This is a genomic window from Raineya orbicola, from assembly GCF_002843425.1.
GTDB lineage: Bacteria > Bacteroidota > Bacteroidia > Cytophagales > Thermonemataceae > Raineya > Raineya orbicola.
In genome coordinates this window covers 1-57,671 of the sequence record NZ_NKXO01000019.1, presented here as the reverse complement: position 1 = coordinate 57,671, position 57,671 = coordinate 1, and the positions used below count along the sequence as shown (strand labels likewise).

Genomic DNA, 57,671 nt, shown 5'->3' with positions numbered 1-57,671 from the left:
GCCCAAACCTTGATACAGCCAAGTGGGCATAAGTACTTGTCCCCACAACAAAATCAAAGAAAAAAAATGCAATGTTTGTTTTTCTGCAAGCGTAGGTTCTAAAACAATGATCAATATCGCTACTATATAGCAAATCAACCCCAATACCACTTTGCTCAAAAGAATATTGCTTGTAATTCTTCCAACTTCTATAAAATTATTGGCGGATAAAGCCAAATCTCGAGGGGCTGTCAGGGAAAAACCATATTCAGCAAAGGGGAAAAACAAACTCACAAAGCCTATGGAAAAAGAGATAAGCCCAAACTGACCTTCTCCCAAAGTCCTAATAAGGTAAGGGGTAATCAGCAAATAAGGCACAACAAAGCTAATACCTCTGATAAAAATACCTATGAGTGTATTAGCAATAAACTCGTTTTGTAATATTTTTTTTACTTTCTGCAAGTTCAATAAAATTAGCCCACAAAATTATCAAAAATTTTGTGAGCTTCTGCATTACAAGAAAATATTCTGGAAAATCTTACTTTTTAAACAATAGTGCGTGCCGCATATTCTGATGCTTTTGCAGTTCAGCTTCTACTTGTCCTACGAGCATATCCGCTTGTATGCGTATAGGTATGCGATTTTTGTCGGCTGAAATAAACACCTTAATAGGTCTTTTGCCCCTGAAAAGTTGATTTTCAGGCATAATGGGCGAAAGTACATAACAATCCATTTTACCGAGCAAGCATTTAGCTTCTTGTTTGCCTAAAAACTCTACTTTCAAGTCATAAACATCTGTTTCTAATGTGCCAGGGATACTTAAAATATCGCCTACTTTATATTTTTCGAAAGGCAATGTACGTAAATAATAAAAACCACTCACCAAATCTTGCACATATTCAGGAACTCCAAACTTTCTTTGTCCTTTTTCGTCTTTTATTTCAGCAGTTTTTTGCAAAGTATTAAACCATACGGTTTCCTCTTTATGATAGTCTCCTTCGTTGATATTTCTGTAAAATTTGTGTGGGTGAATAGAAGCTGTATCAATGTAAGAACGCCAAAAATCACGGATTTTGGTTACTCCTTCCAAAGTACCGATACTTTTACCATACACATCAACTTTGTAGCAAGGGCGATTATTCACTAAATAGAGCTTGTTATCCATATCAATTGTGCCTATACCCGCATTGAAAGGACCTAAATGCACCAAATACTCCAAATGTTCCCCTCTTTGGAAATATTCCTGACGAATGATACGATAATTTTCAGGCTCATTCATTGCAAAAAGCAAAGGAGCCGAAACAAGCAAAGAAGTAAGTACAAATTTTTTCATAGCAAAACATTTTGCTGATAGTGTTTCAAAATCTGTACCAAAGTTTATAGGACAAAAATAATAATTTTTTCGAAAAAATCAAACCCAAATCTCTCCCTCTTTAGCCTCGCCGAAACTCTCTGCAAGATTTTGCTGATAACGCCACGCCGTACATAGTGCCAAAACGGCATCTACCTGATGCCAATTCGGTAAATTAGGCAAAGTAAAGAGCAATTCTTTCTGTATATGCTCTAAAACTGGCTTTACTGCCTGCAAATCTTTCTTGTAGTTTAGTTCATAGAGTTTCCACCTTTGGGCTAATGCCGCAGGATATACTTCTAAAATGGTGGTAGTGGGATACTTCTGTAAAATCTGAAATTTAAGTTGCATAGCTCGGGCAGTCAGGCCGCCGAGAAAAAGCGGGGACATCGCTCCTAATAGTTTATCAGCTTTGCGATAAAAAAAATCAGTTTCGGTGCTGGTGTTGGAATAAATTGCAGGCAAAGAAAGAGGGGCATCTATGCCAATTATGGTGGGCTGAAGTTTGGCAATCCATTGTAACAAAAACATATCAGCGTCTTGCCTTTTTTGTGTCTGCAAAACGCTGACTTGATGATTTTCTAAGAAAGCAATAGCCGTAGTTCCTGCGAGTTTGGCTCCAAAATCAATACCTACTATCATCTATTACGATGAGTACGGCGATATACATTGATAGATGACAAGTTATAACCTATCATTCCTTGCAGAGCAAAGATATTAGCACTCACTCCCGAAGCGATAGGGGTAACGTTGTATTCAGCTCTCAAAGCCCAATTGATACCCGAAGCAAATTCATAACCTATTCCTACCACAGCTCCTAGAGCTATTCTGCTTGGCTTTTTACCGATGATATTTTCTATTTTACCATATTCATTTTCCAGCCTTCTTCTGCTTTGCAACAAATACCCTACTTGCGGTCCGACAAACATATGCAAACCATATTCAGGATTGCCAAGTTGTAAAAGAGGCGTAAAGTCTAAGTAGTTGAAGTCGTAACGATATACTTTGGCATCAATATACTGATAGATAGCCTTTTGGTTGGCAAAACCTTTGGCAGAATAGCCAATTTCAGGGCGGAAAAATAAATGCTCACTCAAAGGCATACGAGCATAAAAGCCAACGTTGAAGCCAATTTTAGGCTGTGTAGCAATTTCGTTATTGTCCTTATCAAAGGTGTGAAACAACTTTTTATCACCTCCTAATACCATTGAAGCGTTGGGTCCTACTCTGATGCCGTAATCTTGTGCTTTGCCCACAAAAGAAAAAAGTAAAAACAATAATAAAAACGCTGACTTTTTCATAAAGATTTATTTTTTGAGTTTCATTGCATAATGCCAAATCTCACATTCTTGGAACATTTCTCCAAACTTTTCAAAACCAAATTTTTCGTAAAAACCTACTACTTGCACTTGGGCGTGCAAATATATCATTTTTTCGGCAGAATTACTATCATTTTTTACATCTTGTAAAACTCTTTCTACAATGGCTTTGCCAACTTTCTGCTTACGATAAGGAGCAAGCACAGCAAAACGCTCCAGCTTGATACCTTTTTCTGTAAAACGCCACCGAGCAGTTCCACAAGGCTCATTATTACAAAAGGCTAAAAAATGCTTGCTTTCGCTTTCGTGATTGTCGTACTCCTCTTGAGCAGGCACATTTTGCTCTTTGACAAATACCTCCTTTCGTATGGCAAAGGCTTTTTGCAAATCTTCTTCATTTTGTATCTTTCTAACCTCTATCATAGTTTATCGTATTTTGGCTTGCAAACGAGCTAAACGAGCTTCACGACGACGAGCTTGAATTTTACGGATTTCTTCTGTATCGCTTTCAGGAATAGACTGAATAAGACGTTTAGTGTAAGGTTGTTGGGGGCTATTGTAAATATCTTCTGAATAGCCAATCTCCTCAATTTTACCCTTGTTCATTACCAAAATTCTATCAGCCATAAAACGCACTACCGAAAGGTCGTGGGAGATGAAAATGTAAGTGAGATGATATTTTTCTTTGAGTTCATTAAGCAAATTCAACACTTGTGCCTGCACTGATACATCAAGAGCAGAAACCGACTCATCGCAGACAATAAATTTAGGTTCTACCGCCAATGCCCTTGCGATAGCAATTCTTTGTCTTTGCCCTCCTGAAAATTCGTGAGGATAATGATTGAAATGCGAGGCTTTCAGGCTCACGGTTTCCAGCAGTTCTATTACTTTTTCTTTGCGTTCTTTATCATCTTTGCCAATTCCAAAAAGTCGCATAGGCTCCATAATCGCCATACCCACAGGCATACGCGGATTGAGCGAAGAGTAGGGGTCTTGAAAGATAATTTGCATATCTTTTCGCAATTGCCTTACCTCTTCGGGTTTAAGAGCAAATATATTTTTTCCTTCAAAAATTACTTCGCCCTCCGTAGGGGGAGTAAGATGCAAAATCATTCGTCCCAATGTAGTTTTTCCACACCCCGACTCTCCCACTAAACCCAAAGTTTCTCCCTGATATACATTAAAACTGACATCATCAACGGCTTTTTTGTATTCTACTACCTCCTTTTTGAAAATGCCTTTGGTTTTGATAGGGAAATACTTTTTCAGATTTCTAACCTCCAAAATAGGCTTACTTTGCAGAGAAATCTCTTTTTTGCGTTCAATAATATCTTCCTCAATTTCCACATTCATCACGAGAGCCTCTCCTATCGAACCCAGCCTGTTTTTTTCAATAATTTCTCCTGTGGGCAAAACTTCCATAAAATCGGCTACCACAGGCAAAACTCTCATTTTCATATTAGAGCGAGGTCGGCAGGCAAGCAATCCTTTCGTATAGGGGTGTTTGGGGTTATAGAAAAGTTCCCAAGTATCATTTTTTTCTAAAATATTTCCTCTGTACATCACAAGCACTCTATCGGCAATTTCTGCAATTACGCCTAAGTCGTGAGTAATGAATATTACAGACATTTCTGATTCATTGCTCAATTCTTGAATAAGTTTCAAAACTTCTGCCTGTACGGTTACATCAAGAGCAGTCGTAGGCTCATCGGCAATTAGCAGGGCAGGTTCGCAAGAAAGAGCCATAGCAATCATTACACGCTGTTTTTGCCCACCTGAAATTTCGTGAGGGTATGCCTTAAATATTCGTTCAGGTTCAGGGAGTTTTACTTTTTCAAAAAGTGTCAAGGCTCGTTTTTTAGCTTCTTCTTGGGAAACTTCTTGATGCAATAAAATAGTTTCTACTACCTGCTCGCCACAGGTAAAAACAGGGTTTAGCGAGGTCATTGGCTCTTGGAAAATCATAGCAATTTCATTGCCACGAATATCTTTTCGCATCTGAGCTTCTGTAAGTTCCAAGAGATTTATTTTACCATATTTAGGCGAGTGAAAAAGTATTTCTCCGCTTGCAATTTTGCCAATTCCTTCCTGAATAAGCCTCAACACCGCCAATGAAGAAACCGATTTACCCGAACCCGACTCCCCTACGATGCCCAAAGTTTCACCTTTATACACGGTAAAATTGATGTCTTTCACGGCTTGTATTACCCCTTTGGAAGTTGTAAAAATAATGCTAAGATTTTTTACTTCCAAAAGTGGTTCAGGTTGGTAATGTGTATTTTCTTTTGCTCCCATAAAATCAAACCAGTTTGTGCCGTTTCAAAAAACTTCTATCAACCTCAAAGATTATTTCAAATTCAGTAATATTCAAACCTTTCTGCAAGGCGTTTCCAATTTAGTGGATTAGGTTATTTTTTCGTAAAAATTCCTCATTGATATTGAGTTTTTCTTGAATAGTTTGCAAGGGGATACCCATTTCTATCATCAGGCGAATTGTTTGCACTTTTTCTTGTTCCAATTTCTCAGCTTTTTGGCGTTCTTGTTCGGCAAGGATTTTTTGAGCTTCTTTTTCTATTTGTAATTTTTGCTTTTCCTCCTCAATACTTACCAATTTTTTCTCTAACTCATTGATTTCTTCTTCATATTCATTCATTTCGGTCAGATAATCGTCTTCGGCTATCATTTTATTTCGTAAGGTTTTTTCTTGTGCCGCCGCTTGCAGTCTTCGTATAATAGGACGATATTTTTCAGGAAAATCCTCTTCTTTTACATTCAAGATATGAAAATCCTCGCTTCGGTTGTTTTGGTCAAAAATACTCAAAATTTTTTCCAAATCACTCTGATAGCGTTCTTTTAAGTATGGAATATTTACAACAATTCCTTTATGAAACAAAGCGGGAATAAAATGCCCCTTTTCGCCAATAATTTCGCCATTTCGTTTATCTTTTACGCAATTATCAATTTCTATGACAGGCACACCTGCATATTCTTCCAATCCATAGCCCAAAAAGAAAATCGCATAAATAGGCAAACCCGCCTTGTAGCGTCTGCCTGTATTGCGGGAAGTTACCCAATAAAAATACTCTTTTTTGGCATATTGACTGCCCAAATACGTTCTAAATCGTATCATATCACTGGTGAGCTTGCTTTTTTGTACCTCAATAATGATGATTTTTTCCTCTCCTGTTTCAGTGCGAATTTTGGCAGAAAAATCTATGCGATATACGGTAAGCCCTGATGAAAATTGTATGGTTGGATTTTCTTCTTGACGTTTCTTGGCGGTATCAAAGTCAAAATCGGCAAGAAACTCTTGTGGCAAAAAGATAAGTTCCAAAATTTCTTGCCCGATAAGAGCCGAAAGCAAAAGTTTGGCGACTTTGTTGTCCTCCATTAAATACTTGAACACAACATCATACAACGGATTGAGAATTTGCATAGCCAAACTTATATTTTATCCAAAAGTAAATAAAAATTTGAGAAAGTTCTTTTCAATCTTACCAAAAATTTTTGAGCAAATCAGGGCGTTTTTGGCGGGTACGCTCCAAAGATTGTTCCCAACGCCACTCTTCTATGGCTTTGTGATTTCCAGAAAGCAAAATTTCTGGTACTTTCCAACCTTTGTATTCTTCGGGACGTGTATAAACAGGCGGAGCAAGCAGGTTATCCTGAAAAGAATCTGTAAGGGCAGAAGTTTCATCAGAAAGTACGCCCGGAATAAGACGAATAACGGCATCTGCAACCACCGCCGCCGCAAGCTCTCCACCTGAAAGCACGTAGTCGCCGATGCTCATCTCTCGTGTTATGAGGTGTTCTCTTACTCGTTCATCAACTCCTTTGTAATGCCCACAAAGCAAAATTAGGTTATTTTTCAAGGAAAGCTCATTAGCTATTTTTTGTGTAAAGCGTTCTCCATCAGGGGTAAGATAAATAATTTCATCATAATTTCTTTCTGCTTTCAGAGCCGAAAGGCATCTGTCAATGGGTTCTATCATCATCACCATTCCTGCACCACCCCCAAAAGGATAATCATCAACCTGTTTATATCCCCCAAAGCCATAGTCGTGCAAATTATGTAAAACTACCTCTACCAAACCTTTTTGAATTGCTCTTTTGAGTATGCTATGCGAAAAAGGACTTTCCAAAAGCGAAGGCACTACACTGATAATATCTATACGCATAAAGGCAAATTTTTTGTAAAATTCAAATTTAGTAAGGCAATCTGTAATTTACAAAAATTGATTTTTATAAAAATAAGTTAAAAATTTAATCTATTTTTTGCAAAAAATATATTTTTTTATGATTTTTGCCCAAAAATTAAACCTTAAATTCAAAAATAATATGTCAATTTTAAGATTTGAGGCTATAAAACAAGCCCAAGACCGCCCATTTGTAAAAGTTACACCTCCTTCTGAAAAAATTTCAGATTATTTCGGTTGCAATGTATTCAATGATGAAGCAATGAAGCAGTATTTGAGTGCCGATACCTATAAAAAACTCAAAACTGCTATTGCCAAAGGCGAACCTATCAGTTTAGAACTTGCCGATGATGTGGCAACAGGTATGAAAAACTGGGCTATTAGCAAAGGCGTTACACATTATACACACTGGTTTCAGCCACTTACAGGCAGTACCGCCGAAAAACACGATGCCTTTTTTGACGTGGAAAAAGATGGAAAAGTAATTGAAAAATTCAAAGGTTCGGCACTTGCCCAACAAGAACCCGATGCTTCTTCCTTTCCCAGTGGTGGCATTCGCTCTACCTTTGAAGCCCGCGGCTATACAGCTTGGGACGCCACCTCGCCTGCTTTTATTATGGAAGACAATGGCACTAAAACCCTGTGTATTCCTACGGTGTTTGTTTCATATACAGGCGAAGCTCTGGATTACAAAATGCCTCTGCTGAAAGCTCTACACGCCGTAGATAAAGCGGCTACGGCTGTGGCTCAATACTTTGAAAGTGATGTTACCAGTGTTATCGCTACGCTGGGACCCGAGCAAGAGTATTTTTTGGTAGATAAGGCAATGTATTACACTCGCCCTGATTTAGTTTCCACAGGTAGAACCCTTTTCGGACATACCCCTCCCAAAGGGCAACAACTTGAAGACCACTACTTCGGCTCTATTCCCTCACGAGTACGTGCTTTTATGGTTGATTTTGAAATTGAGTGTCTCAAGCTCGGCATTCCTATTCGCACTCGCCATAATGAAGTAGCCCCTGCCCAGTTTGAATGTGCCTGCACCTTTGAGGAAGCCAATTTAGCCATAGACCACAACCTTTTGCTAATGGACGTAATGGAAAAAGTTGCCGACCGCCACGATTTGAAGGTACTTTTCCACGAAAAACCTTTTGCAGGCATCAATGGCAGTGGTAAGCATAATAATTGGTCTTTACAAACCAATACAGGTATCAATTTACTTGCTCCCAGCACCAAAGCCAAAGAAAATTTGCGTTTCCTGACGTTCTTTGTGAATGTTATCAAAGCTGTACACGATAATGCCGACTTATTAAGAGCCAGCATTATGTCGGCAGGAAACGAACACCGCTTGGGTGCTAACGAAGCCCCTCCTGCCATTATCTCTGTATTTATTGGCAAACAAATGAATGAAATTTTAGAGGAATTAGAAAAAACTGCCACCGTGAAAGTCGCCAAAGGTGAAAATATTTATATGAAAACAGGTATCAACAAAATTCCGCCTGTACTTTTGGATAACACCGACCGCAATCGTACCTCGCCTTTTGCTTTCACGGGCAATAAATTTGAATTCAGAGCCGTAGGAGCTTCGGCCAATTGTGCTTCTAATATGATTGTACTTAATACTATCGTTGCCCATCAGCTACAAATTTTCAAAGAAGAAGTAGATAAACGCATTGCCAAAGGCGAAAAGAAAGAAGCCGCTATCATCAACGTACTGAAAAATTATATCAAAGAAAGCAAAAAAGTAATTTTTGAAGGTGATGGCTATTCAGAGGAGTGGAAAAAAGAAGCCAAAAAACGTGGGCTAACTAATATTACCTCTTGTGTAGAAGCATTGGAGGCTTTCGTCAGCAAAAAAACTATTGAAATTTTTGAAAAACATCAAGTTCTTTCGCATAGAGAATTAGAGGCTCGTTATGAGATTCTATTAGAAAATTACATCAAGAAAATACAGATAGAATCGCGTATGATGGGCGAATTGGTTATCAATCATATCATTCCTACGGCTATTTCATACCAAAACCGACTTGTAGAATATGTGCGTAGCTTAAAGGCTTTGGGTATTGAGGACACTTTGGTAGAAAATACAATGGTTGTGATTAAAAAAATTGCAGGCTACGTGAATGATTTGCAAAAGAACGTAAAAGCTATGATTGATACTCGCAAAGTCGCCAATAACACCGCTGATGTTCATAAGCGTGCCGAAATTTACAGCAAGGAAGTAAAAGGATTTTTTGAGCCTATTCGCTATGCAGTAGATAAATTAGAGCTTACCATAAGCGATGAAATGTGGCCTCTTGCCAAGTATCGTGAAATTTTAATGATACGCTAAAAAAACAACTGCCCACACTCTAAATGTGGGCAGTTTATTTTATCCGATAGCTTGTTTGAGGTCATCAATCAAATCTTCTGCATCTTCTACTCCTACGCTCAAACGGATAAGTGTATCTTTCAATCCTGCTTTTTCGCGTTGTTCTTTGGGAATGCTGGCGTGAGTCATTGTAGCAGGGTGCGTACAAAGCGATTCCACCCCCCCAAGCGACTCGGCTAAGGTAAAAACCTTGAAACTGCTCATTACGCGTTTAGCCTCCTCCAGATCGTCTCCTTTCAAGATAAACGAAACCATACCGCCAAAATCTCGCATCTGCCGTTTGGCTACTTCGTGGTTGGGGTGGTCGGGGAAGCCACACCAAAACACTTTTTCTACTCGGGGGTGTGAGCGTAACCAATGAGCAATTTTAGCTCCATTTTCGCAATGGCGTTGCATACGCAAGTGCAATGTTTTGATGCCCCGAAGCATCAGGAAACAATCCATCGGAGCAGGTACCGCCCCTACGGCATTTTGCAAAAAACCAAACTCTTGGGCTAAATCTTCTCGGTTGGTGATAAGCACCCCCATTACCACGTCAGAGTGTCCGCCCAAATATTTAGTAGCAGAGTGCATCACCACATCTGCTCCCAAATCCAAAGGGTTTTGCAAATAAGGCGAGGCAAACGTATTATCTACGGCAAGTGTGATATTATGTTTTTTAGCAATTTTGGCTATTGCTTCAATATCAATGATATTCATCAGCGGATTGGTAGGGGTTTCAATCCAAATCAGTTTAGTTTGGGGCGTGATATGGCTTTCTATACTTTGAGCATCTTGCATCGGAATAAACTTAAATTTCAAGCCAAAATGCTGAATTACTCTCACAAAAAGCCGATATGTACCGCCATAGAGGTCATCGGTTACAAGCACTTCATCGCCCGGACGAAATAGCCGCAATAGTGTATCGGTGGCTGCCAATCCACTGCCAAACACAAAAGCAAATTTACCATTTTCAAGAGCGGCAAGATTTTTTTGCAAAGCAGTACGCGTAGGGTTGTGTGTGCGAGAATATTCGTAGCCTTTATGCTTGCCCGGTGCTTCTTGGGCGTAAGTAGAAGTCTGAAAAATGGGTGTCATTACTGCCCCTGTGTGCGGTTCGGGTTCTACACCCGCGTGAATGGCTTTGGTAGCAAATTTCATACGTTTCTTGTTTTGTGCAAAAGTATGAAAAAAATACCGAAACTATACAATATCCAACTATTTACTTTCTGAAAGCCAATGCGTTTGTTGCAACTTATGAGTGCAAATACATCTCCTCTACCCTTTTATCCAATTCTTTTTGTAGCACCTCTAATTCCTTTTCTGCTTCACGCTCGCTTAGGCTACCCGCAAATTTACCCCGCTGAATTTCATACGCTCGGTTAAATAGTTGCTCAAATGATTGAAGTTGGGTGGTAGTGGGTATGATGATAGGAACTAATCTTGCATCGTTGATTTGAAATGTTTGTGTATTTTTTATGTAATAAAAAACATATTCGCTAATAAAAGTTGAATTTAATAAGCATACCAAATAAAACTCTGGGCATTTTTCAATACTCAATGAAAACAAACTCATACTTTTAACATCATGAACGCCATTTGTTTTTATACGAGACTTAATATTTACTGTGTGTATATCGCTCCAACAAAACCCTTCACGGAAGTAGAATTGATAACCTTGCCATCGTGCTTTTGGGTCAGTTTGTAAAAACTTTACATTTTCTTTGCACCAATCAATGTAATAAGGAGTTGGAGCATACCAGCGGTTGCCGTCTTTATCGCCTTTGTCATAAGGCACAAAGGTTTTAGTACCTTGTATGCCGTTGAGTTTTTCCTCATCGGAGAGTTTATTTACATCAGCAATTTCATTGGGGCTAACAATTCTGTACAACCAGCCTTGCCCAAAGACATCACGTCCGTATTGTTCTTTGAGGTCATCAAAAAGTTTTCGGATTTGTTGTTCGGGTAGTTTCTCTAAGAATGCTTGGGCATCTTGCTTATTGCGAATGCCTTGTTGTTTGCAAAATTGAGTTGCTAATAGGAGTTTTTCGGGGCGTTGTTTGCGGGCAAGTTCAGCCCATTTTGTGCCTTCTAATATGCCGACATATTTGCCGTTGTTGGCGGTTGCAAGTCCCTGTCCGCCTTCGGTGATAAGTCCCAAAAGGGTTATATCCCCGGGTTGGAGTTGTTTTCGGTATGTTTCAAGCTCTTTTTTGTGTTTTTCTATGTTTTTGCTGGTAGAGATTTTATCCCACCATTGGTTGAGTAAATGATTGACTATTTTGCCTAATCGTTCATAAATTTTCATATTGTAAGGCGAGGGCAAAAAGAAAACTTGATTGGGTGCAGTGGCATAAACCTGCTGCGAAACGGTGTAAGTATCAGGATTAGCCAAATCTTTTTTACCATCAAGGAAGATAATGGTATGCGTATCATCAGGGCTTTGTTTTTGAAGTATTGCCACGCAGGTATCTACCATAGCCGATTCGAAGGGATTTGCGGTATCAAAAAGTTGCAGTATGGTATTTTGCAAGAATAATTCTCGTAAATTCTTTTTGGTTTGGATAGTCCAAAAGGTTTTAGAGGAGATGTAAGCTAATATGCCTTTTGGTTTGAGTAATGCAATTCCTTTGAAATAGAAATGATTGTAAGTATCATCAGCGAAGCCGTATTGCTTTTCTAACTCTTTTTTAGCCTCCGTACTGACGCCTTTTGTAGAGATATACGGAGGGTTGCCAATTACCATATCAAAGCCGTCTTTGATGCCAAACATCCACTCGGCATCGAACCAATTATGGCTTTTTTGGGTGTCGTAGATATCGGCTTCGGTAATGGCATCGGCAAATTCGGAGGGGAAACCGCCGTTTTTCAATAAGTTTTGTATTTGTAGCCGTATTAGTTGGTCTTGTTTTTTGAGTTGCTCTTTTTGTGTTTGGTCGTTGGTTTCGAAGTAATTCTTTCGGAGTTCAAACAATTGTTTTTCTAATGCTTCAAGGGGGAGAGTTTGTAAATGCTGATGTCGGGGCAAACTGATAAGTGTATTGGCGGCGATGAGTTTGGTTTCAAGGTTGGGCAAGGGTTCAATGCCCTGATTGGGCAAAGCGTCATCAATTTTTTCATCTACGAGGAGCGAAAGAAAAAAACGTAATTTAGCAATATGCACGGCAATGGGTTGAATATCCACGCCATAGAGGCAATTTTGAATGAGAAAGAGTTTTCGTCCGTATCCGAGTTCATTGTGCTGAAAGATGTTTTCTATGTGTTCTATGGTTTTTTGTTTGAGCGAAGGGTCAGATACAGAGCGTTGTACCGCTTGAATTTGGGCATTTTTCCATTTTTCATTTTTAGGGTCAAGTTTGCTAAGCAGATGCACCATTTGGTTAAGGGCTTCCATCGGAAACGCCCCTGAGCCCACGGCAGGGTCCAGGATTTTGACTTCGTGCAGGGCGTTAATAAGTAGTTGGGTTTCTTCGGAGCTGAAAGGATTAGAGGTATCGGCATAGGAAAAAAGTTGCTCTAAACGAGTTTCTATACTCGTAATCTTTTCAGCAAGTTGTGTTTTGAAGTATTCTTTCAGCGAAGCCTTGACCATAAAATAGACAATCTCGCGAGGGGTGTAAAAACTGCCTGTGGCTTTGCGTGCGGTTTCGCGGGTTTCGGGGTTGTAGGTGGCAAGTAGGTTTTCAAAAACTTTGCCGAGCATTTCGGGGTCAAGGGAGACTTGTTGGTCGAAGGGGGTATTTTCTTCTATGGTGAAGTGGTATTTCCGAAAAATAGATAAAATGCCTTTTTGGGGTTCAAAGAACAAAATATTGGGAACAAAAGCTTGTTTAGCGGGTATATCGGAGTAGCCGTCTATGCGAATTTCTTTGCCTGTGAGATTGAGGGGGTCATCTTTTCGGAAATCAAGGCATTCAAACAAACCTCCGTTCAGAAAGGGAATGCTCTGAAAAATAAGCAGACTTTGGTCGGGTTTTTTAAATAGATGAAGGTATCGGTAGTAGCTATGGTTCATATAGTCGTTGTTTTTTCCCTGAAAGCTATGCTCTCGGCGAAACTTTCGTTGTGCTTGTGGCGTGTTGAGCGTAGCAAAAAAGAGATTTTGCAAAATGGCTTTGTAGTAATTGCCGTTTTTTGCATCTTGGGGGTAAAACTCTATAAGTATGTTTTTGAGCCAGTTCTCATCAAACAAGTCGGGGGGAATAAGTTTTTTTTCTTTCATAAACCAGATGAAAAACAGGCGTGTGAGCAGTCGTATGAGGGCGATATTTCGTCCGTTTTCTTGTTGTTCGGCGTCTTCGGGGAACTGCACGAGTGGCAAAGCCCATTCGTACCATTGGGCAATATCGGAGTAGAATTCTTTGGTAACTTTTTCAACAGAAAAGGCTTCTTTGATGTCGTTGAGGGTGATTTTGCTTCCTTTTTGGGCAAGTAGTTCGAAGCGTTCGGTAGCGGTTCTTACATTTTCGTTTTCGCCCAAAAGGTAGGTATAGCGTTTGGGTTCGGTTTGTATAGTTTGGAAATTGCCTTCGGCATCGAAGCCTGTCAGTTCGGAAACGTACATAAACCGCCACTTGGGCTTTTGAGATTGATAAAACACAATGAATGCCCCGTCAATATTTTTCCAGTATTTGCGAAGTAGGTTTCGCAGTCCTACGCGGTTGCGTTCTATTTGTATGTGTGTAGTGAGTTTTACTTCATAAACTGCCAAAGTACGTTTAATGCCGTTTTCTTGGAGGGCGATATTACCCAACAGAAAGGCTTGTTGGGCAAAATGAGTATCTATGCTTATTGGAATAGGTTCAGAGAATGAATCAAATTTTGGGAAAGTATCGGCAAGGAATTGTTTCCATTGCTTGCGGTCATAGGCTTGCTGAAAAAGCGAGCTAGTTTGCGTCTGAAACAACATAGGTTCAAAAAGTTTTGATTTGCCACAAATGCACGAATTGTTTGCCACGAATGCACGAATATAAATAAAATTCGTGTCTCATTCGTGTTATTCGTGGCTGAAATTATTTGCCACAAATGCAAGAATTTTTGCCACGAATGCACAAATAAATCATTCGTGTCTCATTCGTGTTATTCGTGGCTGAAATTATTTGCCACAAATGCAAGAATTTTTGCCACGAATGCACAAATAAATCATTCGTGTCTCATTCGTGTTATTCGTGGCTGAAATTATTTGCCACAAATGCAAGAATTTTTGCCACGAATGCACAAATAAATCATTCGTGTCTCATTCGTGTTATTCGTGGCTGAAATTATTTGCCACAAATGCAAGAATTTTTGCCACGAATGCACAAATAAATCATTCGTGTCTCATTTGTGTTATTCGTGGCTGAAATTATTTGCCACAAATGCACGAATAATATTCAGGTGATGGCTTAAACTAATAAAAAACCTTGCAAGATTTATACCTGCAAGGTTTATGGGTTTTGTCAAAATCAGTTTATTATCTACCTCTTATCATACGAGGAGTTGTGGCTTCAAAATTATCTCCTCCATTCATACGTCTTTGTTTTTTTCTTTCGTACATAGCTCTTTGCTGAGGGGTAAGAATAGCTACAATACGAGTTTCACGCTCTTCGTTAAGGTTTTTTCTTTGCTGACGAGCTTGCTCTTTTGTAATGCTACCTGCTTGCACTTGATTTTGTACCTGTATCATTCTTTGAGCCACATCTAAATTGATTGCATACACTTGACTTTTTTGTTCGGGGGTGAAGTTGGCATATTTATGCATACGCTCTGTAATAGCAGTAGCTCTCTGCTCGGCAGTAGCTTGCGATTGAGCCTTCGCTACACCCAAAAAAAGCACCAAAGTAATGAGTAAAAATATTTTCTTCATAATCTATGGGGTTAAGGTTGTACCATCATAAGAGTTTCAAGGCACTATATTACGAAATTTTTGGTAAAAAAAAGAATTTTTGCTAAAATATTTTTCAGAGCAATGCTTTTTCCAATAAATATTCGGCAATTTGTACGGCATTCGTGGCGGCACCTTTGCGTAGATTATCCGCTACAATCCACAAATTGAGCGTATTTTCTTGCGACTCATCTCGGCGTATTCTACCTACAAAAACTTCATCGCGTCCTTTGGTCAGAATAGGCATTGGGTAGCGATTATTTTTTACATCATCTTCTACAATTACTCCTTGGGCTTTGCTCAAAATTTCTCTAACTTCATCAAGCGTGAAATCTTTCTGAAAGCTCACATTCACGGCTTCTGAATGTCCGCCTATTACAGGCACACGCACGGTGGTTGCAGTTACTCCGATTTTATCAGTACCTAAAATTTTCTTGGTTTCATTGACCATTTTCATTTCCTCTTTGGTGTAACCATTTTCTAAAAACACATCAATATGAGGCAAAACATTCAAATCTATGGGGTGCGGATATACTTTTTTGCCCTCTATGCCTGCTCTCTCGTTAAAAAGTTGATCAACTGCCGCTTTACCCGTGCCTGTAACCGACTGGTAAGTAGAAACCACGATACGTTTAATTTCGTACCGCAAGTGCAAAGGATACAAAGCCACTACCATCTGAATAGTAGAGCAGTTGGGGTTGGCAATGATTTTATCTTCTCGGGTAAGCAGATGTGCATTTACTTCGGGGACAATGAGTTTTTTGTCCTTATCCATTCGCCAAGCCGAAGAGTTATCTATTACGGTTGTACCTACTTCGGCAAATTGAGGGGCATATTGCAAAGATGTAGCACTACCCGCCGAAAAAATTGCCAAATCAGGTTTTCGGCTGATAGCTTCTTGTATGCTCATTACTACATACTTTTTGCCCTGAAACTCAATTTCCTTGCCAACGGATTTCTCCGAAGCCACCAAATACAATTCACTAAACGGAAAACACCGTTCCGATAAAACTTTCAAAATTTCGCTACCGACCAAGCCCGTAGCACCTACAATAGCTAGTTTCATAAACTATTTACTTTTTTGAATTAAGAAAAAAAGAAGCTAGGCAGTTTTAGAAATCGTCTTAGAGTGAATTTTGAAAGGAGTTCCGAAATATTTTTCGCTATAAAGGTTTCTCAAATCGTCAATACTTTGTAAAATACCATTTCTCTTTACATACCAAAAAGACCAACCATTGTAATTTTCTTTACCTAAAATAAAAGCACTTACCTTATGAATAGAAGCCACTAAATCACCATATTGTAAAGAGCCATCAGCCAAAACAACAGCCTGATGCAATCCATTTTTAGAGTAAAGCACCTCTCCAATTTCTACAAAGCCTTTTTCAATAAGGCTCCCGAAAGGGACTTTAGGTTTTCGTCTTTCAATCTTATACTCTAAAACAGGTTCTGCCAAAGGAATAATTTTGTTTAACCTTTCATTAGCAACCTGAACGTAGAAAAGTTCTCTTTCAAAACCTAAAAATTTTCTTTTCAAACGCTTGGCTACTGCGGCAGTTGTGCCACTTCCTGAAAAAGGGTCAAGAATAAGGTCATTGATGTTGGAAGTTGAAAGAATAATCCGAAAAAGTAATTCTTCGGGTTTTTGCGTTGAATGAGCCTTTTTTCCATTTACTTTTATTCTCTCCTCCCCCTGACAAATCGGAATATACCAATCACTTCGCATTTGCAAATCATCGTTAAAAGTTTTCATAGATTTATAATGGAAAGTATAAGATGATTTTTCCGATTTGCTTGCCCAAATAAGCGTTTCGTGAGCATTGTTGAAACGAGTCCCTTTGAAGTTGGGCATAGGATTAGTTTTTATCCAAATAATATCATTCAAAATCCAGAAACCCAAATCTTGCATAATTTTACCTATTCGGAAAATATTATGGTAAGACCCAATTACCCAAATACTTCCTGTACTTTTCAGAACCCTTCTACACTCTGAAAGCCATTGCAAACAGAATTTATCATAGCTTTCAAAAGAATCAAATTTATCCCACCCATCATTTACGGCATCAACCTTCGTTTGGTTAGGACGAAATAACTCTCCATTGAGCTGTAAATTGTAAGGCGGGTCAGCAAAGATTAAATCTACCGAATTATTGGGTAATTTTTTTAGCAACTCAACACAATCTCCTTGAACAATAGAGTTAATTTGAAAATCTCCAATTTTTTCCATTACACTAAATTTTATCAAAAATACAAAATTCTAACTCCTCCACAAAAAACCAAAAAGTAAATAAGAAACGCTAATCACAATAGCATTGATACACAAAAGCACTAAAATTTCTTCGGTACTATTGCTTCGGGCAAGTCCGTCCATAGCATTTTTAGAAACTTTTATCAAAAGCAAAAGCATAGGCAGAATTACAGGAAAACCCAAAATTGCCATCAGTACGGCATTGTTGTTGGCTTTAGAAGCAATGGCAGAAATCATTGTAAGTGTAGAGGCAAACCCCAAAGCTCCTAAAACAAGATTTAGCAAAAAAAAAGGCAAATCTTGCACAGGATTACCCATAAACAATATGTACCCCCCTAAACCTACCAAGCTAATGAGTAGCATAAGAAGCACATTGTAAGCAATTTTAGCCAAAATCAGCAAATATGGATTTACTACCACATAATAGTAAAACATTCTACCAACTTTTTCTTGCATAAACCCCTTGGCAATAGCATTGAAAGATGAAAATAACAAAATTAACCAAAAAAGCGTATTCCAAGTAATGGGTTCTATTTTTTGCGTTTCCAAGTTGAAACTCAAATAGACAATCAGAATGGCACTGCTCACGTACAAAAGCAAGCTATTCAGGGCGTATTTTTGTCGCCACTCCAAAAGAAATTCCTTGCGAATAAGTTGTAAAAATTGAGCTAACAAAACAGGTAGTTTTTAGGCTTGCAAATTTGTAAAAAAACCTTCAAAAAAACTATTCATTTTGAAGTTTTGGCTTAACTTTGCAAGAAAACGAAACTATGGCTTTGCGTTGCGTTGTAAAAGTAGGTAGTGTTACAAATCTTTCCGATGCCCGTTATGCAGCAGGAATGGGTGTAGAGATGTTAGGTTTCCGTGTACAAGAAAATGACGAAAATTATATGCCTGCTGAAACTTATCAGGAAATCACGTCTTGGATTTCAGGGACAGATTTTATTTTGGAAATTTCGCAAACTTCTTGGCAAGATTTACAAAACATTTTAGAAAAATACCCCTGTAATGCTCTGGAAATCGCAGATGAAAATTTATTAGAAATGCTCATTAAAAACGCCGAAACCAGTGAAAATTTGCCTATAAAGTTGCTTTGGAAAGTAAAAAACAAACAAATTTTTACACAAAAAGCCGAAAATTGGCGAAAATGGATAAGTTTTTTTGTTTTTTCAAAAACAGATATAAATTTTTGTCAAGAATTGGCAGAAAAATATCCTATTTTGTTGGAAGGTGATTTTTCTGCTGTTGAAGTAGAAAAAATTTTAGCAGAAACTTCTATCAAAGGTTTTTCGCTCAAAGGTTCGGCAGAAATAGCCCCCGGGCTAAAAGACTTTGACCATTTGGCAGAAGTTTTAGAAATTTTAGAAACTGAGTAATTGTTTTGAAAACCTTAAATTTTGTAAAAATGAAAAAATTTTTGTTTATTTCGTTTATCAGCCTTATTCTAAATGCGTGTAGCACTTTGCAAGGTGTAGTAAGTAGCTTACCTACGAACCAGCCTCTTACCGAAGGTGAAATTGCTAATGGCTTAAAAGAAGCTCTTACCCAAGGCATCAGCAATGGTGTAAATGAGCTAATCAAAACCGATGGTTATTTTGGCAATCAGGCGATTAAGATACTTTTGCCCCCCGAAGCCCAAAAAGTGCAAGATTTAATTGTAAAGCACATTCCACAGGGGCAAAAACTCATTGATGAAGCTATCTTGAAAATGAACCGAGCCGCCGAAGACGCCGCCAACGAAGCCAAACCTATCTTTGTAGATGCCATTACCTCTATGACTATCGTTGATGCTAAAAATATACTTTTCGGTAACGAAACCGCCGCTACAAACTATCTGCGAGAAAAAACTTTTCAAAAACTTCTGCAAGCGTACAGCCCTAAAATCAACAATGCTTTGAGCAAGGTAGGGGCTACACAGGCTTGGGCGGCACTTATCAATCCGTACAATAAACTTGCTGGTAGCAATGCAGGTGCTCTTTTGGGAGTACGTGAGCCCATCAATGCCGATTTAGGAGCTTATACCACTCAAAAAGCTCTTGACGGACTTTTTTGGCGTATAGCCCAAGAAGAAAGTAAAATCCGCCAAAATCCTATTGCTCGCACTACTGCCCTTTTGCAAAGAGTTTTCGGGGAATTGGATAAAAATAAAGGTCGCTAATAACAAGCCCTTTAAGCCTAAAAACTCAAACAAACCCTTCAAACCTTTGAAATTTAGAATGACTATGCAAGCATTTTTTGAAAATCTTGGTGTTTCCGAAAATCTTTTTCAGTGGCTTATTTTGCCACTGATTGTGTTTTTGGCTCGCATTACCGATGTTTCTATTGGCACAATTCGGATACTGCTAATGATGAATGGCAGAAAGTACATAGCTACTTTTTTAGGTTTCTGCGAGTCGCTGATTTGGCTTACCGTGATTGCCAGCATTTTTAAGTATGTAAAAACGCCTTTTGCTTATATCGCTTACGCAGGCGGGTATGCCACAGGTACATTTATCGGAATGACTTTGGAAAATAAATTAGCTGTTGGCAAAGTAATCGTTCGGTTTATAACCCGTCAAGATGCCACAGCTTTATTGGATTATTTACGCACTACTCGTTTTGGATTTACAAGTCTGCAAGCCGAAGGACACAAAGGGAATGTCAATTTAATTTTTTCTGTTATTGAACGCAAAGACCTTAAAGAACTTGTAGAAATAGTTCGTAGCTATCACCCCAAAGCCTTTTATAGCGTAGAAGCCACCAAATACGCCTCCGAACCACCTAACGAAGAAACTGATGTCCCCGCTAAAAAATGGTTTTTGTGGGGTTTTGGGAAAGATTTTTTTAAGAAAGTGTAAAAAGTTCTTTCTTGAACGAAAACCAATATCAACAGGTATAAGAGTATCCATATCTTATTAGGAGACTAAAAACATTTCATCGGCTATACCCTACATTTTAAACCTTTCTTTTGAGGTTTCGCTCATCTATTTTTGCCTTAGTAAAGAATTAAAATTTACTTTACTACAAGATTTTACACGAAAAATTAGCTTTTGTTCCCTTCTAAAAATTTAAAAATATGAAAAAGCAGAAAAAAAACCAATGGAAATGGCTTTGGCTACTACTGCCTGTTGGCTTGGTAGTGGTGGTTTCGCTCAAAACAAAAAACAAAAAGGAAAATTTCTTTATTGTAGAGCAAAAAGAAATGACCGAAGCAGTGTATGCCTCAGGAACTATTCTGCCCAAAGAAGAATACAAGGTTTTTGCAATGGCTGATGGCATTTTGAGCCAAAAAATGGTTCGTGAGGGCGATAGCGTACAAAGCGGGCAGGTTTTATTTCATATCAACAACCAACAACAGCAAATTAGGCTCAATAATGCCCAAGAAGCCTATCAGATTGCCCAAAAGAATTACGATTATGCCCATTCACCTGTATTGAAGGAGTTGGAAACAGCCATTCGGGTTGCACAAACGCAAATGCAGAACGATTCGGTCAATTACATTCGCTTCAAAAACCTTTGGCAAGAAAATGCAACCTCCAAAATTGAATACGACAAATACACGCTCATTTACGAAAACTCAAAAAATAATTTTCTCTTGCAAAAAGCCCGTTACGAAAAAGCCAAAAACGACTTGTTGCTCAATTTACAAAATACCCAAAGCCAAGTACAACTCAATTCCGAAATCAATCGCGATTATGTAGTCCGAAGCCTTTTTGCAGGTAAGGTGTACGAAATTTACAAAGAAGAAGGCGAGGCAGTCCGCAGAGGTGAAGTAATAGCCCTTTTAGGTTCGCATCAGCAGTTTTATTTGCAAATGAGCATAGACGAAACCGATATTGATAAAATAAAAATCGGGCAGGAAGTGCTTGTCAAAGTAGATATTCACAAAGGTAAAATTTTTAAGGCGAAAGTAAGCAAAATTTATCCTCGCCTCAATAGGCAAAATCAGTCTTTCAGGGTAGATGCCGAGTTGGATAAAGACCAAGTTTTAGAAGGTTTTTCGGGGCTTACAGCAGAAGCCAACATCATTATCCAAAACAAAGCAAAGGCTTTGGTAATTCCGAAAGCATTTTTACTTGAAAAAGATAGCCTCTGGATTGAAAAAGACGGCGAAAAGAAAAAAATCGGCGTAACAAAAGGCATTGAAAACTTCGAGTGGGTAGAAATTACCAAAGGTTTGGAAAATAATACAAAAGTCTTAAAACCTTAAAGCTATGTTGCTACTTTTTGAAATTGCCAAAACGCAAATGCTTTCTCGCCTCAAACAGAGCATTATTGCCACTTTGGGCGTAACCTTCGGAATAGGTATGTTTATCCTGATGATTAGCTTTATGACAGGCGTAAATACACTTCTGGAAGAAACGATGCTTTCGGCTACGCCTCATATACGCATCTACAACGATATTGGCGTGCAAAAAAGCTCTGTATTACACGAGTGGAAGCAAGGCAAACAATTTGTGAATGTGGTGCATCATATCAAGCCCAAGAAAGAAAAGAAAAACCTTAAAAATGGCTTTGCAATAGTGGAGGACATCAGAAAAGATGAGCAAGTTTTGGGGGTGTCGCCACAAGTCAGTACGCAGGTGTTTTACAATTATGGGGCAATTCAGATTGGTGGCAGTGTGGTTGGGGTAAATATTTTTGAGGAAAATAAACTCTTTGACCTTGTCAGCAAAATGCAAGCAGGACGCATAGAAGATTTACTTACCTCAAATGACGGAATTTTGATGGGTGTGGGTCTGGCTCGCAAACTCAATATGAATATAGGTGATAAAGTTACCGTTTCTACCCCTGACGGCACACTCAAAGTGCTGCAAGTAAGAGGTATTTTCAAATACGGCATCGGAGCGATAGACGACACGAGAAGTTATGCCAATATCTCTACCGTTCAAAAAATGCTCAAAGAAGATACGCGTTACATTACCGACATCAATCTGAAACTAAAAGATTATTACCAAGCCAAAACCATCGCCCAAGCATACCAAAAACGCTACAACTATAAAATTGAAGATTGGGAAACTGCCAATGCTACGATCTTAGTCAGTTTTACGCTTCGCAATATCATCACATACGTAACTTCTATTACTTTGCTTGTAGTGGCGGGCTTCGGGATTTACAACATCTTGAATATGACCATTTATGAAAAAATGCGTGATATTGCCATTCTGAAAGCACAAGGTTTTGCCGAAAAAGATGTATTAGGGATTTTTATGATACAAGCCCTTACAATCGGTGTTTTGGGCGGCGTTTCTGGCTTGCTTATCGGATTTCTGCTTTCTTGGTGGGTTTCTACCATTCCTTTTGATAGTGGCGGTTTTTTGGCAACGGAAACCTTTCCTGTTAATTTTAATCCCTTCCATTATGCCATAGGCATCGTATTCGGTGTACTTACTACTATTTTTGCAGGTTATTTCCCTGCTCGCAAAGCAGGAAAAATAGACCCTGTCGAGATTTTGAGAGGTTAAAAAAATACTACACTTATGGAATTTGCACTAAAAGCCGAAAATATCATCAAATATTTCTACGAACCCGTAGAGTTTCAGGCTCTAAAAGGTTTGAGTTTGGAAGTAAAAAAAGGCGAATTTGTCTCTTTGATTGGCAAATCGGGAAGTGGGAAATCTACACTTTTGTATGTGCTTTCCACAATGGATACCGACTATGAAGGCAATTTAGAAATCAATGGTGAAACTTTGACAGGTAAAAAACAAAACGAATTAGCTCGTTTCCGCAACGAACACATTGGTTTTGTATTTCAGTTTCATTATTTATTGCCCGAATTTAGCGTTTTGCACAATGTAATGCTTCCTGCTCTCAAATTGGGGCGTTATCAGCGAAGTGAAATTGAAGATAGAGCTTACGAAAAGCTCAAACTTCTGGGCATAGCCGAACACGCTCCCAAAAAAGCCTCGCGACTTTCGGGCGGGCAACAGCAGCGTGTCGCCATTGCTCGTGCCCTCATTAACGAGCCTGCCGTAATTATGGGCGATGAACCTACCGGTAATTTGGACTCGGCAAATACCCAAATCGTTTTTGATATTTTCAGAGAATTAACTTCAAAATATCACCAAACTATTATCGCCGTAACACACGACGACGAATTTGCCCGAAACTCCGATAGAATTATTGAATTGAAAGACGGATTGATTATTTAACTAATTTATCAATGATTGATTATGAAAAAATTTATTCTGAATTTTGGTTTTTTAGGATTGCTCTTGTGGCAAAATGCTTTTGCTCAAGAAAAACGAACAATGACTTTGGAGCAGTGCATCGCGTATGCTTATCAGAATACTGCCCTAATGCAAAAATCTATGCTTGATGAGCAAATTGCACAAGCCCAAAATCAAGAATATTTGGGGATAGGCTTGCCCCAAATCAATGGCTCGGCACAAATGCTCTATAATTTTGAGTTGCGACCCGCCTTTTTGCCCGCTTTTTTTCTGGCACAAAGCAGTGGCACGCCACCTGACCCCGATGCCGAATTTGTAGCCGTAAGAGGCATTTTTGCCCCACGTTATCAAGGCGATGTCGGTATCACCATCAGCCAACTTATTTTCAATGGCTCATATTTTGTTGGTTTGCAGGCGGCAAAAAAGAACAAAGAACTTACCAAACAAAACTCGCAAGCTAATAAAGTTACAACGGCTGAAAATGTGAGCAAAGCCTATTATTCGCTACTTGTTGCCAATGAGCGGGCTAAACTGATTGATGCTAACATTGCCCGTTTGGATAGCCTGATTAAAGATGTAAAAGCTCTCAATAAGCAAGGCTTAGCCGAAAAAATTGAAGTTAGCCGTTTGGAAGTTACCGCCAATAACTTACGAGCCGAAAAAATGAAAGTTGAACGCCTCATTGAATTGAGCAAAGAACTGCTTAAATTTCAGATGGGTATGCCTGTACAAGAGGAATTTGAGGTGGCTGGTTCAATACGCGACTATCAGTTGGAGCAAATCCCTGATGGTGAAGTACCAAATGAATATCGGAACAGAATTGAGTATCAAATTCTTGAAACCGCTATAACTTTGAATAAACTCAATCTAAAAAACAAGCAAATGGGAGCGTACCCGAGTTTGGTGGCAATTGGGCAAATGGGATATGCCACAGGGGCAAGGTATTTTTCCAATGTTGGCGACTTTTCCAATCGTTGGCTGGGCTATGGTACCGTAGGCTTGCAGTTGAATGTACCGCTTTTTAGTGGTATGCAACGCAAATACCAAATCCAGCAATCTCGTCTTGAACTTTTGAAATTGGAGCAAGATAAGCAAAATCTACAAAAAACCATTGATTTCCAAACCCGACAGGCTCAAATTACTCTCAAAAATGCTCTTACTACGTTAGATGCCCAAAAACGTAATATGGAGCTTGCCAAAGAAGTTTTAAGAGTTTCTCAGGTCAAATATAAGCAAGGAGTAGGTTCAAGTGTAGAGATAATCAATGCAGAAACCGCCTACAAAGAAGCTGAAACAAACTATTTCACTGCCCTTTACGATGCCCTTATCGCCAAAGTAGATTTAGATAAGGCTATCGGAAAATTAGGGAAGTAATTTTCTCAAAGATTTCAAACACAAGAAGGCTCCATTTCAAAAAAATTTGTGATATTGGTTTAGTAAAAAACTACAAAACGCTAATTTCTATTATACTCAAACCCGACAGGTTTGGGAAACCCGTCGGGTTTAACGATTTAATTTTCAATTGGTTAGCTTAATTTATTTTCGCAAACTAATTTTGTTTGTGTATAAAAATACAATTTCATTGTTTTGCAATAAACCTTTATGCGAAAAATTGTCTATTTGATTATTCTACTGATTGCCACTATCCGAGTATTCGTGATAGAGTTTCTCATCAAATTGCCCATTACGGCTTGGGAGCATTTCCTGATATGGTCGGTAGGAATGTTAGTGATGGCACTTATTTTTGAGTGGATTTATGTAGTACATCGTTTCCTCAATAAAAAATTACCTTTTGAAGAAAAAATCACCCTTCGGCTTTTTGTACAGGTAATATTTTCTTTGTTAGGCACTTTACTACTCACCTACATAGGTATCAATTTTTTGATGCCTCATCTTATCAAAAGTCTGCCCACGCATCAATACAATACACCAATGAGCTATTTGCAAGTCGTATTACTTACTTTCGGTATCAATATGGGTTTTTTCGGAGAATATTTTTTCAGGGCTTGGAAACAAAAAATCATAGAGGCGGAGCGTTTGGCAAAAGAAAATGCAATGATGCAAAAAGCCTATACGCAAACCCAATTTGCCAACCTCCAAAATCAACTCAATCCGCATTTTTTGTTTAATAGCATTGCCTCTTTGAGTAGCCTTATTTACGAAAATCAGGATTTGGCAGCCAAATTCTTGGAGCATTTGGCAAAGGTATATCGCTATGTGCTTCAAAACAAAGAACAAAATTTGGTAAGTCTGCAAACAGAATTGGATTTTATTGGAAACTACCTTTTTTTGCTTCAAACTCGTTTTGACAAAGCCCTGCAAATCTCTTTTCGTGTAGATAATGAAGCACTAAGTAAGCAAATTGTGCCTGTAACGCTTCAAATTTTGCTTGAAAATGCCGTTAAACATAATATAATGACCGAAGCGAAACCCTTGCAAATACATATTTTCAATACAGAAGATTATTTGCTGGTTGAAAATAATTTGCAAAAGAAAAGTGTAGTAGAACATTCAAACAAATTAGGATTAAGCCATCTGAAAAATCTTTATACTTTTCTTAGCCCTTTGCCACTATGTATTGAAGAAAACGAAAACGCATTTTCAGTAAAAATTCCTTTACTCTGATGAAAAAAGTTTCTGTTGTCATTGTAGAAGACGAAAAATTAGTTGCCAAAGCACTTGCCCGAAAAATTCAGGATTTAGAGCCTGATTTTGAAGTAGTGGCTTTTTTGCATAGCCTTTCGCAGGCGGTAGAGTGGTTCTTGCAAAACCCTGCTCCCGATTTGCTTTTTCTGGATATTCAACTTTCTGACGGGGTAAGTTTTGAGATTTTTGAAAAAGTAAATCTCCAAACAGATGTAATTTTCACCACAGCCTACAACGAATACGCCCTCCAAGCCTTCAAACTACATAGTATTGATTACTTGCTCAAACCTATCAACCAAGAAGATTTAAGATTTGCCATTGAAAAATGGAAAAATTGGCGTAATCAGCCCGAAAAAGTAAATTTGCTTACGGATAATCTACAAAATTTATTGGCTCAAATGGCTTTCAAGAGCGAAAAAAGTCCTTACAAAGAGCGTTTTTTGGTACATTACAAAAATACACTCGTGCCTATTGAAGTCAAGCAAATTGCTTGTTTTTACAAACAAGAACTAATTTTTGTACAAACCTTTGAGGGGCAAAATTTTATTTCGGAGCATCAAACCCTTGACGAAATAGAGGCTCTGTTAGACCCCAAGTTATTTTTCAGGGCAAACAGGCAGTATATTGTTCATATCCAAAATATCAATAGCATCAGAAATACCTACAAAGGAGCAGAAATTAGCCTTTTTTCGCCCAAAAATACGCTATTAGACGTAAGCCGAGAAAAGGTAAATTTGCTGAAAGAGTGGTTGAGTAGGTAGTTGTCATTCATTACTCGCTATAAAATACCCTTTTCACCCTCTCACTGACACTGGTTAGAATTTCGTAAGGAATTGTTCTAATAGCCTTGGCTAAATCTTGAATGGTATGTGTTTCATCAAAAATAATAACTTCATCACCCACTTGGGCATCAGGTACTTGTGAAAGGTCTATCATTGCCATATCCATACATACATTGCCAAGTATAGGTACTAATTTCCCTCTTACTCTCACCTTCCCTACTCCATTGCTAAAAGCCCTGCTCAAGCCATCGGCATAGCCAATCGCTATGATGCCTATTCTACTTTTCTGATTTACTTTTCCTTTTCTGCCATATCCTACGGTATCGTTTTTGGAAATAGTTTTAATTTGCGAAATCACGGTTTTCAGGCGGCTAATGGGTTGCAAATTTCCCTGAAATTTTCCACCTGCTTCCACTCCGTACAAACCTATTCCCAAACGTACCATATCCATTTGATATTCGGGAAAACGTACTATACCCGGTGAATTGAGAATATGTTTCAAGAACTTATAGGGTAATTTTTTTTCAAGATTTTGCGTGATTTTCTGAAAAGTCTGAATTTGTTTGAGCGAAAAATCGTCGTGTTGTTCTTCATCAGCGGCGGCAAGATGGCTCATCAGTGAAGCAACTTTCAAAAAAGGCACTTTTTGTAAAATACCAAGCAAAACGCCTACATCTTGTGGCTCAAAGCCCAAACGCCTCATACCTGTATCAAATTCCAAATGAATTTTCAAACTCAAATGTTCGCTTTCACAAAAATCTGCAAGTTTTTGCAAAATTTCAAAGCTATACACCGCAGGTTCTAAATGGTATTCGGCAAGCAGAGAAAAGCTCTCTTCCGAAGGGTTCATTACCATAATAGGTAAATGAATCCCATTTTTTCGTAGTTCTACACCTTCATCAGCATAAGCTACCGCTAAATAATTTACTCTATGAAATTGTAAAAGATTGGCAATTTCTACACTACCATTGCCGTAAGCAAAAGCCTTTACCATTACCATAATTTTAGTTTCAGGCTTCAAACGACTGCGGTAGAAATTCAAATTATTCACCAAGGCATCAAGATTGATTTCCAAAACTGTGCGATGAGCTTTGTACTCTAATTTCTGAACAATTTTTTCAAAAGCATATTTTCTCGCCCCCTTGATAAGAATAACGCAATTGCGAAGCTGTTGGAAAAAACCTTTGCTCAAAAAATCTTCTGTATCTTTGTAAAAAGCCGTAAGTGGTATATCTCGGAAAGCCTCCTGATGCTCAAATATTTTCTCACCTATCCCAATGAAAAAGCCTATTTTTTTGGCAGAAATCAATCGGGCAACTTGCTGATAAAGTTTTTTACCACTCAAATCACTTTCCAAAATATCGGAAAGAATAACTACCTTGGCAGGTTTTTGGTCTTGGTTTGCTAAAAAGTCTAAAGCTATTTGCAAACCTGCAAGGTCATTGTTATAGGAATCATCAATCAAATAAGTTTGTTGTATGCCCTGTTTAAGCTCCAAACGCATAGAAACGGGTTTGAGCAAAGCAAGTCTTTTGTTTATTTCTTGCGTAGGAATTTTGAACTGAAAGTGCATTAGAATAGCACATAAAGCCATATTTTGCAAGTAGGCTTCATCTTGAAAAGGCAGTAGAGTACTATTGAGTTTGCAAGTAAGTTGAAATCCTTTTTTCACAAAACTCACGGCATTTTTACTCACCGAAAGCTCATAATTCCAAAAAAATACTTGTGCTTGTGGATTTTTCTTGGGAAATTTTTCTACTACTTTGGGATAATTTTCTACCAAATTCGCAGGCAAAAAGACCACCGAACAATTTTCAAAAAGTTTTAATTTTTCTTCTAATTTTTCTTCTCTGTTCTTGAAGCCTTCATCGTGAGCCGAACCCAAATTAGTCATTACTCCTATGGTAGGTTGAATAACTCTTTGTAGATATTCCATTTCACCTACTTGCGAAATACCTGCTTCAAAAATGCCCAAAGTATGTTCGGCACGCATCTGCCAGACCGAAAGCGGCACACCAATTTGAGAATTAAAACTTTTAGGGCTTCTGACAATGTTAAACTCCTCTGCTAAAAGTTGCGTTAGCCACTCCTTCACGATAGTTTTGCCGTTACTACCTGTAATAGCCATTACAGGATAGGTAAATTTGCTTCTGTGCCAAGCTACAATTTTCTGAAAAGCCCTAATACTATTTTTTACCACTACATAGTTGATACCTCTTTCTCGGAATGGTAAAGCGACTTTCTCATTTTCTATGACAAAATTTCTCACTCCTTTTTCGTAGGCTTCGGCAAGAAAGTGATGCCCATCGTGGTTTTTACCCTTAATAGCCACAAAAAGTGTATTTTCAGGCACGAATAATTTGCGACTATCTACGGCTATATGTTCAATAGGCAAAAGTGGAGCAGTTTGCCATATAGGACTTTGTAAAATAGATTGCAGTTCGGTGAAAAGCATTTCCAATTATTTTTTAAGCAAAAATAAAAAATCCCGCCTAATTTAATTTTTTTCTCGGTTATTTTTTGCTAAAATTGCAATAATGTATAAATTTCCGTTCAAAAGAAACGCTTATGCCCAAACCTCACGTTATTGCCATAGTAAATCAGAAAGGAGGCACTGGAAAAACCACAACCACGGTAAATTTAGGAAAAGCTATTGCCCAAATGAATAAAAAAGTATTATTGATAGATTTAGACCCACAAGGAAGTTTGTCGTATTATTTAGGAGCCAATAGCAACGTTTGGAGCATTGCAGATGTAATTTTGGAAGATATTTCTTTTCATAATGCACTTATTCAGCGAGAGGGTCTGCATATTATTCCTGCTGATGTAACACTTGCGGACTTGGAACTTTCGCTCGTTAATTATCAGGGGCGTGAGCATATCGTCAAGCGAATGATTGAACAAAATGCCCAAGATTACGATTTTGTACTTTTGGATTGTTCTCCTTCGCTTTCTATCCTTACGGTAAATGCCTTGGTAGCGGCTCATAGTGTTGTGATACCATTGCAAATGGAGGTATTGAGTATGCACGGATTAGAACTAATGCTGGAAACCATTGAGCAAGTTAAAAAGACCGTAAATCCCAATCTAGAAATTATGGGAATTTTGGTACTAATGTACAACTCCCGCCGCAGAATTACACAAGAAGTGTATAACCATATCAAAAAAACTTATAATTTTGTACCCATTTTTCAAACTTTTATCCGTATGGACGTAAAGCTCGTAGAAGCCCCTTCTTTTGGTAAAAGTGTATTTGAATATGCTCCCCAATCCAACGGAGCAGAAGACTATTTGGCTCTTGCCCAAGAAATATTAGAAAAAGTACAACAAAAGGCTGAATAACAATGGCATTAGGCGAAAATATCAAACGTGAGCGAATGATACCTGTTCGCAATCGCATTGTGTATAATCAGTTGCAACAAGAATTAGAAGAACTAAAAGAACAAAATCTTACGCTTTCTGAACCTAATTATGATATTTCAGCCGTTTTAGAAAATTTAGGTAAATTTGAAGAAGAAAATGAAATTGCTAAAACTCATTCCAATTCCAAAGTAGAGTTTTTTTCGCACAGCAACGATATTTTGGAACATTGTTTTATGGTTGCAGAACTGGATAGTGCTAATCTGCAAATTTTGAAAGCAAATGAAACTTTTTGTGAAACATTGCAAATAGAACCTACCGAATTGAGTGTCAGGTCTTTACGAGAATTTTTTATAAAAGAAAAAACTGCTGAATGGGAAAGCTTTTGGGAAAAACTCAAAAAAGGTGAAAAAGTACAAACCATTGTGGAATTTTTACCCAAAAATGCTACTGAACAAGAAAAGATAATATGCTCGGCTACGCTGGTTGGCAAACCCGCTCATAAATCTATGATTTACATTCTCATCGCCCAAAATATTACTATGGCAATGAGCGCTTACAAAAACAATACTACCATTGAACTAGATATTGATAAAAATCTAAAATCTGCTAAAATCATTGTCAAAATCTAACGCATAGTAGGCGTTACATAATAAATTTTTCCCCTTTGGCAATAAGGTCGGGGCGAGCAAGAAGCAAATATTATCAAGCAAAGCAAAACAAAGGCAATTTTCGTTTTCATAGTTTTAAGATGTATTTTACCAAAGAAAACTGCAAATCCCGTGCCAATAAGCATTTCCTACCTCTATTACACGAGGCGAGGTGTACAAATTGGCTATTTTGAGCGTTTTTTCATTGAGCTTTCTGATTTCTTGCTTGCTATCTTGCAAAAGGCTTTCGCCGTAACATAATATTCCCTTTATTTCACGACAAAGAAGCAAATTCCGAGCATATACGCCTCTCCTTCCTGTCCATAAGCAATATTTTTGCAGAAAATTCTGATTATTCTGTAATGGTACAATAGGAACATCTGCAACTTTTTCGTGGGATTGTAAGATTTTTTCGGCAAGTTCGGCAGATTTTTCAATTTCTTTGCTACAAAGCAGACGAATGAAACTTTCTATTTCCTCATTTTTTTGCAAATCTTCTGCTTCAAAAGCCCCCGCTACGAAAGCCATAGCAAAATTTTGAGAAGAGGTTTGCTTCCAAGGGGCATTGTTTTCATCTACATTGTAGTGAATAATGATAGTTAGATCAGGCTGAAAAGCGTTGATTTTTCGCACACGCTCCAATAGTTCTACCTTTTTGAAATAGTTGCGAAAGAAAAGATTAGGCGGTAAAGGTCTCTGCTTTCTTATTCTGCTCTTGCTTTGTTTCATAAAGTTATTTGCGTATTCAGAATAAATCTCCTGAAAAGTTTTATTAAAAGCAGTGAAGTTATGTTCTGAACGAGTAAGTAAGACTTCGGCACCGTATTTTTGGAGGCTATCGGCAAGGATTTTAGCAGTAGCCCAAGCCAAAGAAGACTCATAAAATTCTACTGCTGTACTATCGGGCAAAGTAGTTTTGATGTATTTACCTTCTATTTGAGCCGTTGAGAAATCGCCTGCAAAATGTCCGGGGTCTATGGCAATACGCAACCCTCTGAATTTGGGTAAGCCAAAAAATTGATTGCTTAATCGTAATAAAAGCCATTTTTGCTGTTGCTCTTGTTCCTTGATTTGATAGTAAGCATTTAATTTCTGCAAGCTATCCCAAGAAAAACGATAAGTTTTTTTCAAAGTCTTGATGTACAAACCCACACTATCTTGAAGCAACACATTTTTACGAATTTGCTCACCTTTGAGCAAATATTTTTGTAGTCTGTTTTGCCAAATATTTTGAGCTAAACCAATAGTTGGGAATAGGAAGTAAAATAGAAAAAATATCCTCAGCATATTTCTTGAATAATAAAAAAACCCTCTTGATTGAGGGTTTTTTTTAGGTTAGGTATAGTAAGCCTACTAAGGTTGTGGTGAAAAATCCAGCACTTTATCAATTACGTGACCAATGCCATTGAGCAACATTACATCAGACTGCACCACACGAGCATTGTTAGCTGTACCATTCTGAGCCGCTATTTCAAACAAATTAGTAGTGCGAGGTCTTGCAGTGTTTAGCGAAATATTACCATTGGCATCTACGGTGGCGGTTAATCTTCTGCTAAGAAGTTCGGGACTATTAGGACCTAATGTAGGAGTAACATAATATCCTACGGGGTCAAACAAAGTCAAAAACCTCTGCCCATTGGTAATAACACTTGAAGGAAACACCAAACGCTGACGGTAATTAATAGCCCCACCACCGGTAGTACCAGAATAGTTAGCAGGACTAATTACATGATATTGTACTATTCTACTTAATGTAGCCCAAGGAGCCGCATTGATAGAAGTAGCATCAGGGAAACCAGCATCAGCAAACGCTTGATTAGTAGGTAAAAAAGCAGTAAAAGCACCATTACCTGAACCTGTACCAGAAGTATTAGAATTAGATAAAGTTGCTTGTAAGCCCAATCTTATCACCGCTTCTTCTAATCTTTGTAGCTGAGGATTAGCTTGAATGTATTGCCACAAGTTTTGTGTAGGAGGCAATACTACTCTATCCACCCCTTGCACTACACCATTAGTAGCTGCCATATCAGGTTTAGTAACTTTGATACCATTGATAGAAAGCCCATTCAAGCACCCCATATAAGCGTAGTTGTATTTATCCCAAAAATCTTCATTAGTTGGAGCCTCATCAGCAATACTTGGCACCCACGTTACATAAATGTTATCTGTGTTGGTGAAGTTATTATTGGTGGTCAAGTTAGCTGTTGCAGGGAAAGGGGTAAAAGTAGTCGTAGTTATTCTCATCATATAGATGTGGTATTTCACAATCCTCATCAATGTAGTAAAAGGCACATTGTTGAGATTGGTAATACCTGCGGCTTGAAAAGCGGCATTGGTAGGAGCAAAAATAGTGTAAGGACCCGTAGAATTACGAAGTTGCTTATCCATTTCTGTAATTTTCAGAGCTTCTACCAGAGTAGAGTACTCAGGCATACTCTCCAATACTTCCATAATATTTTTGGAGGCTGCGGGCTTTAGGTCATCTCGTTTAGTTTTTAACGTACAAGCCCCCAAACCTATCAAAAATGCAATTGACAGTGCTAAATATAAAAAGTTTGTTCTTTTCATTTTCTTAAAGATTTTATTCGTTTAACAATCCTGATGTACTATACACAATAGCATTTGCAGTAGCAATAAAGCCCATCAATCCACTTGGAGGAACACAATTTGAGGCTCCTGCTCCATAGGCGGCTATACCGGGAAAACCAACAACCGTAGCAGCAGGGAAGGCAGAAGTAGGATCGTTTTGCACAGCGACTACCGTGGTTGTTCCAATACAAGTACTAGCAGAAGCTAAAAGTATTCCTGTCAATCTGCCTGCATTTAGATTAGGTACAAAGCGTACTGCTCCCGAAGCATTTAAGTTGCTTACTCTACCTAATGATGCCGCAAGAACGTGATGTTGCAAACGCGTTTGTGTTGAAGGAATGTTAGATAACAAAGTTGTAGTTCTTGAAGCAAATAGTGTAATGTTATTGTTAGGATTGGATAAGTAAGCCACTAAGTCTGTGTAATAATCTACCATTGTAGCAAAAGCATTGTGTCTGCCATCTTTCTTGATAAACTCATAAGCAGTAGCAGGGAAAAGTACCGCAGATACAGTATTGAGTATTCCATTGGAAGCTTTTGTACCCCAGCTAAACATAGGAGCACCATTTACTGCAGGCGGAACAAAATCCAATTTACCTTCTACTCCTTTTGGAGGGGTAATAGTAATCGTATTATTTACCCAAGGAGTGTTCAAGGGATTATTAGCAGGCAAGAAAGCTGTTGTTTGAGCGGCAAGTGTTCCAAAAGTAGATTGTGTATTTACATCAAAATCAGCATTGTTAGGAATTTCCACGATATGGTTAAGTACAATGGTTCTCAAAAGAATACTATCATTGTACTGAGGTTGTACAGGATTACCATTTACGTCTACTGTTCCTGATATAAAAGTTTCAATAGAGGGAGCATCTTTGAATTGCTGAGGCAATTGTTCAAACGCTAAATCATCAGGAGCGAACACAATAAACCTTCTGCTATTATCTCGCAAGAGATTGATAAGTCCTGTTTTCTCCAAAGCCTTCTTGAAAGTGCTATAATGGGCAAACAGAGGGTCAAAGGTACGGGTAGTAGGAGCAGTACGCAAATCAGCCACAAGTGCCGCAAGCGTTCTTTGCTCTACTTTAGGCTCAGGAAACTTATTACGCTCGTAGCAACTTGTCAGCACTAATGCGGCTAACAAGTTCAAAATTGCAGTATATGAGAAAAATTTGTTTTTCATTTTTCAAAGATTTTTGAGTGAAACATTGAAAATGTTACCTATTAAGGTTCAGGTTGTAATACTCTATTGATAACGTGAATTACACCATTTGTAGCATTTCTATTTGCTTGAGTTACATTAGCATTATTGTATCCGGCAGTTAAACCTACGGGATCGCCGGGTTTGATAGTCGTACCAATATAAGTCTGGCGATTCAGAGTAACTCCTGATGTTCCTACTTCTACATTGATAGGACGACCTCCTACGAATGAAAGAAAAGGTCCTGAAAGCAAGCCTCCTGTAAATATTCTACCTGATGCATTATGCATATGGTGATTTATGATTCTTTGCCCTGCAACACTGTTGATAAAAGCCGCCGCAGAAAGTGAATCAATTATACCTACTGCATTAAGAGCCGCATTAGTAGGCACAAAAATAGTCAAATTTTGTCCTGCAAATACCGTACTTGCACCAGTAGCGGGAAGCATACCTACAAAACGAGTACTTTTTAAGGTTTGACGCAATGTTGCTGCACCAGGTATAAAAGTTTGATTAGGAGCCGTTAAATCAGGGCGGGTATTTGCCATCATTCTAAACAAGCTCAAATTAGGGTCAGAGGCAATCACCTGATACATTGTTTGAGTAGGAGGCACAAGCACTCCCTCTATTTTGTGAATCACAGCATTTTTGGCAGGTACATCAGGAGTAGTAACCTTGAAACCATTTACAAAAATTTCACCTAAACGAGGTACATTAATCCATATTTGGTTATTAGGAAGTTGAGCTCCTGTTTCGTTTACCCCTGAAGTTATCTGGCGTGCAAAACGGAAATTTTCTGTGGCAAGTACGTGATAGCGAATTACGTTTCTCACTACATCTTCGGGCAATGCACCCACATTGATATTTGCCGCTGTAAAAGCTGCATTCGTGGGAGCAAAAATAGTAAACTTTGCAGGGAAACGGCTATATTCTCCCTCTAATTTTGCTTTACGAATAGCCGAAGCAAAAGTGCTTAATTCAGGGTCGCTATCTATCACTTCCATAGCATTTTGAGTAGCACTTTGCAATTCTTTGGGAAGCGGCTGCAACTGATTATCATCGCTTCTTTCTTTGAAATTACAGGAAGCAAATCCTAATATGGTTATTAGCGATAAACTCAAATATATTTTTTTCATTTTCTTGAAGTTTTGAGGTTACAACATAATTCTGTAAGTCAAACGCTTGTAGTTTTCGCTTGCCTTGATACTACCGTCTTCTGTGCCAAGTAGCTCAAGTACCAACAGCACAGCATTACCCGGCGAGGGAGCCGACTGCAAAATTCTAACGCCACACTCTGCGGTACTTCTATTAGCTGGTATTACAAAAGAGCCATTGCTACCTACTTTATTTAGTAATTGGTAATGAGTACCTTCTACCGCAGTAGTACGTGTAGGATCTACACGATACAAGATAGTTACATCATTAGGTCTCTGTTCGCCCACTAAATTTACGCGTGCAAAAATATCTCCTGCACCATTATTAACGTTGATAGTAGGGAAAGATACAGGAGCCCCTGCTACAATAGCGGCATTGAACTCTACAACAGCCGGTCCGCTGTATAACACTTCAGGGTCTTTGAAACACGCAGTGTGTGTCAGAAGAATTACAGAAAGTACAAAATATAATGTCTTTTTCATTGCTTTTTCTTGTTTATTTTAGTAACCAGCATTTTGAACCAAGTTAGGATTAGCATCTATTTCAGACTGCGGAATAGGAGCTAATATTCTAAAATCTGTAAAGGGCAAAGTACCCAAAGGTCTTGCAATATTCAGTCCATTACGCTTCAAATCAAAGAAACGATGTCCTTCAAAAGCAAATTCTAAGCGTCTTTGGCGTAAAATTTCGTTAAGCAGAGCCTCCCCTGTTAGAGTAACCGATACAGAAATAAGAGCCGCTCCACCACCGCCGAGGTATCTGTTTCTAATTACAAATGCAAGATTAGCTTGTGCTTGTGCTGTATTTCCTAAATGATAATGAGCCTCTGCTAAGGTTAGATAAAGTTCAGGAGTGCGAATAAGTGGTACATTGTCCAAATTCACCTGTCCATTTTTGCCATAAAACTTAGTTAACTCGCTCAATGCTTGGTTACCTCTACCAGGAGAACCTCTTCTTACGATACCATCAGTAGCACCAGAAACAGCAGCAGGGAAACGAACATCAGCAGCAGGAGCAGAAGGTGACGCTGTAGTACCTGCTGGCATCGTAGCACCATCAGCTACCAAATTTACACCATAAGCATCATTCATTACCAAATCTCCCCAACCTCCAGTAACCGAAGTAGATTGATTAAGAACGGTAGAAGTAAAAGAAGCCTGTAAAGACTCATTCACCCCTATATTTTCAGGAGTTTGAAAAGGAAGTTCTAAAATTGCCTCAGGATGAACAGGGCTTCTCCAAGCTTGGAAATAACTTCCCGCCGATACCATAGCAGGAGCACCCGAAGTAAGAGCTATGTTAGCTCGCTGTATAGCAGTAGCATAATCTCTTCTATACAAAGCAACTCTTGCATATAGAGCATTTGCAGCAGCTAGTCCAGCAAAAGCGGGGGTGCTAATTGTACCTGCATTAGAAAGACGTGCTACGGCCTCATCTAAGTCTTTGTAGATTTGGTCATATACTTCTGACACTAAATTTCTACGTGGGAATTTGATTTGAGAAGCATCTAAAACCCCCTCTAAAATAATAGGGACTCCGCCTCTATCTAAAGCGGGTACTTCTGCACCAGGATCGTAAGCATAGCTTTTTACTAAATCGTGGTATGCCAAAGCTCTGAGGAAATAAGCCTGTCCTAATATAGCATTACGATTAGGCTCGGTTATTTCTGCTACTTTAGGCACTGCCTCTATAATCAAATTTACTTGATTGATAAGTGTGTAGTGCTGAGTCCAGCAGTTTACATGATTACCGGGTACATTTTGCAAATGACCTTGTAAGCGTCCAGAATTAGTAGAACTACCATTAGTTCCCGAACGTCCTCTACCATTATCTGACAGCGCCTCTGCCCAAACAATCATTCTACTTCCATACAAATCCAAGTTTTGCAATCTATCATAGCAACCTCTTAAAGCCGCAAGTATTGCTGTTTCATTTGTAAGAGCATTTTGAGAGTCAATGGACTGCCTTGGCTGCACATCTAACACATTCTTGCAAGCAACAAGCAAGAACATTGTAAGAATACTAGCAAACAAATATATTTTTTTCATCTTTTTTATGCGTTTTCAGTTTAGAAACCAAATTGTAAGCCAATAGTATATTGACGAGATTGAGGTACAGCGTTATTATTACCACCGGTGAGGTTATTCAAGTTGGTAATATCTGTAAATTCAGGGTCGAAGCCGGGCCACTTGGTGAAAGTGAGTAGGTTGATAGCTTGTAAATAGATTCTAACATTGCTTAGTTTCATTCTCTCCAAAGCGTCAGGTTGGAAAGTATAAGCTAATGTAAGTTGCTTCAAGCGAATATAAGAAGCATCGGCTACTGTGCGACTACCCGCCAAATGAGAAGCTCCACCGGGTTCAGTATTTCCATTGAAGGGACGAGGTACGTAAGTCATTTGTCCGGGTACCATCCATCTATCTTCAAAAATACGCGTGTCTCCATTAAATTGTCTTCCTCCATTTTCGCTAAAGAACGAGCCAAGTGAATTAAATGCCATTCTGCCAAACTCATATTGGAAAAAGGCTGAAAGCTCAAAACCTTTGTAAGAAAGTACATTGGTAAATCCGCCATACCACTCAGCAAAGCCATCACCTATCACGCGAGCATCATTAGCAAATACTGGCTGGTAAATAATGTTTCCGTTTCTATCCTTAAACATTGGTCTTCCTGTAGCAGGATTTACGCCAATATACTCAGTTGTAAAGATAGTGCCAAGAGGATGACCTACGCGAATACCTGTATTACCGGGCAGTACCTTCAAGTCATCAAAGAGTTTGGTAACCTCGTTGCGAATGAAAGTAACATTGAAGTTAGTTGTCCATTTGAAACCTCCTTTGCTATCTACATTGATAGTATTGAGATTAAATCCTATACCTCTGTTTTGGAGTTCGCCCACATTTTGGGTAATAGCACTGAAGCCATTAGTAATAGGCAATGGTCTTTCAAGTAGTAAGTCTTTGGAGGTTCTAATAAAGTAATCTACAGAACCTTGTATGCGATTACGCAAGAAACCAAAATCCAAAGCTATGTTTGCAGTTTCGTTCTTCTCCCAACGAAGGTCCGGGTTAGAGAGGTTAGAAGGAGCAATTATGCCTTGTCCGTTATACTGCCCTCCTGAACCGTATAAGCCACGTGCAGCAAAATTTCCAATTTGGTCATTACCCGTTTGCCCCCAGCTAGCACGTAGTTTTAAGTCGCTGATAAGATTGCTGTTTTTCAAGAAGTTCTCTTCTGAAATTACCCAAGCGGCAGAAACAGCAGGGAACCAACCCCATCTATTATTGATACCAAAACGGGAAGAACCATCATAACGTACAGTACCCGAAAGAATATATTTTTTTGCAAAATCATATTTTACATTTGCAAAAGTACCTAATCTTCTAAAACTTGTCCAAAAACCTCCTACACTCAAAGGATTAGCGGCAGAGTTTGCATATTGGAAATCAGGAGTAGGGAACTGATCCGCAGAAAAGCTAACTCCTTGGTATATCTCTTCTCTAAACTCAACCCCTGCCAAAGCATTTACGGAATGTTTTTCAGCAAAAGTTTTGGTATAATTCAGCGTTTGTGTGGTAATCCAGTTAACATTTCGCTCAGAAGTTTCTGTAAGAAGCCCCGCCCTATTGAAAGCATCAGGAGTACGAGGGTCGCGGTACTGGCGTCCGTTAGTACTTTTGTAATCTATACCAAAAAGTGAGCGAAAAGTGAACCCTTTGGCAATTTCGTAATTACCTGTAACATTGGCTACTGCTTGGTTGGTAAGATTATTAGATTTATTATAGACATAGTTAGCAATTACGTTTTGGTTCAAAATACCTATTAGATTTGTAGGAGGCACGCCATTGAAAGAGCCATCACTTAGGTAGATAGGATTCATTGGCAATATTAATAAGGTAGCAAAGTTACCATCACCCAAGAAGTTACCCACAGTACGGGTAAAAGGAGCATTTTGCTGGATGGTAGCGAGTGTAAGGTTAGTTTCAAGACTTAATTTGTTAGAAACTTGAAAATCTAAATTCGCTTTTACATTACCTCTTCTAAAATCAACATTTCTTGTATTACCATCTTGCTGGTTGTAAGAAGCAGAAACGTAATACTTAACTCTTTCGGCTCCACCGGAAACATTTGCTTCGTAGTTAGCAATATTACCGTATTGGAAGTTTTCATTTTGCCAGTTGTAGCTGGGTTGCAAGTCCAATTGGTCTATAGTAGCAGTAGAGCGAATTTCACTGAGATAGGTTCCCAAAACATTCAGAGTATTTGCTCCTGCTGCTGCGGCTTGATTACCCAAAGCCTCCATTCTGATAGTTCTGTATTGTTGAGAATTGAGATTAGGAAGCTGGGCTATAGGTTCTACAAAACCTCTATAATAGTTGAAGTTGAGTTTTGCTTTACCAACTTTACCTCTTTTGGTAGTAATGAGTACTACACCATTTGCGGCTTGTGAACCATAGATAGAAGCAGCGGCGGCATCTTGCAATACCTCCACAGATTCAATATCGTTAGGGTTCAAGAATGCAAGAGGGTTTGTAGATGTATTGAAAGAGTCGTCTCGGTTATTCATCTGCACACCATCTACAATGTAAAGTGGCTCATTACCTGCAAGTACTGAACCGATACCTCTAATTCTTACACGTACCGCACTACCAGGAGTACCTGAAGCACCTTGTACAAGCACACCCGCCATACGTCCTTGAATGGCACGGTCGAAACTTTGCATAGGCAAGTTCTGAATAACATCGCCCTTTACTTGACTAATAGCCCCCGTAATTTCTCTACGGCTTTCTGTACGATACCCTACTACCACGATGTCTTCAATTTTTTCATCTTCCAAAGTAGTAGCAATGTAAGAACGATTACCCACGGTAATTTCCTGTTCTACGTAATCAAGGGCTTTGATAACTATAACAGCCCCCGTAGGAACTTTCAAGGTGTAATTTCCATCAGCATCAGTAGCAACACCAATACTGGGATTACCTTTTACAAAGACAGATGCCCCGGGAATAGCGTTCCCCTTTCTGTCAGTAACTTTACCGGAAACGGTTTGCTCTTGAGCGAAAGTCTGAAAGACTATCATAAACATAAGAGCAAAACCCAGCAGTAGATACTTCCTCATAGAGTTAAGTTGGGTTTTAGGTTTAGTTTAACATTAATAAAAAATTTGGTTGCCAAGAAATAAATTTGTTGGCGTAATTGCAAATTTACTTACATTTTTTTTGTTTTAGTAAGCATTTTCACAATTACATTTTGCTGAAAAACAATACTATAAAACTTCATTTTTTATTTAGATTGTTTTTAAGCGTGTGCAATTTATTAAAATTGGCTTAATATTCCAAAAAAATAAAAAAATATTTTTTAACTTACTTCAATATTTTTGGGATAATTTTGTTAAGTTCAATGAATAGAATGTACGATATCAACTATTCTGTATGGTTCGGCTTTTACTCACCATACAGAATAGCTAAATCAAACAATCAGGAAATATCAGATGAACAAATTATAGTGAGGTGGGTTTTACAGCAAATTTTTAATGTATTCCTGTAAAGGCTCAAAAGGGATTTTTTCTATTACCTCTTCGGCAAAGGCTTGCAAAAGAATTTTTCTGGCAACTGCTTCACTAATACCACGCGAACGCATATAAAACAAAGCCGTTTCATCAAGTTTGCCCGTAGTAGCTCCGTGAGAGCATTTTACATCATCTGCCCAAATTTCTAACTGCGGTTTGGTGTAAATACTTGCCTGCTCACTCAAAAGCACGTTTCTGTTCTGCTGGTAAGCATTAGTTTTCTGTGCTTCGGGACGTACATAAATTTTTCCATTAAATACCCCCGTGGCACTCTCATCAAAAAGCCCTTTATACAACTCATTGCTATATGAGTTGGGTTTGCGATGGTCGGCAAGGGTATGATGGTCAATGTGAGATTTTCCTTTGAGATAAGAAAGTCCGTACATTAAAGTTTCACAATGCTCACCTTCAATAAGCATATTCAAATTATTACGCACCAAATGCCCCGCCAACGAAAACGTATAACTTGCAAAATGACTATAATTTTGCTGTTCTACCTGCGTAGTATCCACACGATATATTTTATTTTGCTCATTTTGCAATTTGTAAAAAGAAAAATGTGCGTTTTCTGATACAAATATTTCTGTAACTTCACTTGCAAAACTTACGTGTTCGCCTTCCGCCAAATACATATTGATAACTTGAACTTCACTGCTTGGTTCAGCTATAATTACATTTCTCTGTAAAAAAGCTGTACTTTCACCACTACTTAAATGATAGATTACCAAAGGTTTATCTAAAACTACTTTTGCAGGAATATGCAAAAAATAACCATTCTGAGCAAAAGCAGTATTGAGAGCGTTGAAATAGTCTTTTTCAATATCCAAAGTTTTAGCAAAATAGCCCTGTAATTTACCCTTTTTTTCTGCTTCTACTATTGAAAGCATTTCTACTTGCTTGGGCAAAATAGAATGACTTTCTTGCAAAAAACCATTGATAAACACCATTCGGTAAGTATCTTGTAAAACAAAATGCTTTTCTATTTCAGAAATAGCATTCTTTGAGGCTAATTGCCACGTTTCATTCAGTAAGCCTTTCAAATTCGTATATTTCCACTCCTCGTGTTTGGTAGTAGGGATTTGTAAGTTTTCAAGTGCTTGCAAAGCCTTTTGACGAGCCTCACCTTGTAGCACAACATCATTAAATATATCGTGAAGTTTTTTTTCAGTCGCAACCATTGAGTTTTGTTGATTTAAGAGTTTGAAATCAGTTCTAACTTCTTAGTAGGAACAAATTTTTTAGATTTTGCTTCTATATTCGGAGAGCAAACTTTCAGCTTTTCCAAAAAAATCAGGATACTTCGCAAATTTAGGTCTTGATAATACCTCGTAGTATTCTGCCATTAAAGGTTCTGATACACAAAGAATAAACTTCTCCTCAATAAACAATTCGTATAAGATTTTATACGGATAACTGCGTTGAATTAGCGAAGAAACTATAACGTTTGTATCAATGACTATTCTTTGCATTTCTTACTGCTTTTACTTCTTCGCTTATCTCGTCCATAGTCATTGAAGACAGCCCGTACTTTTCTGCTAACTCCACACATTTATGTAGATTTTGCCTCATAATTTCTCTGCTAATAAGTTCAACAAGTTCAGTAAAGGTTATATTTTCTTTGCCAATACCGAACTTATTAAACTCTACCTCCGAGATAGAAACATTAAGCGTTTTCATAATCATTTAGAAATTTTACACACCTGCTACTGCTTCCGTTTTTACCCAATCGTAGCCTTTGGCTTCCAGTTCTTGGGCGAGTTCTTTACCCCCTGACTTAATAATTTTGCCGTCGTAAAGTACGTGTACAAAATCAGGCTGAATGTAGTCTAAAATACGTTGAAAATGCGTAATTATCAGAAAAGCATTTTGCGGATTGCGAAGTTTATTTACTCCTTCTGCCACAATTCGCAAGGCATCTATATCTAATCCCGAGTCGGTTTCGTCTAATATTGCTAAACGTGGTTCAAGCATTGCCATCTGAAAAATTTCATTTCGCTTTTTCTCGCCCCCCGAAAAACCTTCATTCAAAGAACGTTTCATCAAACTTTCATCTATATGTAAAATTTTCGCTTTTTCTTTGAGTAGTTTTAGAAACTGCACAGCATCCAGAGGCTCTAATCCACGATATTTGCGAATTTCATTGAGAGCCGTTTTTAGAAAATTAGTAGTAGTAACGCCCGGAATTTCTATAGGGTGTTGAAAAGCTAAAAAAATACCTTCGCCTGCACGTTCTTCGGGGGCAAGTTCTAAAAGATTTTTATCCAAAAAAGTAATACTGCCTTCGGTAACTTCGTAAGCCTCTTTGCCTGCCAAAACAGAAGCAAGCGTACTTTTTCCCGAACCATTCGGTCCCATTATGGCGTGAATTTCCCCTGCTTTAATCTCCAAATTCAAACCTTTGAGGATAGGTTTATCGTCTATTTTAGCGTGAAGGTTTTCTATTTTCAACATAAACAAAAAATTAGGTGAAAAATTTTACAAAGCTAAAACACAAAAAAAGAGATTTTTGTTCAAGAAATAAAGATGGGACAATAAAGAGCGTACCCGCAGAGAGAATCGAACTCCCACCTTCAGAACCGGAATCTGACATTCTATCCATTAAACTATGCGGGCAATTTTTTATTTTTGTGCAAAATTAAATTTTTTTATGCTAATTTGCCAAAAAACTATCAAAAAATGCTTTCAGAAAGCGAAATAAAGGCTCTTATTACATTACTTGACGACGAAGATAGTGAAATTGTAAAACACGTAGAAGCTCAAATTCTTGCCGCAGGAACAGCCATTTTGCCTTTTTTAGAAAATGAATGGCAAAGCAGAAGTTTGCAACCCCTCTTGCACGAAAGATTAGAGCAAATTATTCATTCTTTGCGTTTTGAGTCGCTCAAAAATCGTTTTAAGGAATGGAAAAACAAAGAAAGCGAAGATTTGCTCAAAGGGGCTTGGCTTATTGCTACGTACCAATACCCCGAAGTTTCTTATGAAAGTCTTAAAGAGCAAATTGAGCAAATTTACTACAATGTTTGGGGGCATTTCCGCGAGAACCTTCACCCTTACGACCAGGTCAGAATTATCAATTATGTGCTTTTTGATGAAATGAAATTCAGTGCTAATACGCAAAATTTCCACTCTCCCGCCAATAGTATGCTCAATCGGGTGCTTGAAACTCGCAAGGGCAATCCTATTTCTTTATGTATTCTGTATTTGCTGGTAGCTCAAAAGTTGAATTTGCCTATTTATGGCGTCAATATGCCTAATCTTTTTATTCTGATTTATCAAGGTTCGGAGCGTCCTTTTTACATCAACGCCTTCAATCGGGGGCTGATTTTTACAAAATCGGATATAGATAACTACATCGCCCAACTCGGACTAATGCCCCAAGAAAGTTTTTACACCCCTACTTCTCATTTGGAAATTATCAAAAGAGTTTGCCGAAACCTGATTGTTTCTTACGAACAACTCGGCGAAACCGAAAAAATGCAAGAATTGCAAGAAATTTTAGATATTTTGTCGGAATAAACATTTTGGGCGGTTGAAAAATGCTTCATTACTTCGTTATTTACAAACCTTATGGCGTGCTTAATCAATTCACAGATGATTTGGGCAGACCGACCCTTGCCTCACTTTATGATTTCCCCAAAGATGTGTATCCTGTGGGGCGTTTGGATATTGATAGCGAAGGACTACTGCTCCTTACCAATGACAAAAGCGTAAATCATCGCTTGCTCAATCCGAAATTTAAGCACACCAAAACTTACTGGGTGCAAGTAGAAGGACAAATCACACAAGAAGCTATCCAAAAATTAGAAAGTGGTTTAGATATTCGTATTGAGGGTAAAATGTATCATACTTTACCTGCAAAGGCTTTTATCTTTGAAACCCCGCCACAAGTGCCTGAACGAAACCCGCCCATACGTTTTCGTAAAAATATCCCTACGTCTTGGATAAGTTTGAGTATTGTGGAAGGTAAAAAACATCAGGTTCGGAAAATGACCGCCGCCGTAGGTTTCCCAACCCTCCGGCTTATTCGCTATCAAATTCAACATCTGACTTTGGAAAATATGCAAGTAGGTGAAGTACGAAAACTTTCGCAAAAAGAAGTATATCAAAAACTATTTGGTAAAGGGTAAAAAGCAAGTTTTATTTTTGAACTAACTTTGCTTTTTCAAGGTCAAAAAGTTCGCTCAAAACATCTATGAGTGTATCGGCTTCGCCACGCTTACAAGCGGCTTTGAGTTGCAAAACAGGGAACTTCAATATTTTCTGCATCAAATTGCCTGTGATTTTATCTAAAAGTTCTGCTTCTTGTTCGCTGATTTTTTTGCTGTATTTAGAAAGTTCCTCTTTACGAATTTGCTCCAAAGCATTTTTGATTTTCTGAATAACAGGCGAAATTTCCATTTCCTTGCTCCAATCCAGAAATTCATTGATAGCTTCTTGCATAATAGCTCTCACGGCAGGAATTTCAGCCTGACGGCGTTGTAAGGTTTCTTGCGTTTTTTGCTCCAAGTGGTCAATATCATACACCAAAAAGCCTGCAATTTCCTCTAAATCCAAAGACACACTACGGGGTACGGAAAGGTCAATGAAATATTTTTGTTTCAAAATTTCCTTGCTCGTAAAACAGGCTTTATGAATAAAATTAGGCACCGCCACCGAACTAATTACCACATCAGCATTTTGAATTTCTTGCCAAATGTCTGCAAAAGGGGCTACTGCAAAACCTGTTTCCTGTGCCAAAATTTCGGCTTTTTCGGTGGTTCGGTTGCAAATTTTTACATTATTAAATTTACCCTGCAAGTTTTTGCAAACATCTGTACCTATTTCCCCCAAACCAAGCACCAAAATTTGCGGATTTTCCCAAAGCATCTGAATGGATTGCAACAACTCCACTGCCGCATAAGCTATGGAAGCGGCTCCATCACGAAAAGAGGTTTCTTGAGCTATGCGTTTGTTGGTGAAAAATATGCTGTGCAATAAACGATGTAAGAACGCCCCTGCCAATTGCAGGTCTGCCGAATACTGATAAGCCTTTTTTACTTGGTTGATTATCTGAATATCTCCCAGAATTTGAGAGTTCAAACCAAGTGAAACCTCAAAAAGATGCTCTATGGCAGGTATGCCTTCAAAAATTTGAAAACTCTTGATGTATTTTGCCAGTGAGCTATCACCTTTGAAAGCTACCAAAGCCTGCAAAATTGCCTCGTTCAGTTCTCTTTCAGAATGGTAATAAATTTCTGTACGATTGCAAGTAGAAACCACTAACGCCTCGTTCAGCTCAAAAATATCTTTCAAATACAGCAAAAAGTCTTGGGTTTCTTTTTCAGACAAAGCAAATTTTTCTCGCACTTCTACCGAAGCATTATGATGAGTCAGGCAAATTGCTTTGAAAGAATCGTACATAGCTCAATTATTTTTCTGGCAAACCGATTGTAAAAATCAAATGTTTGCACAAAAATAGCAGGTAGAAACGAGAAAAATAAATGATTTTTATCAGAATAGCGTAATTTAGAAATTTTCTAAATAGTCCGTCTGTAATTTTTCAGCCCTTTCTTGAATAAGTTGCCAAGCGTTCAGTATGTGTTTTTGCAAAACATAAGTTTGAGCTACTACCATTCGCAAAGTGTATTTGCCGTTGAGCTTGGTGTGGCTCATATACACTTTGCCTGTGGCATTAAGTGTTTGCAAAAGTTTTTCATTAAGCGTATTAAGCAAGTTTTCGTCTGTAATATGCGTAGGTTTGTAACGGAAGCAAATCAGATTGAGCGTAGTAGGTGCTAAAATTTCAAAATCGGGGTGTGTGGCTATTTTGCGAGTAAGGTCTTGGGCAAGTTGAATATGCTCACGCAAGCGTTTTTGCAAACCTCGCAAGCCCCAACTTCTCATCACAAACCAAAGTTTCAAGGCTCTGAAACGCCTGCCCAAAGGTATGCCCCAATCGCGATAATTATTCACAAGACTATCATTTTGTGTTTTGAGGTATTCGGGTAAAATTTCAAAAGTACGGATAAGCCATTCTTTTTCTTTCACAAAATATGCCGAACAATCAAAATTTACAAACATCCATTTATGCGGGTTAAATACATAACTATCGGCTTTTTCAATGCCTTTTAAGTAGTGCCTAAATTCAGGCAAAAGAAAAGCCGTACCCGCATAAGCGGCATCTACGTGAAGCCACAAATGATGTTTTTGAGCAATTTCAGATAATTTTTCTAAATCGTCAAAAGCTGTTGAGCTTGTTGTACCGAGTGTTGCGACTATACAAAGGGGTTTTTTGTCGTCTTGCCAATCGGCTTCTATGAGTTTTTCAAGTAAATCGGTACGAATAGCAAAATGCTCATCACAAGGCACTTGCACAAAATTTTCTTTGCCAATACCTGCAATTTTTACAGCTTTTTCTATGGAAGAGTGTGTTTGCACGGAGGCATATACACGGAAATTCGTAAAAGATTCAAAGCCTTTTTCGTTGATTTGAAAGTCAGAAAACTTTTCTCTTGCCGAAAGCAAAGCACAAAGCGTAGCCGAAGAAGCCGTATCCTGAATAACCCCGCTCCACGTTTCGGGCAAGCCACAGGCTTTTTTGAGCCAATTCATCATTTTTTCCTCTAATTCGGCAGCAGCAGGGCTGGTTTCCCAAATCATACACTGAGCCCCCATAGCCGCTGTAAGCATTTCCGCCAAAAGCGATTCATAACTGGAATTTGCAGGAAAATAGGCAAAAAAATTCGGACTTTGCCAATGCGTAATGCCTTTCAGAATGATTTGCTGAAAATCTTGCCAAATTGCTGAAAAATCTTCGCTATTTGCAGGCATCTCTTCAGGCAAAGCCTCATAAATCTCACGTGGTTTTACCTGCGATTTTACGGGGTAATGTTCTACGTTTTCCCAATAATCAGCTATCCAATCTGCAACTTGATGAGCTATTTTTCTAAATTCGGTGTTATTGAGCATTTTATATCCGTAAAAAGAAATTAAATCCAACTAAAAATTCAAAATCTGCTTGGCTTTGAGTAAATCTTTATCCTCTTTATCCTCTGCCCATAACTTTTCAAAATATTTTTTGGCACTCGTGGTATCATCTTTTAGAGCCGAAAATATCATTTTGTAAAACAACCCACTATTTTCGGGAAGCAATTCTAAATAAAATTCAGCCCGCTCCAAATTATTTTGTTTGAGATTCCAAACAGCTAAAACTTTACTGCGAAGCTCATCAGATGAACCAATCTGTTCAATTTGTGTAACGTACTTTTTTAATAGTTCGGGATTAGGCTTTTTTTCGTCATAAATCAATATGAGCATCGCCAAATGTTGTAATTCTTGTGGATTTTCGCTCAAAGCCTGTTGCAAGTATTTTTCAGCAGTAATCCATTGTTTATCTATGCCCGACATCAAAATAGTAGCTTCTATAAAGTTTTTAGTTTTCTCCATTTGCCAAGCCTTTTCAAAGTATTCAGTTGATTTTTGGGAATTAGCCAAGAAAGCATAAACCACTCCCAAGTTATTCAACATATAAGTTTTTTGACTTTTGGGAGCTTTATCAAGATTTTTCAAAAAAAATTGCTCTGCTTCTTTTAGCAGTTTTATCCTATTTTTATCCTTTTCTCTAATGATTTCCAGATAGTTATCATTTTTGTTGATTTTTTTAGAATTCTGTAAAACCCATTTCGCCATATTTTCATAGCTTGAAGCAGTAACACAATAGTAATAAAAATGCCCATAAGCTATTGAATTGGGATTTGCTTTGAAGGCTTTTTCTGAAAAAGAAAAATCAGATTGAGTGATGTTTGCAGGATTTTCTCTTGCTCCCAAAAGAAATTTCCACCAAGCCAAATTCTGTTTGTAAGCAAGTAAAGTCAGGTTGTTGGTTTCAACTTGTTTTTCAAAGTTTTCCAAGTAATTTTGTGCCGTTTTTACATCATTTTTGGCAAACAGAGAAAACTCAAAGTTTTTTGCAATTATTGCTTTATCATTGGGGAACTTTTGCGATGCCTCCTGTAAGATTTCTTGCAAAAGTGAGAAGTTTCCTACGCTCCACAAGTAGTCAGTTACATACAGATAAGCAAGCGGATTTTGAGGCTCTTTTTGTTGCCATTCTCTAAATAAAGGAATGGCTTTATCAAAATATTTTGAAGCCTGATTTAGGTCTTTTTTTTGATAGTAAAGCGTAGATATTCTACCATAAATAGGAGCGTCTTTATAGTTGTTTTGCAGTTTTTGCTCCAATTGTTCCAACGAAAGTTCATAGATATCCAAAGAAGGATACAAGGGCGTAACATAATCCGTTGTGCTAAAATTGATGTTAAGAGAATAATTAACACTGGGATAAGACAAGAGTTTTCTCACTTCCTCCTTTTGCTTTTGACTAAACTGCCCCCAAGCAAAGCTCACTTGAAAAAGGCATACTACAACAATAAGAAAAATTCGCATAATGGTAAGGTTTAGAATCAATCAAAAGAGTTTCATTTGAATATTTTTATCAAAAAATTTGGGCAAAAGCAGATTAGTCTTGCAAGTCAAATTTAACTTTTCTATGAAATACAAGGCAATTTCAGGGGCTAAAATATTATCGGGTTCGTGTAAAAAGAAATAAATTCTCTGCAAACCCTGTTTTTGCCACTCGCCAATTTGCCAAATCCATTCATCAAGACGGCTATAATCGGTGGGGTGCAAGCCATTGCCTACAAATCGCACCATAAGAGCAGAATTGGTAATGCGTTGGTGCAGTACATCTCTTCTGCCCGCTACATCAGTGATGACGGTACTTTTATTGTATCTTTCCAAAACTTGAGCGGCTTTTTCAAAATTTTCCTCCTTAAACCACGAAGCGTGCCGAAATTCTACTGCTAATGGAATATCAACAGGAAATTCAGCTAAAAAGTTTTCTAAAATTGGCAGATGTTTTAGCTCGAAATAAGGCGGTAGTTGCAAAAAAGAAAGTCCCAAGTTTTCTTCAAGTCCACTGATGGCTTCGCAAAATTCCGTTACAAGATTCTGACAATTCTGAAGCATTTTCTCGTGTGAAATAGGCTGTGGAAACTTGGGACAAAAGTGAAAATCTTTATTCACTTGTTTTTTCCATAGTTCAATGGTAGCTTTATCAGGAATACGATAGTGTGTAGTATTCAGTTCAATACTATTGAATTGCTCGGCGTAATATTTCAAAAAATCTTTACTTTGAGCTTTGGGTGGATAAATTTTTCCTACCCACTCCTTCTGCGACCAAACAGGAAGCCCTACCCATACCTGCAAAGTTTGTGAGGGGAACTTGGATAAAACCGCTTCATTCGCCTGCTTGCTTGCAGGCAAGCGAAAATCTACTCGGCTAATATCTTGGAGCTTACCAAAATCCATATGCCAAAAGTAAGAAACTTTCAAATTTACACAAATTTTCATTTACCTTTTCTAATGTATAAGTATAAATTGCCAAAGTTTATCTCACATCTCAACTACTTGCAATATTTTTAATTAAAACACAATAATATACACAAAAAAACAAATAAATACAAATACAAAAATTTGATTTTCAATACACTAAAACAAAAACAAAAACTTTTAGTATATTTTTTTGAAGTGTAATTTTTTTTCTATTATTTTTGCAAAAAATTGAAATGCCTATGCTAAAACATTTACTTTTGACGGCAATCGTAGCTTTTATTGTATTACAAGTTTCTTTCGCACAACCTTCTAACGACAATTGTGCAAATGCTATCCCTCTGACCATTAACGCAATATGCACCAACGGACAAACTAATACAGCCACTTCGGAGGCATTAGATGCAGGTGGTTGTACCAGTGCCAATAGCCGTACAGTTTGGTATACTTTTACAGCTACTCAAACCTCACATCATATTTATGTAGATGTAATATCAGCGGGTTTAGATGTAACTTTCACGTTGTATAGTGGTACTTGTGGCTCACTGACAAATCTTGGATGCACCGATGCAGGAATGACTGATATAGACGAGCAAGTTACTTATACAAGTTTTACTATAGGTCAAACTTACAGATTACGTGTAAGTGCCTATGGCAGTACAAATGGAAACTTCTGCGTTTCGGTACGAGGTGCTCCTTCTAATGATGCTTGTAGCAATGCTATTACTCTTACTCCCAATGGTAGTCCAGTTTTAGGTACTAATATTTTAGCTACCAACGATGGCTCTACTACTTGCCTAAATACAGCAAGAAGTGTTTGGTACCAATTTACTGCTACTCATACCACACACCGCATAGAATTAGATATTCTCACTACAACCGCAAATTTAGGATTTCGTTTGTTTCAAGGTTCTTGTGGCAGTCTTACGCCGGTTTTGGGTACTTGTACCGAAGAGGCTAATGGAGCGGGCATAGATGAGGCTTACACTTATACATCGCTTACCGTGGGGCAAACCTACCGAATTATGGTTTCCAGTGCCCCTTCTACTACCCACGAGGGTTGGTTTTATATCAAAGTGATTGCTCCCCCTGCTAATGATGCTTTTGCCAATGCCACAATCTTAACTATCAACGCCGATTGCACACCGGGCAACAACCATTTAGCAACTTCTGATGGTACCTCTTCTTGTCTGAGTACAAGTAGAACCGTTTGGTATAGATTTACTGCTACTCATACCAATCATTTTATAGAGCTTACCCCTGCGGACATTCAATAGCCTATATGGGGAATTTAGGTTTTACATTTTATACAAGTGCATTAGCAGAAATCAATTGCACTAACAACTTTTCAAGCGGTTCGGCAACGGAAAGTAGATGGGTTACAGGACTAAGCGTAGGTAGCGTTTATTACATAGCGGTTTCGGGGGCAACTTCTACCGATAGAGCAGATTTTTGTATTCGTGTTGCGGCACCTCCTGCCAATGATGCTTGTGCCAATGCTCGCAATATTGATGTAGATAAGCCGGGTATCTTTGGGACAAATGTTTTTGCAACCAGTGATGGCTCTATTACTTGCGGAAACCCTAATCGCTCTGTATGGTACAAGTTCATTGCTACTAAAACCAACCATTTGGTTATTGTACATCCGCTTACTACCAGCACCACAAATACCGATTTAGCTTTGGCTGTATATTCAGGCTCTTGTGGCTCACTCACGCAAATAAACTGCACTGACTCATATTCTAATGCCAAAGGCGAAATGGCTATTCTTTCAGGTTTAAGTGTAGGAGCTACTTACCATATTATGGTTACAGGCTATACCGCTAGCGACCAAGCCCCTTTTTCCATAGCTGTGATGAGTAATAATGATGTTTGTACTAATAGAAATCTTGTTGAAATCAATAAAGGTTGGGTACTTGGAGCTGTGCAAGGAATGAATGCCGATGCCCTCACTTTCTGTGGAGCAGATAGCGGTCCCGACAATACTGTTTGGTTCAATTTTATTGCTACCGCCTCCAATGTAACCGTAGAAGTAGAACCCGATGCGGGAAATCCTAGTGGTACAGGAAATCAGCAAGGGTTAGATGTAGAATTTAATGTGTATCACAATTCCAGTGGGGTATGTGGTATTACATTCCTGAATTGCCGAGATAATGTAGGGTATGGAGGTAGGGAAGTTCTTAATCTCACAGGGCTCACCATAGGAGCAAATTATCTAATCGCCGTAGATGGTGAGTATGATAGTTTTACAAGCGAAGGTTCTTTTAGAGTAAGAGTAACTACTGTGCCGCCTTGCGGTGCAAATCCTGCCCCTGCCAATACGTGCAGTGCCGCTCCTACCATTAGTAACCTAAATGGCTATTGTGGTGTTACCAGCGTATCTTACAACCCTAACTTTTACAATAACTTAAATAACTTGAGCCAAACTTTTTGCAGTACATCTGCTTCTATTGAAAATAACTCCTTCTTGAAATTCGTAGCCAATGATATTCAAGCTACTTTTGAATGGGCTATTACTTCCAATGCTCCTAATGGCGGTCCTCCTTGCGACCAAGGCATACAAATTCAAATTTACGAAGTAATTGGCACAGATTGCGAAACAGGCATTTGGAAGCCTATTTCCTCTTGCCCCGACCCTACGGGACCTGTGGGTTCAAGTGGTTCTATTACGGTTACAGGACTTACCCCCGGCAAAACTTACTACATAATGTTTGACGGCTTTGCTGGTGATGAATGTGGCTATCGTATGAGCGTACCTGAAAATTCAGGTGTGGTGCTTCCCGTAGAGTTTATTTCTTTCCGTGCCAAAAGAGAAAAACCTTACAACCGCCTAATGTGGCAAACAGCCCAAGAAATCAACTTATCTTATTTTGAAATTCAATGGAGCAAAGACGGCTCAACTTTTGTGAGTTTGGATAGAATTTCCGCCCAAAACAAAGCCTCTTTTTATACTTACGAACATAAAGCTGTAGAATTTGGGCATTACTACTATCGTTTGCGTATTGTAGAAAAAGATGGCAAGCAAAGTTTTAGCCCCGTAGAAAGTGTTTATATTAAGCCTTACAACGATTTGGAAGTAAGTTTCTATCCTACTCCTTTCAAAGAAAAAGGCACTTTAGAATGTTTTGCTCCTGAAAACTTAGAAGCTACAATGCAGGTTTTCAATATGAAAGGTGTAAAACTTTTTGAAAAACAACTCTCTTTACAAGAAGGTAAAAACGAATTTGAGCAAAATTTTGAATATTTAGCCAAAGGCATTTACCTCTTGAAAGTTACTGCTTCCAATGGCGAGCAAAAAACTATTCGTATTGTGAAAAATGAATAAGGATTTTTGGGCTAAAAACAAAGGGCTTCGCTAAAAACGAAGCCCTTTATTTTTCTCTTTTCTCGCTACTTTCTTGTCTTGTATCCAATTCTACACTTCCTCTGCTTTTACGATATTTTCAAATACGATTCTATCGTACTCATCAGTAGTTACGTAAATTGCACTATCTTTTTGGATATTACCTGCAAGAATTTCCTTGCTAAGCTCGTTGAGCAATCGTTTCTGAATAGCTCTTTTGAGCGGTCTGGCACCAAATTGGGCATCAAAACCAACTTCTGCAAGCACTCTTTTTACTTTCTCATCAAATTCAATTTCCACCTGATTTTCAGCAAGCATCTTTTTAACTCCCGCAAGTTGAATATCCACAATTCGCAAAATATCTTTTTTGTTGAGCGGTCTGAACATTACAATTTCATCTATGCGGTTCAAAAATTCAGGGCGAATTTGTTTTTTCAGCAAAGCTAACACTTCTTCTTTGGTTTCCTCAATTACATCAAATTCGTTTTCCTCATTTATTTTTGCAAAATTTTCCTGAATAATGCTTGAACCCATATTGGAGGTCATTATGATGATAGTGTTTTTGAAATTTGCAGTTCTGCCCTTATTATCTGTTAATCTACCATCATCAAGCACCTGCAAAAGAATATTAAACACATCAGGGTGAGCTTTTTCAATTTCATCAAGCAAAATCACACTATAAGGCTTACGACGAACTGCCTCTGTAAGTTGCCCACCCTCATCATAACCCACATAACCGGGAGGAGCTCCAATCAGACGACTTACAGCGTGGCGTTCTTGATACTCGCTCATATCTATTCTTACCATATTGTTTTCGTCGTTGAATAGATATTCGGCGAGGGTTTTGGCAAGCTCTGTTTTACCCACCCCTGTTGTTCCTAAAAAGAGGAACGAACCAATAGGACGTTTAGGGTCATTCAGCCCTGCACGACTACGCCTTACCGCATCAGCTACCACCTGAATAGCTTGTGCTTGTCCTGCTACACGTTTAGAAAGTTCTTCTTCAAGATGTAAAAGTTTTTCTTTTTCCGATTGCAACATCTTTTGCACAGGAATACCTGTCCATTTGGCAACAACTTCCGCAATATTTTCAGAGGTAACCTCCTCGCGAAGCATTGAGTTTTCCCCTTGTAGCTCTTTAAGTTGTGTTTGATAATCCTTTAAGCGTTTTTCTGCTTCTAAAATTTTTCCATATCGTAATTCGGCTACTTTGCCGTAGTCGCCTGCTCTTTCGGCTTGTTCGGCTTCAATTTTGTAACGCTCAATATTTTCTTTTTCAGCCCGAATTTTATCAACAATTTCTTTTTCAGCTTTCCATTTTGCCATTAGGCTATCGCGTTTTTCGGAAAGCTCGGCTATTTCTTTGGAAAGAATTTTTTCTTTTTCTACATCTTTTTCTCTGCGAATCGCCTCACGCTCAATTTCTAATTGCATTATTTTGCGGTTGAGTTCATCTAACTCTTCGGGCATAGAGTCAATTTCCATACGGAGCTTTGCGGCGGCTTCGTCCATTAAGTCAATGGCTTTATCAGGCAAAAATCTATCAGAAATGTACCGATGCGAAAGTTCCACCGCTGCAATTATGGCATCATCTTTAATACGAACGCCGTGATGCAATTCATATTTTTCCTTAATACCCCGCAAAATAGAAATAGCATCTTGCGGACTAGGTTCATCAACCATTACCGCTTGGAAACGGCGTTCAAGGGCTTTGTCTTTTTCAATGTATTTTTGATATTCATTGAGTGTTGTAGCACCAATGGCGTGCAATTCGCCACGGGCAAGGGCAGGTTTCAAAAGGTTGGCGGCATCCATTGCACTATCGCCTCCTGCACCTGCTCCTATGAGCGTGTGAATTTCATCAATGAAAAGAATTATTTCACCTTCCGAATCGGTTACTTCTTTAATAACCGATTTCAAACGCTCTTCAAACTCTCCTTTGTATTTTGCTCCCGCAACCAAAAGCCCCATATCCAAAGCGACAATGGTTTTGGTTTTTAGGTTTTCAGGAACATCACCATTCACAATTCTTTGAGCCAAGCCCTCTACGATAGCTGTTTTACCTACCCCAGGCTCACCCAAAAGAATAGGGTTGTTTTTGGTTCGGCGGGAAAGAATTTGCAAAACTCTACGAATTTCCTCATCACGCCCAATCACTGGGTCTATTTTCCCCTGACGAGCCAATTCGTTTAAGTTTTTAGAATAGCGTTCTAAAGAACGATATTTAGCTTCGGCGTTTTGGTCGGTTACACGGCTATTGCCCCGCAATTCCTTGATAGCCTGAATGAGAGCTTTTTCAGTAAAACCTGCATCTTTGAGAATTTGGGCAGTTTTATCTTTACCTGCAAGCAAGCCCAAAAGAATATGCTCTATGGCTACGAATTCATCTTTGAATTCACTCAAATAGCGTTCGGCACGTTGCAGAGCCGCCGCCGCTTCGTTCGAAAGATAAGGACTTTCACCTGATGACTTGGGATAAGTGGAAATAAGTTCCTCTACTTTATTTCTAACAAAGTTTTTGCTTGCTCCGCACTTCTGAAACAGAAAGTTTATGGTGTTTTCATCACTTTCCAAAAGAGCTTTTGCCAAATGTCCTGTTTCTATGATGGGTTGCTGATTGCCCAAAGCCATTTGGCTTGCCTGTTGCAACAATTCCTGACTCTTGATAGTATAACGATTGAAATTCATAGTGGTAAAATTTTAATAAGCATTCTTCAAAAGATAAGCCAAAAAGAATTTTATGACAAAATGTCGCTTCCTCTTGAATTATTACTTAATCTTTTGACAAAACAGGCAGGGAGTAAGTGAAGTTTTTCGTAATTGCTGACAGGTTGTAAGAAAAGAATGAACGTAAAAGAATATACTTTCCATAAACACAAAAATCCTGCACTGATGTTAGTGCAGGATTTTTGATAAAAATGATAAAGGGGCGGCATTTACTCTCCCAGCTGTTACGCCAGTACCATCAACGCTTCGGGGCTTAACTGCTCTGTTCGGAATGGGAAGAGGTGATCACCCTAGCCATAGCCACCCGCAAGACCTTCCAGCAAGTTCTTCCTTTCTTTCTTTTTTCTCTTCACTTCCTTCTCTCCTCTCTCTTCTTTTCCTTCTCCTCAATAACTTGCTCAATTACAATATTTTTCTTTTCTTAACAAGTTGCTCAATCTACAATAACTCCACCGCAGTAACTCCAAGTAACATTCGGGTGATTAGTATAGCTCGGCTCAACGTATTACTACGATTACACCTGCTACCTATCTACGTGGTCTTCTCCCACGACCCTCAACGAATACTCATCTCGGGGCGAGTTTCACACTTAGATGCTTTCAGCGTTTATCTCTTCCGAACTTAGCTACTCTGCCGTGCAGTTGGCACCACAACAGATTCACCAGCGGTTCGTCCGACCCGGTCCTCTCGTACTAAGGTCAGCCCCCCTCAATATTCTTCGCCCGCAACAGATAGAGACCGAACTGTCTCACGACGTTCTGAACCCAGCTCGCGTGCCACTTTAATGGGCGAACAGCCCAACCCTTGGGACCTTCTCCAGCCCCAGGATGT

Annotated in this window: 46 protein-coding genes, 1 tRNA gene, 2 rRNA genes and 1 pseudogene (1 of these 50 running past the window's edge); 16 read left to right on the top strand and 34 right to left on the bottom strand. The window is 38.5% G+C overall.

What is annotated here, in order from left to right; translation table 11 throughout:
- The 8 genes from Rain11_RS07120 to trmD all read right to left on the bottom strand — a co-directional run.
- Window positions 1-441, bottom strand: partial view of an oligosaccharide flippase family protein gene (locus Rain11_RS07120; protein ID WP_133121531.1) — the 5' portion only. Its footprint begins 822 nt before the window's first position; the window shows 441 of its 1,263 coding nt (coding positions 1-441); its start codon is at window positions 439-441; its stop codon lies beyond the left edge, outside the window.
- A gap of 76 nt (window positions 442-517) precedes the next feature.
- Window positions 518-1,312 carry a DUF3108 domain-containing protein gene (locus Rain11_RS07115; protein WP_101358656.1) on the bottom strand — a complete coding sequence of 265 codons (795 nt, stop codon included), beginning with the start codon at window positions 1,310-1,312 and terminating at the stop codon, window positions 518-520.
- A gap of 78 nt (window positions 1,313-1,390) precedes the next feature.
- Window positions 1,391-1,972 carry a DUF429 domain-containing protein gene (locus tag Rain11_RS07110; protein WP_101358655.1) on the bottom strand — a complete coding sequence of 194 codons (582 nt, stop codon included), beginning with the start codon at window positions 1,970-1,972 and terminating at the stop codon, window positions 1,391-1,393.
- Entirely contained in the window at window positions 1,969-2,631 is a 663-nt protein-coding gene (locus Rain11_RS07105; protein WP_101358654.1) for a porin family protein, read from the bottom strand. The genes Rain11_RS07110 and Rain11_RS07105 overlap by 4 nt, the downstream gene beginning before the upstream one ends.
- Before the next feature lie 6 nt (window positions 2,632-2,637).
- Entirely contained in the window at window positions 2,638-3,072 is a 435-nt protein-coding gene (locus Rain11_RS07100; RefSeq protein ID WP_101358653.1) for a GNAT family N-acetyltransferase, read from the bottom strand.
- 3 nt (window positions 3,073-3,075) lie between these two features.
- Complete coding sequence (locus Rain11_RS07095; protein ID WP_101358652.1) at window positions 3,076-4,944, bottom strand: ABC transporter ATP-binding protein; 1,869 nt, start codon at window positions 4,942-4,944, stop codon at window positions 3,076-3,078.
- A gap of 100 nt (window positions 4,945-5,044) precedes the next feature.
- A complete protein-coding gene (locus tag Rain11_RS07090) occupies window positions 5,045-6,085 on the bottom strand; it encodes a hypothetical protein (RefSeq protein WP_101358651.1) in 1,041 nt (346 codons plus the stop codon).
- A gap of 58 nt (window positions 6,086-6,143) precedes the next feature.
- Entirely contained in the window at window positions 6,144-6,827 is a 684-nt protein-coding gene (trmD, locus tag Rain11_RS07085; RefSeq protein ID WP_101358650.1) for a tRNA (guanosine(37)-N1)-methyltransferase TrmD, read from the bottom strand.
- 160 nt (window positions 6,828-6,987) lie between these two features.
- On the opposite strand from trmD, the gene Rain11_RS07080 reads away from it, so the two are divergent.
- Window positions 6,988-9,177, top strand: a complete 2,190-nt coding sequence (locus tag Rain11_RS07080) for a glutamine synthetase III family protein (protein ID WP_101358670.1) — start codon at window positions 6,988-6,990, stop codon at window positions 9,175-9,177.
- Between the two features lie 39 nt (window positions 9,178-9,216).
- On the opposite strand, the pseudogene Rain11_RS07075 reads toward Rain11_RS07080, so the two are convergent.
- The 6 genes and pseudogenes from Rain11_RS07075 to Rain11_RS07050 form a co-directional block, all read right to left on the bottom strand.
- Window positions 9,217-10,359, bottom strand: a pseudogene (locus Rain11_RS07075) (cystathionine gamma-synthase); the annotation flags it as partial.
- Window positions 10,360-10,450: 91 nt separating this feature from the next.
- A complete protein-coding gene (locus Rain11_RS14265) occupies window positions 10,451-14,104 on the bottom strand; it encodes an Eco57I restriction-modification methylase domain-containing protein (RefSeq protein ID WP_101358648.1) in 3,654 nt (1,217 codons plus the stop codon).
- 543 nt (window positions 14,105-14,647) lie between these two features.
- Window positions 14,648-15,040: a hypothetical protein gene (locus Rain11_RS07065; RefSeq protein WP_101358647.1), complete on the bottom strand. Its 393-nt coding sequence runs from the start codon at window positions 15,038-15,040 to the stop codon at window positions 14,648-14,650.
- Window positions 15,041-15,134: 94 nt separating this feature from the next.
- The gene (locus Rain11_RS07060; protein WP_101358646.1) at window positions 15,135-16,124 is read right to left on the bottom strand and encodes an aspartate-semialdehyde dehydrogenase; all 990 of its coding nucleotides are present in this window, start codon (window positions 16,122-16,124) and stop codon (window positions 15,135-15,137) included.
- A 36-nt stretch (window positions 16,125-16,160) separates the two neighbouring features.
- Complete coding sequence (locus tag Rain11_RS07055) at window positions 16,161-17,285, bottom strand: site-specific DNA-methyltransferase (protein ID WP_101358645.1); 1,125 nt, start codon at window positions 17,283-17,285, stop codon at window positions 16,161-16,163.
- Window positions 17,286-17,315: 30 nt separating this feature from the next.
- On the bottom strand, window positions 17,316-17,981 hold the full coding sequence (locus Rain11_RS07050; protein ID WP_243390557.1) for a heme exporter protein CcmB: 666 nt from the start codon (window positions 17,979-17,981) through the stop codon (window positions 17,316-17,318).
- A 95-nt stretch (window positions 17,982-18,076) separates the two neighbouring features.
- Here Rain11_RS07050 and Rain11_RS07045 point away from each other — a divergent pair, with 95 nt between their 5' ends.
- The 9 genes from Rain11_RS07045 (at window position 18,077) to Rain11_RS07005 (ending at window position 26,862) form a co-directional block, all read left to right on the top strand.
- Entirely contained in the window at window positions 18,077-18,682 is a 606-nt protein-coding gene (locus Rain11_RS07045; RefSeq protein ID WP_133121530.1) for a hypothetical protein, read from the top strand.
- A 29-nt stretch (window positions 18,683-18,711) separates the two neighbouring features.
- The gene (locus Rain11_RS07040) at window positions 18,712-19,464 is read left to right on the top strand and encodes a DUF4197 domain-containing protein (protein ID WP_101358643.1); all 753 of its coding nucleotides are present in this window, start codon (window positions 18,712-18,714) and stop codon (window positions 19,462-19,464) included.
- A gap of 64 nt (window positions 19,465-19,528) precedes the next feature.
- Window positions 19,529-20,143: a DUF2179 domain-containing protein gene (locus Rain11_RS07035; RefSeq protein ID WP_165778091.1), complete on the top strand. Its 615-nt coding sequence runs from the start codon at window positions 19,529-19,531 to the stop codon at window positions 20,141-20,143.
- Window positions 20,144-20,361: 218 nt separating this feature from the next.
- Window positions 20,362-21,495, top strand: coding sequence for an efflux RND transporter periplasmic adaptor subunit (locus tag Rain11_RS07030; protein ID WP_101358641.1), 1,134 nt, complete (start codon window positions 20,362-20,364; stop codon window positions 21,493-21,495).
- 4 nt (window positions 21,496-21,499) lie between these two features.
- On the top strand, window positions 21,500-22,750 hold the full coding sequence (locus Rain11_RS07025) for an ABC transporter permease (protein ID WP_101358640.1): 1,251 nt from the start codon (window positions 21,500-21,502) through the stop codon (window positions 22,748-22,750).
- Window positions 22,751-22,765: 15 nt separating this feature from the next.
- Window positions 22,766-23,437 (top strand): ABC transporter ATP-binding protein, encoded by a 672-nt coding sequence (locus Rain11_RS07020; RefSeq protein WP_101358639.1) that lies wholly within the window; start codon window positions 22,766-22,768, stop codon window positions 23,435-23,437.
- A 21-nt stretch (window positions 23,438-23,458) separates the two neighbouring features.
- On the top strand, window positions 23,459-24,829 hold the full coding sequence (locus Rain11_RS07015) for a TolC family protein (protein WP_133121529.1): 1,371 nt from the start codon (window positions 23,459-23,461) through the stop codon (window positions 24,827-24,829).
- Window positions 24,830-25,057: 228 nt separating this feature from the next.
- Window positions 25,058-26,080, top strand: a complete 1,023-nt coding sequence (locus Rain11_RS07010; RefSeq protein WP_101358637.1) for a sensor histidine kinase — start codon at window positions 25,058-25,060, stop codon at window positions 26,078-26,080.
- Window positions 26,080-26,862 carry a LytR/AlgR family response regulator transcription factor gene (locus tag Rain11_RS07005; RefSeq protein WP_101358636.1) on the top strand — a complete coding sequence of 261 codons (783 nt, stop codon included), beginning with the start codon at window positions 26,080-26,082 and terminating at the stop codon, window positions 26,860-26,862. The genes Rain11_RS07010 and Rain11_RS07005 overlap by 1 nt, the downstream gene beginning before the upstream one ends.
- A 10-nt stretch (window positions 26,863-26,872) precedes the next feature.
- On the opposite strand, the gene Rain11_RS07000 is transcribed toward Rain11_RS07005, so the two are convergent.
- The gene (locus Rain11_RS07000) at window positions 26,873-29,338 is read right to left on the bottom strand and encodes a bifunctional UDP-N-acetylmuramoyl-tripeptide:D-alanyl-D-alanine ligase/alanine racemase (protein WP_101358635.1); all 2,466 of its coding nucleotides are present in this window, start codon (window positions 29,336-29,338) and stop codon (window positions 26,873-26,875) included.
- A 113-nt stretch (window positions 29,339-29,451) separates the two neighbouring features.
- On the opposite strand from Rain11_RS07000, the gene Rain11_RS06995 reads away from it, so the two are divergent.
- Both Rain11_RS06995 and Rain11_RS06990 read left to right on the top strand, forming a co-directional pair.
- Window positions 29,452-30,225, top strand: a complete 774-nt coding sequence (locus Rain11_RS06995; protein ID WP_101358634.1) for a ParA family protein — start codon at window positions 29,452-29,454, stop codon at window positions 30,223-30,225.
- 2 nt (window positions 30,226-30,227) lie between these two features.
- Window positions 30,228-30,875 (top strand): PAS domain-containing protein, encoded by a 648-nt coding sequence (locus Rain11_RS06990; protein ID WP_101358633.1) that lies wholly within the window; start codon window positions 30,228-30,230, stop codon window positions 30,873-30,875.
- 126 nt (window positions 30,876-31,001) lie between these two features.
- On the opposite strand, the gene Rain11_RS06985 is transcribed toward Rain11_RS06990, so the two are convergent.
- The 12 genes from Rain11_RS06985 to Rain11_RS06930 all read right to left on the bottom strand — a co-directional run bounded on the left by Rain11_RS06985 (window position 31,002) and on the right by Rain11_RS06930 (window position 44,014).
- Window positions 31,002-32,180: an N-acetylmuramoyl-L-alanine amidase gene (locus Rain11_RS06985; protein WP_101358632.1), complete on the bottom strand. Its 1,179-nt coding sequence runs from the start codon at window positions 32,178-32,180 to the stop codon at window positions 31,002-31,004.
- A gap of 66 nt (window positions 32,181-32,246) precedes the next feature.
- On the bottom strand, window positions 32,247-33,344 hold the full coding sequence (locus tag Rain11_RS06980) for a fasciclin domain-containing protein (protein WP_165778090.1): 1,098 nt from the start codon (window positions 33,342-33,344) through the stop codon (window positions 32,247-32,249).
- 130 nt (window positions 33,345-33,474) lie between these two features.
- Window positions 33,475-34,659 (bottom strand): fasciclin domain-containing protein, encoded by a 1,185-nt coding sequence (locus tag Rain11_RS06975; RefSeq protein WP_101358630.1) that lies wholly within the window; start codon window positions 34,657-34,659, stop codon window positions 33,475-33,477.
- A 41-nt stretch (window positions 34,660-34,700) separates the two neighbouring features.
- Window positions 34,701-35,813 carry a fasciclin domain-containing protein gene (locus tag Rain11_RS06970; protein ID WP_101358629.1) on the bottom strand — a complete coding sequence of 371 codons (1,113 nt, stop codon included), beginning with the start codon at window positions 35,811-35,813 and terminating at the stop codon, window positions 34,701-34,703.
- A gap of 18 nt (window positions 35,814-35,831) precedes the next feature.
- Window positions 35,832-36,314, bottom strand: a complete 483-nt coding sequence (locus Rain11_RS06965) for a hypothetical protein (protein WP_101358628.1) — start codon at window positions 36,312-36,314, stop codon at window positions 35,832-35,834.
- 18 nt (window positions 36,315-36,332) lie between these two features.
- Window positions 36,333-37,880 (bottom strand): RagB/SusD family nutrient uptake outer membrane protein, encoded by a 1,548-nt coding sequence (locus Rain11_RS06960; RefSeq protein WP_101358627.1) that lies wholly within the window; start codon window positions 37,878-37,880, stop codon window positions 36,333-36,335.
- A gap of 20 nt (window positions 37,881-37,900) precedes the next feature.
- Window positions 37,901-40,951: a SusC/RagA family TonB-linked outer membrane protein gene (locus Rain11_RS06955; protein WP_101358626.1), complete on the bottom strand. Its 3,051-nt coding sequence runs from the start codon at window positions 40,949-40,951 to the stop codon at window positions 37,901-37,903.
- A gap of 398 nt (window positions 40,952-41,349) precedes the next feature.
- Complete coding sequence (sufD, locus tag Rain11_RS06950) at window positions 41,350-42,579, bottom strand: Fe-S cluster assembly protein SufD (RefSeq protein WP_101358625.1); 1,230 nt, start codon at window positions 42,577-42,579, stop codon at window positions 41,350-41,352.
- Window positions 42,580-42,639: 60 nt separating this feature from the next.
- Window positions 42,640-42,870 carry a putative toxin-antitoxin system toxin component, PIN family gene (locus Rain11_RS06945; RefSeq protein WP_101358667.1) on the bottom strand — a complete coding sequence of 77 codons (231 nt, stop codon included), beginning with the start codon at window positions 42,868-42,870 and terminating at the stop codon, window positions 42,640-42,642.
- Window positions 42,851-43,078, bottom strand: coding sequence for a hypothetical protein (locus Rain11_RS06940; protein ID WP_101358668.1), 228 nt, complete (start codon window positions 43,076-43,078; stop codon window positions 42,851-42,853). Before Rain11_RS06940 ends, Rain11_RS06945 begins: the two co-directional genes overlap by 20 nt.
- A 15-nt stretch (window positions 43,079-43,093) precedes the next feature.
- Window positions 43,094-43,852: a Fe-S cluster assembly ATPase SufC gene (gene sufC / locus Rain11_RS06935; RefSeq protein ID WP_101358624.1), complete on the bottom strand. Its 759-nt coding sequence runs from the start codon at window positions 43,850-43,852 to the stop codon at window positions 43,094-43,096.
- Window positions 43,853-43,942: 90 nt separating this feature from the next.
- Window positions 43,943-44,014 (bottom strand) — tRNA-Arg (locus tag Rain11_RS06930).
- A 63-nt stretch (window positions 44,015-44,077) separates the two neighbouring features.
- Here Rain11_RS06930 and Rain11_RS06925 point away from each other — a divergent pair.
- Entirely contained in the window at window positions 44,078-44,917 is an 840-nt protein-coding gene (locus Rain11_RS06925; protein WP_101358623.1) for a transglutaminase-like domain-containing protein, read from the top strand.
- Between the two features lie 20 nt (window positions 44,918-44,937).
- Window positions 44,938-45,528, top strand: a complete 591-nt coding sequence (locus Rain11_RS06920) for a pseudouridine synthase (RefSeq protein ID WP_101358622.1) — start codon at window positions 44,938-44,940, stop codon at window positions 45,526-45,528.
- A gap of 10 nt (window positions 45,529-45,538) precedes the next feature.
- Here Rain11_RS06920 and hemA read toward each other — a convergent pair whose 3' ends face one another.
- The 4 genes from hemA to Rain11_RS06900 all read right to left on the bottom strand — a co-directional run bounded on the left by hemA (window position 45,539) and on the right by Rain11_RS06900 (window position 50,773).
- Window positions 45,539-46,801, bottom strand: coding sequence for a glutamyl-tRNA reductase (gene hemA, locus Rain11_RS06915; protein WP_101358621.1), 1,263 nt, complete (start codon window positions 46,799-46,801; stop codon window positions 45,539-45,541).
- Between the two features lie 105 nt (window positions 46,802-46,906).
- Window positions 46,907-48,349, bottom strand: coding sequence for a pyridoxal phosphate-dependent decarboxylase family protein (locus tag Rain11_RS06910; RefSeq protein ID WP_101358666.1), 1,443 nt, complete (start codon window positions 48,347-48,349; stop codon window positions 46,907-46,909).
- A 30-nt stretch (window positions 48,350-48,379) separates the two neighbouring features.
- Window positions 48,380-49,825 carry a tetratricopeptide repeat protein gene (locus tag Rain11_RS06905; protein ID WP_101358620.1) on the bottom strand — a complete coding sequence of 482 codons (1,446 nt, stop codon included), beginning with the start codon at window positions 49,823-49,825 and terminating at the stop codon, window positions 48,380-48,382.
- A 21-nt stretch (window positions 49,826-49,846) separates the two neighbouring features.
- Window positions 49,847-50,773, bottom strand: coding sequence for a DUF72 domain-containing protein (locus Rain11_RS06900; protein ID WP_243390556.1), 927 nt, complete (start codon window positions 50,771-50,773; stop codon window positions 49,847-49,849).
- A 239-nt stretch (window positions 50,774-51,012) separates the two neighbouring features.
- Here Rain11_RS06900 and Rain11_RS06895 point away from each other — a divergent pair, with 239 nt between their 5' ends.
- Both Rain11_RS06895 and Rain11_RS06890 read left to right on the top strand, forming a co-directional pair.
- Window positions 51,013-52,047, top strand: coding sequence for a hypothetical protein (locus Rain11_RS06895; RefSeq protein WP_133121528.1), 1,035 nt, complete (start codon window positions 51,013-51,015; stop codon window positions 52,045-52,047).
- Window positions 52,048-52,052: 5 nt separating this feature from the next.
- Window positions 52,053-54,095: a T9SS type A sorting domain-containing protein gene (locus Rain11_RS06890; protein WP_101358618.1), complete on the top strand. Its 2,043-nt coding sequence runs from the start codon at window positions 52,053-52,055 to the stop codon at window positions 54,093-54,095.
- Between the two features lie 90 nt (window positions 54,096-54,185).
- On the opposite strand, the gene clpB is transcribed toward Rain11_RS06890, so the two are convergent.
- The 3 genes from clpB to Rain11_RS06875 form a co-directional block, all read right to left on the bottom strand.
- Window positions 54,186-56,801: an ATP-dependent chaperone ClpB gene (gene clpB, locus Rain11_RS06885; RefSeq protein WP_101358617.1), complete on the bottom strand. Its 2,616-nt coding sequence runs from the start codon at window positions 56,799-56,801 to the stop codon at window positions 54,186-54,188.
- A 236-nt stretch (window positions 56,802-57,037) separates the two neighbouring features.
- Window positions 57,038-57,148: ribosomal RNA gene (rrf, locus tag Rain11_RS06880) — 5S ribosomal RNA — on the bottom strand.
- A gap of 153 nt (window positions 57,149-57,301) precedes the next feature.
- A 23S ribosomal RNA gene (locus Rain11_RS06875) occupies window positions 57,302-57,671 on the bottom strand; the annotation flags it as partial.

Bases quoted from the DNA above. Each gene is read 5' to 3' on its own strand.
- Rain11_RS06985 (WP_101358632.1), bottom strand. From the start codon at position 32,180: ATGCTGAGGATATTTTTTCTATTTTACTTCCTATTCCCAACTATTGGT.
- Rain11_RS07045 (WP_133121530.1), top strand. From the start codon at position 18,077: ATGGCTTTGCGTTGCGTTGTAAAAGTAGGTAGTGTTACAAATCTTTCC.
- clpB (WP_101358617.1), bottom strand. From the start codon at position 56,801: ATGAATTTCAATCGTTATACTATCAAGAGTCAGGAATTGTTGCAACAG.
- Rain11_RS06925 (WP_101358623.1), top strand. From the start codon at position 44,078: ATGCTTTCAGAAAGCGAAATAAAGGCTCTTATTACATTACTTGACGAC.
- sufC (WP_101358624.1), bottom strand. From the start codon at position 43,852: ATGTTGAAAATAGAAAACCTTCACGCTAAAATAGACGATAAACCTATC.
- Rain11_RS07000 (WP_101358635.1), bottom strand. From the start codon at position 29,338: ATGCTTTTCACCGAACTGCAATCTATTTTACAAAGTCCTATATGGCAA.
- Rain11_RS06995 (WP_101358634.1), top strand. From the start codon at position 29,452: ATGCCCAAACCTCACGTTATTGCCATAGTAAATCAGAAAGGAGGCACT.
- Rain11_RS07065 (WP_101358647.1), bottom strand. From the start codon at position 15,040: ATGAAGAAAATATTTTTACTCATTACTTTGGTGCTTTTTTTGGGTGTA.
- Rain11_RS07035 (WP_165778091.1), top strand. From the start codon at position 19,529: ATGCAAGCATTTTTTGAAAATCTTGGTGTTTCCGAAAATCTTTTTCAG.
- Rain11_RS06970 (WP_101358629.1), bottom strand. From the start codon at position 35,813: ATGAAAAAAATATATTTGAGTTTATCGCTAATAACCATATTAGGATTT.
- Rain11_RS07095 (WP_101358652.1), bottom strand. From the start codon at position 4,944: ATGGGAGCAAAAGAAAATACACATTACCAACCTGAACCACTTTTGGAA.
- hemA (WP_101358621.1), bottom strand. From the start codon at position 46,801: ATGTACGATTCTTTCAAAGCAATTTGCCTGACTCATCATAATGCTTCG.
- Rain11_RS07100 (WP_101358653.1), bottom strand. From the start codon at position 3,072: ATGATAGAGGTTAGAAAGATACAAAATGAAGAAGATTTGCAAAAAGCC.
- Rain11_RS06895 (WP_133121528.1), top strand. From the start codon at position 51,013: ATGCTAAAACATTTACTTTTGACGGCAATCGTAGCTTTTATTGTATTA.
- Rain11_RS07015 (WP_133121529.1), top strand. From the start codon at position 23,459: ATGAAAAAATTTATTCTGAATTTTGGTTTTTTAGGATTGCTCTTGTGG.
- Rain11_RS06920 (WP_101358622.1), top strand. From the start codon at position 44,938: ATGCTTCATTACTTCGTTATTTACAAACCTTATGGCGTGCTTAATCAA.
- Rain11_RS06960 (WP_101358627.1), bottom strand. From the start codon at position 37,880: ATGAAAAAAATATATTTGTTTGCTAGTATTCTTACAATGTTCTTGCTT.
- Rain11_RS06905 (WP_101358620.1), bottom strand. From the start codon at position 49,825: ATGCGAATTTTTCTTATTGTTGTAGTATGCCTTTTTCAAGTGAGCTTT.
- Rain11_RS06890 (WP_101358618.1), top strand. From the start codon at position 52,053: ATGGGGAATTTAGGTTTTACATTTTATACAAGTGCATTAGCAGAAATC.
- Rain11_RS06975 (WP_101358630.1), bottom strand. From the start codon at position 34,659: ATGAAAAACAAATTTTTCTCATATACTGCAATTTTGAACTTGTTAGCC.
- Rain11_RS07030 (WP_101358641.1), top strand. From the start codon at position 20,362: ATGAAAAAGCAGAAAAAAAACCAATGGAAATGGCTTTGGCTACTACTG.
- Rain11_RS07010 (WP_101358637.1), top strand. From the start codon at position 25,058: ATGCGAAAAATTGTCTATTTGATTATTCTACTGATTGCCACTATCCGA.
- Rain11_RS07060 (WP_101358646.1), bottom strand. From the start codon at position 16,124: ATGAAACTAGCTATTGTAGGTGCTACGGGCTTGGTCGGTAGCGAAATT.
- Rain11_RS06980 (WP_165778090.1), bottom strand. From the start codon at position 33,344: ATGGAAGTATTGGAGAGTATGCCTGAGTACTCTACTCTGGTAGAAGCT.
- Rain11_RS07055 (WP_101358645.1), bottom strand. From the start codon at position 17,285: ATGGAAAAAATTGGAGATTTTCAAATTAACTCTATTGTTCAAGGAGAT.
- Rain11_RS07005 (WP_101358636.1), top strand. From the start codon at position 26,080: ATGAAAAAAGTTTCTGTTGTCATTGTAGAAGACGAAAAATTAGTTGCC.
- Rain11_RS06945 (WP_101358667.1), bottom strand. From the start codon at position 42,870: ATGCAAAGAATAGTCATTGATACAAACGTTATAGTTTCTTCGCTAATT.
- Rain11_RS07020 (WP_101358639.1), top strand. From the start codon at position 22,766: ATGGAATTTGCACTAAAAGCCGAAAATATCATCAAATATTTCTACGAA.
- Rain11_RS06955 (WP_101358626.1), bottom strand. From the start codon at position 40,951: ATGAGGAAGTATCTACTGCTGGGTTTTGCTCTTATGTTTATGATAGTC.
- Rain11_RS07080 (WP_101358670.1), top strand. From the start codon at position 6,988: ATGTCAATTTTAAGATTTGAGGCTATAAAACAAGCCCAAGACCGCCCA.
- Rain11_RS06965 (WP_101358628.1), bottom strand. From the start codon at position 36,314: ATGAAAAAGACATTATATTTTGTACTTTCTGTAATTCTTCTGACACAC.
- trmD (WP_101358650.1), bottom strand. From the start codon at position 6,827: ATGCGTATAGATATTATCAGTGTAGTGCCTTCGCTTTTGGAAAGTCCT.
- Rain11_RS07110 (WP_101358655.1), bottom strand. From the start codon at position 1,972: ATGATAGTAGGTATTGATTTTGGAGCCAAACTCGCAGGAACTACGGCT.
- Rain11_RS06910 (WP_101358666.1), bottom strand. From the start codon at position 48,349: ATGCTCAATAACACCGAATTTAGAAAAATAGCTCATCAAGTTGCAGAT.
- Rain11_RS07105 (WP_101358654.1), bottom strand. From the start codon at position 2,631: ATGAAAAAGTCAGCGTTTTTATTATTGTTTTTACTTTTTTCTTTTGTG.
- Rain11_RS06940 (WP_101358668.1), bottom strand. From the start codon at position 43,078: ATGAAAACGCTTAATGTTTCTATCTCGGAGGTAGAGTTTAATAAGTTC.
- Rain11_RS07115 (WP_101358656.1), bottom strand. From the start codon at position 1,312: ATGAAAAAATTTGTACTTACTTCTTTGCTTGTTTCGGCTCCTTTGCTT.
- Rain11_RS07090 (WP_101358651.1), bottom strand. From the start codon at position 6,085: ATGCAAATTCTCAATCCGTTGTATGATGTTGTGTTCAAGTATTTAATG.
- Rain11_RS06990 (WP_101358633.1), top strand. From the start codon at position 30,228: ATGGCATTAGGCGAAAATATCAAACGTGAGCGAATGATACCTGTTCGC.
- Rain11_RS07040 (WP_101358643.1), top strand. From the start codon at position 18,712: ATGAAAAAATTTTTGTTTATTTCGTTTATCAGCCTTATTCTAAATGCG.
- Rain11_RS07025 (WP_101358640.1), top strand. From the start codon at position 21,500: ATGTTGCTACTTTTTGAAATTGCCAAAACGCAAATGCTTTCTCGCCTC.
- Rain11_RS14265 (WP_101358648.1), bottom strand. From the start codon at position 14,104: ATGTTGTTTCAGACGCAAACTAGCTCGCTTTTTCAGCAAGCCTATGAC.
- sufD (WP_101358625.1), bottom strand. From the start codon at position 42,579: ATGGTTGCGACTGAAAAAAAACTTCACGATATATTTAATGATGTTGTG.